44 protein-coding genes, 8 tRNA genes, 2 rRNA genes and 2 pseudogenes are annotated in these 50,093 nt (G+C 43.5%); 9 read left to right on the forward strand and 47 right to left on the reverse strand.

Going from position 1 to position 50,093, the window contains the following annotated elements:
* Positions 1 to 115 precede the first annotated feature (115 nt).
* The 5 genes from E4U82_RS12465 to ltaS form a co-directional block, all read right to left on the reverse strand.
* A complete protein-coding gene (locus E4U82_RS12465; RefSeq protein WP_245183577.1) occupies positions 116 to 1,270 on the reverse strand; it encodes a BlaR1 family beta-lactam sensor/signal transducer in 1,155 nt (384 codons plus the stop codon).
* A gap of 143 nt (positions 1,271 to 1,413) precedes the next feature.
* Positions 1,414 to 2,343, reverse strand: coding sequence for a class A beta-lactamase (gene bla / locus E4U82_RS12470; protein ID WP_135110516.1), 930 nt, complete (start codon positions 2,341 to 2,343; stop codon positions 1,414 to 1,416).
* Positions 2,344 to 2,942: 599 nt separating this feature from the next.
* Positions 2,943 to 3,302: a hypothetical protein gene (locus E4U82_RS12475; RefSeq protein ID WP_209300570.1), complete on the reverse strand. Its 360-nt coding sequence runs from the start codon at positions 3,300 to 3,302 to the stop codon at positions 2,943 to 2,945.
* 333 nt (positions 3,303 to 3,635) lie between these two features.
* Entirely contained in the window at positions 3,636 to 4,646 is a 1,011-nt protein-coding gene (locus E4U82_RS12485; protein ID WP_245183579.1) for a S66 family peptidase, read from the reverse strand.
* Between the two features lie 516 nt (positions 4,647 to 5,162).
* Positions 5,163 to 7,142, reverse strand: coding sequence for a lipoteichoic acid synthase (gene ltaS / locus E4U82_RS12490; RefSeq protein ID WP_135110517.1), 1,980 nt, complete (start codon positions 7,140 to 7,142; stop codon positions 5,163 to 5,165).
* Positions 7,143 to 7,427: 285 nt separating this feature from the next.
* Between ltaS and E4U82_RS12495 the strand changes: the two genes are divergently transcribed.
* Together E4U82_RS12495 and E4U82_RS12500 are read left to right on the forward strand one after the other, a co-directional pair.
* Complete coding sequence (locus tag E4U82_RS12495; protein WP_135110518.1) at positions 7,428 to 7,796, forward strand: thiol-disulfide oxidoreductase DCC family protein; 369 nt, start codon at positions 7,428 to 7,430, stop codon at positions 7,794 to 7,796.
* 208 nt (positions 7,797 to 8,004) lie between these two features.
* Complete coding sequence (locus E4U82_RS12500; protein WP_135110519.1) at positions 8,005 to 9,153, forward strand: ArgE/DapE family deacylase; 1,149 nt, start codon at positions 8,005 to 8,007, stop codon at positions 9,151 to 9,153.
* Between the two features lie 538 nt (positions 9,154 to 9,691).
* Here the strand turns inward: E4U82_RS12500 and E4U82_RS12505 are convergent.
* Positions 9,692 to 10,303 (reverse strand): trimeric intracellular cation channel family protein, encoded by a 612-nt coding sequence (locus E4U82_RS12505; protein WP_135110520.1) that lies wholly within the window; start codon positions 10,301 to 10,303, stop codon positions 9,692 to 9,694.
* 129 nt (positions 10,304 to 10,432) lie between these two features.
* Between E4U82_RS12505 and E4U82_RS12510 the strand changes: the two genes are divergently transcribed.
* Positions 10,433 to 11,584, forward strand: a complete 1,152-nt coding sequence (locus E4U82_RS12510; protein ID WP_135110521.1) for an ArgE/DapE family deacylase — start codon at positions 10,433 to 10,435, stop codon at positions 11,582 to 11,584.
* 191 nt (positions 11,585 to 11,775) lie between these two features.
* Here E4U82_RS12510 and E4U82_RS12515 read toward each other — a convergent pair whose 3' ends face one another.
* Complete coding sequence (locus E4U82_RS12515; protein WP_135110522.1) at positions 11,776 to 13,179, reverse strand: MDR family MFS transporter; 1,404 nt, start codon at positions 13,177 to 13,179, stop codon at positions 11,776 to 11,778.
* A gap of 309 nt (positions 13,180 to 13,488) precedes the next feature.
* Here E4U82_RS12515 and E4U82_RS20325 point away from each other — a divergent pair.
* Both E4U82_RS20325 and E4U82_RS12525 read left to right on the forward strand, forming a co-directional pair.
* Positions 13,489 to 13,740: pseudogene (locus tag E4U82_RS20325) on the forward strand (ATP-binding protein); the annotation flags it as partial.
* 135 nt (positions 13,741 to 13,875) lie between these two features.
* Positions 13,876 to 14,181: pseudogene (locus E4U82_RS12525) on the forward strand (bacitracin ABC transporter ATP-binding protein); the annotation flags it as partial.
* An 885-nt stretch (positions 14,182 to 15,066) separates the two neighbouring features.
* Here E4U82_RS12525 and E4U82_RS12530 read toward each other — a convergent pair.
* The 6 genes from E4U82_RS12530 to glmS form a co-directional block, all read right to left on the reverse strand.
* Entirely contained in the window at positions 15,067 to 15,615 is a 549-nt protein-coding gene (locus E4U82_RS12530) for a VanZ family protein (RefSeq protein ID WP_135110523.1), read from the reverse strand.
* Between the two features lie 60 nt (positions 15,616 to 15,675).
* Positions 15,676 to 16,599, reverse strand: coding sequence for a D-alanyl-D-alanine carboxypeptidase family protein (locus tag E4U82_RS12535; protein WP_135110524.1), 924 nt, complete (start codon positions 16,597 to 16,599; stop codon positions 15,676 to 15,678).
* A 126-nt stretch (positions 16,600 to 16,725) separates the two neighbouring features.
* Entirely contained in the window at positions 16,726 to 17,826 is a 1,101-nt protein-coding gene (locus tag E4U82_RS12540) for a sensor histidine kinase (protein WP_135110525.1), read from the reverse strand.
* Entirely contained in the window at positions 17,816 to 18,505 is a 690-nt protein-coding gene (locus E4U82_RS12545) for a response regulator transcription factor (RefSeq protein ID WP_135110526.1), read from the reverse strand. The genes E4U82_RS12540 and E4U82_RS12545 overlap by 11 nt, the downstream gene beginning before the upstream one ends.
* 431 nt (positions 18,506 to 18,936) lie before the next feature.
* Positions 18,937 to 19,149, reverse strand: coding sequence for a hypothetical protein (locus tag E4U82_RS12550; protein ID WP_135110527.1), 213 nt, complete (start codon positions 19,147 to 19,149; stop codon positions 18,937 to 18,939).
* 144 nt (positions 19,150 to 19,293) lie between these two features.
* On the reverse strand, positions 19,294 to 21,096 hold the full coding sequence (glmS, locus tag E4U82_RS12555; RefSeq protein ID WP_135110528.1) for a glutamine--fructose-6-phosphate transaminase (isomerizing): 1,803 nt from the start codon (positions 21,094 to 21,096) through the stop codon (positions 19,294 to 19,296).
* Between the two features lie 703 nt (positions 21,097 to 21,799).
* Here glmS and E4U82_RS12560 point away from each other — a divergent pair.
* Positions 21,800 to 22,360 (forward strand): tetratricopeptide repeat protein, encoded by a 561-nt coding sequence (locus tag E4U82_RS12560; protein WP_135110529.1) that lies wholly within the window; start codon positions 21,800 to 21,802, stop codon positions 22,358 to 22,360.
* A gap of 358 nt (positions 22,361 to 22,718) precedes the next feature.
* On the opposite strand, the gene E4U82_RS12565 is transcribed toward E4U82_RS12560, so the two are convergent.
* From E4U82_RS12565 to E4U82_RS12685, 25 genes are all read right to left on the reverse strand, one after another.
* Positions 22,719 to 24,509 carry a S9 family peptidase gene (locus E4U82_RS12565; protein ID WP_135110530.1) on the reverse strand — a complete coding sequence of 597 codons (1,791 nt, stop codon included), beginning with the start codon at positions 24,507 to 24,509 and terminating at the stop codon, positions 22,719 to 22,721.
* A 79-nt stretch (positions 24,510 to 24,588) separates the two neighbouring features.
* Positions 24,589 to 25,269: an ABC transporter ATP-binding protein gene (locus E4U82_RS12570; protein ID WP_135110531.1), complete on the reverse strand. Its 681-nt coding sequence runs from the start codon at positions 25,267 to 25,269 to the stop codon at positions 24,589 to 24,591.
* A 1-nt stretch (position 25,270) separates the two neighbouring features.
* Complete coding sequence (locus E4U82_RS12575; protein WP_135110532.1) at positions 25,271 to 26,323, reverse strand: ABC transporter permease; 1,053 nt, start codon at positions 26,321 to 26,323, stop codon at positions 25,271 to 25,273.
* A gap of 72 nt (positions 26,324 to 26,395) precedes the next feature.
* Entirely contained in the window at positions 26,396 to 27,775 is a 1,380-nt protein-coding gene (locus tag E4U82_RS12580) for a sensor histidine kinase (protein ID WP_135110533.1), read from the reverse strand.
* Positions 27,775 to 28,470, reverse strand: coding sequence for a response regulator transcription factor (locus E4U82_RS12585; RefSeq protein WP_280689062.1), 696 nt, complete (start codon positions 28,468 to 28,470; stop codon positions 27,775 to 27,777). The genes E4U82_RS12580 and E4U82_RS12585 overlap by 1 nt, the downstream gene beginning before the upstream one ends.
* 117 nt (positions 28,471 to 28,587) lie before the next feature.
* Positions 28,588 to 29,934: a phosphoglucosamine mutase gene (gene glmM / locus E4U82_RS12590; RefSeq protein WP_135110534.1), complete on the reverse strand. Its 1,347-nt coding sequence runs from the start codon at positions 29,932 to 29,934 to the stop codon at positions 28,588 to 28,590.
* A gap of 98 nt (positions 29,935 to 30,032) precedes the next feature.
* On the reverse strand, positions 30,033 to 31,253 hold the full coding sequence (locus E4U82_RS12595; protein ID WP_135110535.1) for a CdaR family protein: 1,221 nt from the start codon (positions 31,251 to 31,253) through the stop codon (positions 30,033 to 30,035).
* A complete protein-coding gene (gene cdaA / locus E4U82_RS12600; RefSeq protein WP_135110536.1) occupies positions 31,246 to 32,067 on the reverse strand; it encodes a diadenylate cyclase CdaA in 822 nt (273 codons plus the stop codon). The genes E4U82_RS12595 and cdaA overlap by 8 nt, the downstream gene beginning before the upstream one ends.
* Before the next feature lie 207 nt (positions 32,068 to 32,274).
* The gene (locus tag E4U82_RS12605) at positions 32,275 to 32,646 is read right to left on the reverse strand and encodes a hypothetical protein (RefSeq protein WP_135110537.1); all 372 of its coding nucleotides are present in this window, start codon (positions 32,644 to 32,646) and stop codon (positions 32,275 to 32,277) included.
* Between the two features lie 121 nt (positions 32,647 to 32,767).
* Complete coding sequence (locus E4U82_RS12610; protein ID WP_135110538.1) at positions 32,768 to 33,091, reverse strand: hypothetical protein; 324 nt, start codon at positions 33,089 to 33,091, stop codon at positions 32,768 to 32,770.
* Between the two features lie 202 nt (positions 33,092 to 33,293).
* Positions 33,294 to 33,953 carry a zf-HC2 domain-containing protein gene (locus E4U82_RS12615; protein WP_135110539.1) on the reverse strand — a complete coding sequence of 220 codons (660 nt, stop codon included), beginning with the start codon at positions 33,951 to 33,953 and terminating at the stop codon, positions 33,294 to 33,296.
* A gap of 15 nt (positions 33,954 to 33,968) precedes the next feature.
* Complete coding sequence (gene sigW / locus E4U82_RS12620) at positions 33,969 to 34,532, reverse strand: RNA polymerase sigma factor SigW (RefSeq protein ID WP_135110540.1); 564 nt, start codon at positions 34,530 to 34,532, stop codon at positions 33,969 to 33,971.
* 334 nt (positions 34,533 to 34,866) lie between these two features.
* On the reverse strand, positions 34,867 to 35,769 hold the full coding sequence (gene rocF, locus E4U82_RS12625) for an arginase (protein ID WP_135110541.1): 903 nt from the start codon (positions 35,767 to 35,769) through the stop codon (positions 34,867 to 34,869).
* A gap of 199 nt (positions 35,770 to 35,968) precedes the next feature.
* Positions 35,969 to 36,391, reverse strand: a complete 423-nt coding sequence (locus E4U82_RS12630) for a GNAT family N-acetyltransferase (protein ID WP_135110542.1) — start codon at positions 36,389 to 36,391, stop codon at positions 35,969 to 35,971.
* Between the two features lie 181 nt (positions 36,392 to 36,572).
* A complete protein-coding gene (locus E4U82_RS20135) occupies positions 36,573 to 36,797 on the reverse strand; it encodes a CD3324 family protein (RefSeq protein WP_245183580.1) in 225 nt (74 codons plus the stop codon).
* A gap of 251 nt (positions 36,798 to 37,048) precedes the next feature.
* Positions 37,049 to 38,149, reverse strand: coding sequence for a phosphomevalonate kinase (locus E4U82_RS12640; RefSeq protein ID WP_245183578.1), 1,101 nt, complete (start codon positions 38,147 to 38,149; stop codon positions 37,049 to 37,051).
* A 9-nt stretch (positions 38,150 to 38,158) separates the two neighbouring features.
* On the reverse strand, positions 38,159 to 39,136 hold the full coding sequence (mvaD, locus tag E4U82_RS12645; RefSeq protein ID WP_135110544.1) for a diphosphomevalonate decarboxylase: 978 nt from the start codon (positions 39,134 to 39,136) through the stop codon (positions 38,159 to 38,161).
* A 95-nt stretch (positions 39,137 to 39,231) separates the two neighbouring features.
* Entirely contained in the window at positions 39,232 to 40,203 is a 972-nt protein-coding gene (gene mvk, locus E4U82_RS12650) for a mevalonate kinase (protein ID WP_135110545.1), read from the reverse strand.
* Positions 40,200 to 41,489 carry a hydroxymethylglutaryl-CoA reductase, degradative gene (locus E4U82_RS12655; protein WP_135110546.1) on the reverse strand — a complete coding sequence of 430 codons (1,290 nt, stop codon included), beginning with the start codon at positions 41,487 to 41,489 and terminating at the stop codon, positions 40,200 to 40,202. Before E4U82_RS12655 ends, mvk begins: the two co-directional genes overlap by 4 nt.
* Positions 41,490 to 41,885: 396 nt before the next feature.
* Positions 41,886 to 41,958 (reverse strand) — tRNA-Lys (locus E4U82_RS12660).
* A 69-nt stretch (positions 41,959 to 42,027) separates the two neighbouring features.
* A tRNA-Gln gene (locus E4U82_RS12665) sits at positions 42,028 to 42,099 on the reverse strand.
* A 12-nt stretch (positions 42,100 to 42,111) separates the two neighbouring features.
* Positions 42,112 to 42,196 (reverse strand) — tRNA-Tyr (locus tag E4U82_RS12670).
* 47 nt (positions 42,197 to 42,243) lie between these two features.
* A tRNA-Thr gene (locus tag E4U82_RS12675) sits at positions 42,244 to 42,319 on the reverse strand.
* A gap of 12 nt (positions 42,320 to 42,331) precedes the next feature.
* Positions 42,332 to 42,404 (reverse strand) — tRNA-Val (locus tag E4U82_RS12680).
* 5 nt (positions 42,405 to 42,409) lie between these two features.
* Positions 42,410 to 42,481: transfer RNA gene (locus E4U82_RS12685), tRNA-Glu, on the reverse strand.
* A gap of 199 nt (positions 42,482 to 42,680) precedes the next feature.
* Here E4U82_RS12685 and E4U82_RS12690 point away from each other — a divergent pair.
* A complete protein-coding gene (locus E4U82_RS12690) occupies positions 42,681 to 43,406 on the forward strand; it encodes a YwaF family protein (protein WP_167751407.1) in 726 nt (241 codons plus the stop codon).
* Here E4U82_RS12690 and E4U82_RS19910 read toward each other — a convergent pair.
* Positions 43,393 to 43,560 carry a hypothetical protein gene (locus tag E4U82_RS19910; RefSeq protein WP_167751408.1) on the reverse strand — a complete coding sequence of 56 codons (168 nt, stop codon included), beginning with the start codon at positions 43,558 to 43,560 and terminating at the stop codon, positions 43,393 to 43,395. The genes E4U82_RS12690 and E4U82_RS19910 overlap by 14 nt on opposite strands.
* 90 nt (positions 43,561 to 43,650) lie before the next feature.
* Between E4U82_RS19910 and E4U82_RS19915 the strand changes: the two genes are divergently transcribed.
* On the forward strand, positions 43,651 to 43,845 hold the full coding sequence (locus tag E4U82_RS19915; protein WP_167751406.1) for a hypothetical protein: 195 nt from the start codon (positions 43,651 to 43,653) through the stop codon (positions 43,843 to 43,845).
* On the opposite strand, the gene E4U82_RS20640 is transcribed toward E4U82_RS19915, so the two are convergent.
* The 4 genes from E4U82_RS20640 to E4U82_RS12710 form a co-directional block, all read right to left on the reverse strand.
* On the reverse strand, positions 43,754 to 44,005 hold the full coding sequence (locus tag E4U82_RS20640; protein WP_135110548.1) for an amidase family protein: 252 nt from the start codon (positions 44,003 to 44,005) through the stop codon (positions 43,754 to 43,756). The two genes, E4U82_RS19915 and E4U82_RS20640, sit on opposite strands and share 92 nt — an antisense overlap.
* Positions 43,947 to 44,222 carry an amidase family protein gene (locus E4U82_RS12700; RefSeq protein ID WP_135110549.1) on the reverse strand — a complete coding sequence of 92 codons (276 nt, stop codon included), beginning with the start codon at positions 44,220 to 44,222 and terminating at the stop codon, positions 43,947 to 43,949. Before E4U82_RS12700 ends, E4U82_RS20640 begins: the two co-directional genes overlap by 59 nt.
* Positions 44,210 to 44,404 carry a hypothetical protein gene (locus E4U82_RS12705; RefSeq protein WP_135110550.1) on the reverse strand — a complete coding sequence of 65 codons (195 nt, stop codon included), beginning with the start codon at positions 44,402 to 44,404 and terminating at the stop codon, positions 44,210 to 44,212. The genes E4U82_RS12700 and E4U82_RS12705 overlap by 13 nt, the downstream gene beginning before the upstream one ends.
* A 100-nt stretch (positions 44,405 to 44,504) precedes the next feature.
* Positions 44,505 to 46,574 carry a catalase gene (locus tag E4U82_RS12710; protein WP_135110551.1) on the reverse strand — a complete coding sequence of 690 codons (2,070 nt, stop codon included), beginning with the start codon at positions 46,572 to 46,574 and terminating at the stop codon, positions 44,505 to 44,507.
* Positions 46,575 to 46,792: 218 nt separating this feature from the next.
* On the opposite strand from E4U82_RS12710, the gene E4U82_RS12715 reads away from it, so the two are divergent.
* Positions 46,793 to 48,880 carry a catalase gene (locus E4U82_RS12715; protein ID WP_135110552.1) on the forward strand — a complete coding sequence of 696 codons (2,088 nt, stop codon included), beginning with the start codon at positions 46,793 to 46,795 and terminating at the stop codon, positions 48,878 to 48,880.
* Between the two features lie 492 nt (positions 48,881 to 49,372).
* On the opposite strand, the gene E4U82_RS12720 is transcribed toward E4U82_RS12715, so the two are convergent.
* The 4 genes from E4U82_RS12720 to E4U82_RS12735 form a co-directional block, all read right to left on the reverse strand.
* Positions 49,373 to 49,445 (reverse strand) — tRNA-Thr (locus tag E4U82_RS12720).
* 6 nt (positions 49,446 to 49,451) lie between these two features.
* Positions 49,452 to 49,526, reverse strand: a tRNA-Asn gene (locus tag E4U82_RS12725).
* A 55-nt stretch (positions 49,527 to 49,581) separates the two neighbouring features.
* Positions 49,582 to 49,697 (reverse strand): 5S ribosomal RNA (gene rrf, locus E4U82_RS12730).
* 142 nt (positions 49,698 to 49,839) lie between these two features.
* Positions 49,840 to 50,093, reverse strand: a 23S ribosomal RNA gene (locus E4U82_RS12735); the annotation flags it as partial.

The raw sequence follows: 50,093 nt of genomic DNA on the forward strand, positions 1-50,093 counted from the left end.
AATGATAGAAAAGTGGGTTTGCGACTATTGTTCAATAGGAAAAATTGCAATTGAACCTAAAAAACAGAACTGAAAAGATGTTCTGTTTTTTTCTGGCTCAACTGCAATTCTTTCCTTAATTATTATAGATATTGTATTGTTCCTCCTGCAAATCGTAAAGTACAAAGCTACCTTCATATCCACTGAAAAATGCGCTTAAATCCTCATACATTGTATGATTACTGTCGAAATCAATCCTGTCATCACCATAAGGCATTGCAGAAACAATTGGTATCTGACTCACGACAACCCCGACAAGAAATATAAAAATCAGGATGCTTTTCAGTTTTAGCAGCTTTGTTTCAGATCTAAAGGCTGCAATACGTTCAATCCGTTTTTTTAATTGTTTTTTTGAACTAGCGATTTGGTTAACCATTGAGAAATGCCTTGGAAGATAGGATTTATCCGCAAACATAATAATCGTGTTTCCGTATGCTGCATGCTGGTATTGATCCAATGTATTTAGGACAGCACTGTCACACGCGATTTCTCGGTCCAACCGCATTTCCCTGAACGCCATCCAGATCAATGGATTAAACCAGTATAAAATCTGGAATAAGACGATCAGATAATTTGTGGCAATGTCTTTATATTTATAGTGATGTAATTCATGCAGCAAAATGTATTTTATTTCATCCATGGACAGCCACGTTTCAGCATGACTCGGCAAGACTATATAGGTTTTAAATATCCCGAACGTCAATGGTGATTTGATCAGTGGCGATTCTCCCAACACCAGTGGTCGTGATACATTCAGCAGTTGTTTGCACTGTTCGAATAATGATAGAACCTCGCTATTCGTGAGCAGGATTATGGACTTTTTGATTTGTCGCAGTTTTATCCATGCGTGAATGGAGAGAGCAATCATCACGAGCATGCCTGCAATCCATATGATGGTTAAAACGTGATTCAAAAATGTCAAATCAATTCGGTTAACGGATGTTGAAAAATCGTGCATCCAATTTCCATTTTCCCATGATCTAGGGTTTTCGGTTGTGGTAACGGATGGTAACGGATTACTGTTTTGGTTCCCGTTCCACGTGAACTTATCTCCGAAGTTCAATAATTGGGTTGGAATATAAGGTAATAGTAAAGCGATTAGTAACAGGAACCAGAGATTATATTTCCATTTGGATGACAATTGGTTCTTAAAAATCTTTCGGATCAGCATGATAACGATGATCATGATAGAAGATATGAATATACTAACAGCCAGATGGAGGACAGACATTTCTTTATCTCCTTAATCGCGAAGCTATTTCTCAAAGTACCTTTATTTTACCACTCGCGTCCATTTTGTCGCCATGGAAAGAAATGCAAAAAAAGAAGGGTCACACATGCCGTCCCTGACTGACATGTGTGATCCGGATTTTCTTATTTAAAAGCGTTCAGTGTGATTTCGGCAGCCTTTGCAATCAGTGAATCATCATATTCGGCATCCTCTGTATCGTGCCGGGACATAATTGCAATGACGATTGGTTCTTTTTTCGGGGGCCATACAATGGCAATGTCATTTCTTGTTCCGTAGGTTCCGGCTCCGCTTTTATCAACAACTGTCCACTTTTCAGGTGCGCCTGCACGTATTAATGGATCTCCTGATTCATTGCCTGTCATCCAGTCGATAAGCAATTCACGCTTATCATCTGGCAGAAAGTCACTAAGGGCGATCTTCTTCAGATTGGTGGCCATAGCTCTCGGTGTGCTTGTATCACGATTATTCCCCGGTGTGAATTCATTCAATTCGGTTTCGTATCGTTCAGGATGGGTAACGTCATCGCCAATGTCACGTAAGGCTTGCTCAAATTTATCAGGACCTCCAATCGCCTCAAGTAGAAGATTCCCCGCAGTGTTGTCACTTTTCCGGATGGCTGCTTCACTTATTTCCAACAGCGTCAATCCGGTATCCACATGTTTTTCAGTAACCGGAGAATAAGTAACCAAATCATTATTGGTGTACGTAACGACTTTTTCAAGATCTTCTATGTTGTTTTGCTTAAGCAAGATTGATGCAGCCAAAGGTTTGAAGGTGGATGAATAGGCAAAACGTTCATTCGGTCGGTATTCGATGGTTTGACTCGTCCCTGTATCCATTGCATAGACACCGAGTTGGGCATCAAACTCATTTTCAAGCTGTAGAAACTTTTCATCCTTATTGATCGTTTGCTTTGATTCATTCTCCTTGTCGGATGATGTATCTGTCTTATTATCTGCATTTCCGCATGCGGTAAGTATTGTTAGTAACAGCAGCGTTATGGACAGTGTAAACAGGTGCATACCGATTTTGTATGGGCTTGTTTTTCTCATATTGGTACCTTCTCTCTATTAGATTGAATTGCTCATATTTGTTACTCCATTTACCAACCGTTATTTGAAAGCATTTTAAACCTCCTTATTAACTCCACGACTACAACTGTAGTCCAATACTACAGTTGTAGTCTATAAATGTCAAGCCAAAATTTAAAAGTAGTTTGACACAATCTTGAAGTGTTTTTCTGTGAAAGTGGAGAATGATGTGTGTAAGTATGTCATAATGGAATAGGAAAAGGTATCGATTACAAAGATGAGGGCGGGTGGGGATTATGGAAACATACTTCCAAAAAATAACAGAGGGTTTGTACGGGTTTTTACCTTGGGATGAGTCCCTGCCCATCTGATGGTAGCCAAGTTACTGTTAAAGAAGTCTTGAGAGTTAAGCAAACGGGCGCGATTGTGGAGGAGGAAAAATAAATTATAACATTTATAACGATTTAAAAACGCTCAGATATATTCTGAGCGTTTTTGTTTGCTATTTATATTGTTAATTTACAAGTGAAAAGAATACCAGTTAATGTGGTTTCACTTTGGTATTAGCTTTATTCTCTCTTGGAACTGAACCCGTTACGTCTTCAGTGGAGGCTTTTTCATTAATTATTTTCGTCCTCTTCTTCAGACTTTCCATACTGGTAATCACCCGGGTCAACTGGCTCCCAGTCCTCATTAGGTTCATAGAAACGCAGCAGGTCACCATTCAGCACTTCATCATTCAGACTAAGTTCGTAATGGACCTGTTCCTTCCGTTCCTTCATTTTGTCCGTCGGTTCTTCCATGACTTCCCCTGTATCATTATCATAAAATTTCCCTTTGACATAACTGTAGTCCTCCGTCATGAAGCCACCGTCACGGAAAGCCACATGATTCTGATTTATATCTATTCGTGTCAGCTGTTCATATTCCCTTAAATCCGGCAATTTTGGCCCAATAGTATGCAGGGAATTTATAATCAAAGTTTATTCTACACCTGAAACGCCATTTTGTTAAGATCTAATTTTATGGGAATTTAAACTAAGGTCTTTTATACTGGATTACACATTCCTTTTTACAAAAATTTAACTATAAAGCAGGTAAAAAAATCCTGTAAAAGAAAAAATGCGGGGTGGAAAAAATTAAATAAATAAACATATTGTATTTTTCGATGCTGGAATGACCATTATGCCATACAGTGAAGGCGGTACTGAAAAGACTGGAATGACGCCATTCTTTGGTACCCTGTCCATGAAGTAAGTGATTCAATTAAAGAGCAGGTTAACCCCTATAAAAATATGTATGAAAAATGCCTGTCACACGACACCATTTTCTAAAATTGAAAACGTTTTTCTGCTGCAATTAATCTCTGCCATCACGCCATATGGCAATACTATTTTTGGCTTCGTATGACCGAAATTCAAGTTGTAAAGAACCGGTAAGTCTTCCAAATGGTTTTCTTTCATCACCTGCTGAATGACTTCTTTATACGCTTCATAATACGCCTCGTTCTCCGGTTTGCCAAAAATCATACCATTTGCTTTTTGCAGAATACCCTGGACAGCATAGTTGCGCAGCCAGGATTGAATGAGCTCAGGATCCAGATCATCCCCCGCTATTTCAAAGAATAGAATGCTGTCTTCCCAGTATCCAGGTTCAGGCCAAATATTTGTACCTTTTGCGGTCTCCAGCACATTGAGACACCCACCCATCAATCTGCCCTGCACAACGTCCGAACCTTGAAGTAATTCATAGCCGGCATTCGGCTGCATCCTGTATCGCTCGTTCTTATCCCGCTCATCCCATTCCAGAATATCACCTGCCCATTCGTTGGACGGACGAATCTCACCAATCGTTTCATTCAAAAAGAGCGCACGCTTCACCATATCAATCGTATAAGCATCCATCTCAACGTTTTCGGCAAAATCCGTCAAAATGTTCGGCCCATAATAAGAGGAAATCCCCGTCCTATGACAAATCAAATGAAGGATCGTTATGTCGGAATAACCCATGAATATTTTCGGGTTTTCACGTATAACCTTGAAATCGATGTATCGCAGTAATTGAATAGCATCTTTGCCGCCAACATTTGCAATAATCCCTTTAATACTTGGATCCTTAAATGCTGTCATCAAATCCTCTGCACGTGCTTGTGGATTTTTATAAAGATAATCGGTTCCCTGCAAGCTATTCGGCATCGGAACGGCCTCAAGACCAAAAACCGATCTCAATCGCTCGATACCTTGTTCATAGCGCCACCTCGCAAGCGAATCTCCAGCCTCTCCCGAAGAAGGACTTACGGTTGCAACTTTATCACCTGGCTGTATTTATTTGGTTTTGTTAACAATTGCATCCACCTTTCCGTACATATCTGAAATTCACCTGCAACCTTATATTATCATAACTCCCAGGATGCTGGCTCTTTATGCATCCAGCGTTCCCGGAATGTATAACGAGAAAACACCGTAGAGTATGAGGAGGATTTCCACCCTCCGGCCTCTCCTCAAACCGGACGTGCAGCTTTCCAGCATCCGGCTTTCACTTTGTCCTTGAATTTTCAGACCCTTTCGTTTGGAAGTACCATATATTCCTTCCAAAAGTCAAAGCCCAGGGCGGGTCACCCAACACCGCCGCCAGCTCCGGTTCACATATTGTTCCGTGCTGGACTTTGCCTGCAGACCTTTAAAATTCCCCTTCACAAAGGAACCTCCGTCAATCCTGCCCCTCAGCGCGAGAACCTTGCTTCGGTTGCGACACTTAAAAGGAAAAAATGATCGTGTGGATTTGAACCACCTGGATGTACCACAGTGGAGCACACAGAAAACCTCCACGTGGAGTGGAGGTTATGATTCATGATCCTTATTCTCATTATCTTCATCTTCATTGGTTTTTCCATACTGATAGTCGCTGGGATCAATAGGTTCCCAGTTCTTATTAGGCTCATGGAACCGAAGCAAGTCGCCATGAAGCACTTGATCATTTAGACTCAATTCATAATGAACCTGTTCCTTGCGTTCCTTCATCTTTGCCGTCGGTTCTTCAATGACTTCGCCTGTCTCATTATCATAGAAGTTACCTTCAACATAGCTGTAATCCTTTGTCATAAAGCTGCCGTTCCGGAACGGCACAAAGCCCTTATGCCCCTCGGAAAACATATCAGTACCAAATTGAATATAATCTTTGGCGTTGATTCCCAACAAATGTAGCAGCGTTGGCATGACATCAGCCTGACCGGAAAATTCATGATTGATACCTTGGCCTTCCATACCTGGCACGCGAATCATATACGGAACGCGCTGTAAATTGGCATCTTCCAGTGGTGTGATTTCCTCACCCATGATGTCACCCATGGCTTTATTATGGTTTTCCGAAATGCCATAGTGGTCACCGTAAATCATGATGACCGAATCCTCATACAAGCCCTTTTCCTTCAGGTCATCGAAAAATTGCTTCAGCGCCTCATCCAGATAGCGGGCAGTCTGGAAATAGCGGTCTACAGTGCCATCGCCGGTATTGGCAGGTTCAATTGATTCTTCTCCTTCATCCAATACAAACGGATAATGGTGCGTCAATGTCATCATATGCGCATAGAACGGTCCATCATTTTTGTCCAAATCCTCAAGCAATGGCATCGACTGCTCAAGGAATGGCTTATCCTTCAAACCATAGTTGATGACTTTATCCTCGCTCATGTCGTAATACTCGTCATCATAAAACTTATCTATACCTAATTGCTTATAAATATTATCCCGATTCCAGAATGAGCCCTCATCGCCATGGAACACGGCACTTGTATAGTCCTGTCTCTGACCGATAATGCCCGGTAGTGCCTGATACGTATTCGCTCCTTTCGTGACGAATGCTGCCCCTTGAGGCGTGCCGTACAATGAATTATCCATCAGCAATTCTCCATCGGCGGTTTTTCCTTGCCCTGTCTGATGGAAGAAGTTATCAAAGTACGTAAAATCCTGGCTCTCATCATGAACAAGTGAATTCAAGAATGGCGTTACTTCTTTTCCGTGCAATTTATAATCAATCAAAAATGACTGGAAAGACTCCAAATGAATTTTGATAATGTTTTTGCCTTCTGCCTTGCCAAAATACTCAGGGTTCGGCTCAGCATATTTTTTGTCGGTATAGCTTTCCACTTCCATTATATCTTCACTTGAAGCCATCGAACGCTTGGCGCTCACTTCAACGGCCTGCACGGTATTCAGCGCGGCAAAATTGGGCAAACCAAGATATTTGACAATATAATTGTTGTCAAAAACGCGCTCCAGCAGCTGCGGACGGTCAATCTGGGCCAACCCTAGATTAACACCAAACACGAGTATACCGGCTACCATTACAGATGCAGGTTTTTTAAATTTAAAGCATGCCGGGGACCAGCTGGCCTTCCGTTTGAAGTACAGAACAGTCAGGATAACAAGGTCCAGGGCATACAAGAAATCATGCCCTTCAGCTAATCCAAAAAAGCTTTTTCCGATACTGCCGGCATTGTCAGTTTGCATCAGTGTCTGAACGGTAATGAAGCTATTAAACTCCCGGTAAAAAATAACGTTAGCGTACATAAACAACGTCAATAAAGAATCAATAATCAGTAGCGTAATGCCGAAACGCTTCCCTTTGAAAAATAATGCCAAACCAAGCAAAATCAATCCCGAACTCAAAGGATTGATGAACAGCAAAAAGTGCTGCATCAGATTACTGACTCCTAAATCAAATTCTGATATATATATAATATACGTTTTCATCCAAAAAAGGATTAATGCTAACAGGAAAAATCCCATTTTAGCAGATTTTAAGTTTTTTAGTTTTTCCATTTTTATCACTCCATGTTTCTTCCATTGGTGATGATTTTTTTACTCGCATCCGTTGTTCGTATTTCTTTTAATTCAGAGAGGATAAGTTTAACCCTGTCATGAACAGGGAATTATTAATCGACGTCTATTCTACACCTGTTATGCCATTTTGTTAAGACCCAATTTAATGGTAAATTTAAACTAAGTTCATTTATACGTGTTTTACATACCCTTTATGCAGAATTTTAAACCATAAAGCGGTTTAAAATAGATAAAAAGATCGTTTATAGTAAGGAGAAAGAACACATGAATAAACATATTGTATTTTTCGATGCCGAATGCCCTTTATGCCGCACAGTAAAGCTGGTACTGAAGAAACTGGACTGGAGGAATGCTATTTTATGGTATCCTGTCCAGGAGGTCAATGAATCGATAAAAGAGAGAGTTAATGGCTATAAAAATATGTACGATGAGATCTATATGTATACAAACGAGAAACAGATGCTGACAGGATTTTATACAGTGCGCAGAATCCTTGCTTCACTTCCTGTCACCACCCCGCTTGCACTATTACTTTATCTTCCATTTGCCGAAAACATTGGAGAACCGGCGTATCGATTTATTTCAATACGCCGGTATAAGTGGTTTGGAAGAGTGCCGTATAATAAATCATGAAACGACACCTGGAGGCAATTTTTTGTGACCGGACAAGCTGGACTCCTATCATTTCAAGCTGATGGTCCCACGCAAAAGCCTCTGAAATTACTGTTCATGGCTTCCACACTTCAACGATTACAATAAGATAGTTTGGTGGTTGGTAAATGAATATGACACATGTGTTAATATGGAAAAAAGGCATATACTACTTTTGAGGTGATAACATATGAACCAGGAAGAAGCCACATCATTTTTACAAGACATCATTCAAATCAAAAGTGTCAATCCTCCAGGAAACGAAACAGAAGTTGCTCAAAAGCTAAAAACCCTCTTTGATAAACATGGTATCGAGACTGAATTGGTTGAATACGACGAAAACCGGACCAATTTAATTGCGCATTTAAAAGGTAAAGAAGACGGCCCTGTCCTCGGACTCACCGGACATATGGACGTTGTTCCGACGGGAGAAATTGAATGGCAACATGATCCTTTTGGAGCCGAAGAAGAGGACGGTAAAATCTATGGGCGCGGAGCCTGTGACATGAAAAGCGGCCTCGTTGCCTGTGCGCTGGCGATGGTATCGCTAAAAGAAGAAGGCCTTCCCGAAAAAGGTGAGATCACCCTGTTAGCGACAGTTGGTGAAGAAGCTGGGGCTGTTGGTTCGAAACAGCTGACAGAAAAAGGCTATGCAGATGCGTTGGATGCTCTGATTATCGCAGAACCTACAAGAAATGAAATTAAGATCGCCCATAAAGGAGCACTTTGGCCACAAATCATTGCTTACGGCAAAACGGCTCATGGATCAATGCCCGAGGTGGGTGTAAACGCCATTGTTCATATGAATGAAATTACCCATGCAATTTTAGGCGAAAAATTTGAATTACAATACGAAGAAGATGAGCTATTAGGAGCACCGACCTACAGCATCGATGTTATTAAAGGCGGCTCCAACACAAATGTCGTCCCTGACCAATGTTTTATCAATATGGACATGCGGACCGTCCCTTCTCAGGATCACAGCCAAATTATCCAGCAACTGGAACAGGTGATCGAAACCGTTAAGACGACATACCCGGATCTTCATGCTGAAATCCGCATCCTGAACGATCAGTCACCTGTCAAAACGTCTGCTGAAGATTCCTTTGTTAAACTTGTACAACGTGTCGTGAATGTAGATGGATCGGCAGAACTTGGAGGAATAACGGCCTACTCGGACGGTTCTCAATTTATACATGCTAAGAACGAATTCCCCATAGTTGTATTAGGACCCGGGGAAACATCAACCGCCCATCAGCCTGATGAGTACGTTGAAATCGATAAATACCTGGACAGTATTAACCTTTATAAGGCAATTGCCACGAAATTTTTGGCATGATCTTTTATAGTTACAGTTAGCTGCCTGCTAGTGGTTTATTTAGATAAAGATATTGGGACAAAAGTATAGCATCTAAGAAAAGCGCGGGGCGCCCGTTTAGCAACGTACAAACTGGAGCACTTCGCAATGAGATAAAGGAAACATGCCCCTGCATCAGGGGTATGCCGACGTTGGCCGGCAAGGCCGTTCTTAGTCGGCCTTCCTTTATCAAGAAGAACCGATGTTGACTTATCGTAGTGGAGGAGTGTGAAGTTTGGGGCTGCGCTAAAGCTCGCCCCACCAAAAGATCTGCTATTGCTGGGCGCTGGCCGGCTAAGTTCGGCACGTCCTGTGCCAACGCCGGCACTAGTACGTCCTGTACGTCGAAGCTGGACATGGCTATTGCTGACAAAGAGCTTCATATAGCCGGAAATTTATACTTTCTTATCTTTTAAAATAAAAATCTGAACAGATTCTAAAATTTCTCTAAGGAATTTTACATCATTATCCGGATTGTTGCTTGATAAAAACACTTTTGTCCCGGCCCGATTTCGTTTTGTCATGATGATACGGAATGCCGGGGTAATCGCCATTTGAAACGGACCGAGCACATTCTTAATGTAACAATCATGACAAACAGCACACCTGCTGCCCACGGTCCCTGGACGAAACCGAGACCAATCATTAAACCGCCAAGTGTCGCCCAAAGCGCATAAATCTCTTTTCGGAATATCATTGGCTTACGTCCTGCAAACACATCCCGGATCATCCCCCCGCCACAGCCCGTCAAGGTCGCTGCAACAAGAACAGCACTTAACGGTGCATCAATTCCAACAGCACTCATTGCCCCTTGTATGGCAAATGAAGCTAACCCGATCGCATCAAAAAAGATGCCCCATTTATTCCAATATCGAATCCACCACCGGTCGGGAATTAAAAAGACAACAATAATCGTGATAAAGACAGCAACAACTAAATCCCCCTGTGTCCAGATCGGACCGGATTCAATCGGAATACCAATTAATAAATTGCGGATGGTGCTGCCTCCATAAGCTGTTGTAAACCCCAGAACCAGAACGCCAACGATATCAAAATCCTCTTCCATGGCAATAAGAGCACCACTAATCGCAAAAGCAATAGTCCCGATAATATTAAGAATTTCCCATGTCATCGCGCTTCTCTTCCTTTTTTTGTTTATTATAATTCTACGGCTGTCATTTATACAAATCTTGAAGGTTATACCACCTAATTTTTTGTTAACATGAAAAATAAAGGATAAACTAATGTGAGAGGTGATTACATGAACCAGGAACAAGCCACATCATTTTTACAAGACATCATTAAGATTAAAAGCGTCAATCCTCCAGGAAACGAAACAGAAGTTGCTCAAAAGCTAAAAACCCTCTTCGATGAACATGGTATCGAGACTGAATTGGTTGAATACGATGAAAACCGGGCCAATTTAATTGCGCATTTAAAAGGTAAAGAAGACGGCCCTGTCCTCGGACTCACCGGACATATGGACGTTGTTCCGACGGGAGAAATTGAATGGCAACATGATCCTTTTGGAGCCGAAGAAGAGGACGGTAAAATCTATGGGCGCGGAGCCTGTGACATGAAAAGCGGCCTTGTTGCCTGTGCGCTGGCAATGATTTCGCTGAAAGAAAAAGGCCTTCCGGAAAAAGGCGAGGTTACCTTGTTAGCGACAGTTGGTGAAGAGGCGGGAGCTGTTGGTGCCCATCAGCTGACGAAAAAAGGTTATGCTGAACAGCTGGATGCCCTGATCGTCGCGGAACCAACGCAAAATCACATCAAGATCGCCCACAAAGGAGCGTTATGGCCGCAAATTACGACATATGGTAAAACGGCTCATGGTTCAATGCCGGATATGGGAACGAATGCCGTGACGCATATGAATGAGATTATCCATAGGTTATCAGGAGACACATTTGAATTAAAATACAAGGAAGATGAAATGCTCGGTGGACCAACCTATAGCATTAACGTCATTGAAGGGGGCTCCAACACGAACGTTGTCCCGGACCAATGTTTCGTAAACATGGACATTCGGACGGTCCCTTCCCAGGATCACAAACAAATTATCAAACAAATCGAACAAGTGATACAGTCTGTAAAAGAAAAATACCCTGATCTTAAAACGGACATTCGGATACTGAACGACCAAACTTCTGTGAAGACTTCAAGTGAAGACCCTTTTGTTAAGTTGGTGCAAAACACCGTTGAATTCTTAGGCGGGACAACAACACTTGGCGGAATGACTGGCTATACAGATAGCTCACAATTCGCACACGCGGCCAAAACGTTCCCCATTATTGTATTGGGCCCCGGAGACACATCGGTTGCCCATCAGCCGGACGAATATGTTGAAGTCGCTGAATACTTCAATAGCATTCAGCTCTATGAGGAAATCGCAAAGAACTTTTTAACATAATTTCTTAACAGATAAAAGCTTGCTGATTGATTTCAATGTCCTGATTGTTCCCAAATTTCCCTGGTATAGCATCAGCATATATTGATACGCACCATCCGTTTTTTCAGTTCACGCAGGATAAAGCATACTCCTGTCTCTGTCACCATCTTATTCTAATCGAGTAAAATTTTCTCACCGGTTTTTACACACGCTCATTCGCCTGCTTCTTCTGGAGGATGGGCTTTCTTTATAAAAAAGGCCAAAATGACGCCGACAACGGAAAGCACGGTGATGACGATAAAGGCAACATTCACGCCATGTATCATTGGATTTAAAATGGTTGAATCCTGCTTCGCCCCTTCTCCCGTCATGGTCATGATCGTCACCAGAATTGCAGTCCCAATCGAAGCAGAGACCTGGCGCAACGTGTTATTCATCGCTGTCCCATGCGCGATTAACTTTCGAGGTAATTGATTCAATCCAGCCGTGGTCACGGGCATCATGACCATGGACAATCCAAACATCCGGATCGCGTAATAGATAATGAGATAAGCAAATGAAGTAGAATCTGTCAGGGTTGCAAATGGCACTGTCGTGAGCGCCATGATGCTTAACCCCGTAACCGCCAACCATTTGGCGCCAATCTTATCAAAAATACGTCCAGTAACCGGAGACATCAACCCCATGACCAGCGCCCCGGGTAAAATGGCCAACCCGGACTCCATCGCCGTAAATTCCCGCATATTTTGCATATAAAGCGGGAGCAACGTTTCGATTCCGATCAGCCCCATAAATGCAAGCATTCCAATGCCTGTCGTCAGTGTGAAAATAGAATATTTAAATACCCTGAATTCCAGCATCGGATGGGAAAGTCGGAGTTGTCTTATAATAAACACAATCAAAGCAAACACACCTATGGTTAAGGTAAGAATAGTTATAATATTTCCCCAACCAAAGTTTCCTGCACTGGTAAAGCCATAAAGCAATCCTCCAAAACCAAACGAAGATAGAATAATAGATGGAATATCGACTTTCGGACGGGTCAGCTCTGTAACATTTTGCATGGCGCGTGTTGCAATGCCAATAAGCAAAAGGGCAATAGGTAAAATGACAAAGAACATGACACGCCAGGAATACGCATTGATCAGCCAACCGGAGACTGTAGGACCGATAGCCGGAGCAAATTGAATAACCAGGCCCACCAGCCCCATCGCCGCACCACGCTTATGAACCGGATATATTAATAAAAAGACCGTTTGCATCAACGGCATCATCATCCCGGCACCGCCTGACTGAATAATCCGGCCAAATAAAAGAACGCTAAAGTTCGGTGCAATCCCGGCAATCAATGTTCCTAAAGCAAAAATACTCATAGCCGAAATAAAGAGCTGACGCGTTGTAAAGCGTTCAATTAAAAAGGCTGTGACGGGAATCATCACGCCATTGACAAGCATAAACACAGTTGTTAACCACTGGGCTGTATTGGCACTAACATGCATTTCGTTCATAATCGGCGGGATTGCTGTAATCATCGTCGTCTGATTTAAAATCGAAATAAATGCCCCGGCCAATAACAAGGCAACAATTGTATTTCTATTATAAACTTGGGATGTCATTCATACCCACCTCATTCTATCTTTAAAAAGAGACTTTTATTATGATGAGTACTAATCATAACCTGTTTCCTATCTATTTGAAAAGCATGAAGCACCATTTCCAATTTTTTATAAGTAAAGTGCTTCATGCCCTGATCACTACATACCCTGAACAATGCCTATTAGGCAAGTCCAAGGTTCTTTCTTATTGCTATATAAAATTTAATGCTACGCGTAAATGTTCGGCCGCATAAAAATCCTTCTAGTCTTTGTATATATCTCCAAGTCTATCTCCTTCCCTAATAAATTGCTGAATGTGAACAACAGCACACAACGCTCGCCATCGAGGATCACGGCAGAGGAATTGATGCCAAAGACTTGCCGCGTATTTTTAACCGCGGTTTCACCTCTACAACTGCCCACCAGGACACCGCCTCTTCTGGTATGGGGCTCTATTTGGTTAAAAATGCGATGAATCCATTACACATTGAGATCAGCGTCTAATCCAACGTCGGAGAAGGCACGACATTTACATTAACATTTCCCAACAAAAATCAATTTGTTGCGATTACTGACATGTGACAAGATTGTCACATGTCAGTATCATTTGTTCGGTAAATTGAAGGAAAAATGGATGGAATACGTTTATGATGGTGATAGTTCAAAGGAGTGAGGACATGATGTTACAAGCAATGAAAATTCATAAAAGCTTTGGAAACGTCGGCAGCGCGTGCGTTCATCCACGAATCGAGTATCATTTTTGCGGATGAGCCGACTGGGGCCCTTGACTCGAAATCCGCGTCTGATCTATTAAATAAATTGAACACGTTAAACAAAACACGGGAGGAAACAATTATGATGGTCACCCACGATCCGGTTGCTGCCAGTTATTCCGGGCGCGTGATTTTTATCAAGGACGGTCAAATGTATACACAACTTAACAAGGGTGACGAAACGCGGCAAACCTTTTTAAAAGACATCATGAAAACACAATATGTCCCTTATATGCGATGTTGGAGCTAATCCTTATTAGGGAAAAGTTAGCAATAGGTAAGCCTTTGAGATTATCTCCAGGTTTTCCCCGCACTCTACACTCAATCTAACGATATGTACTAGATGATAAGTTCCTCGTTAACTTCAGACAAGAGGAAAACTATCGCCCAAACAGAAAACGCTTGCCTGAAGCTCGCACTGTGTAAATCACACATTCCTACCCGATCGGCGCCATAAACGCTTGGAAAACCATTGTTCCATTCGCTGGACTTGGGGCTTTTCCTCCACTTCCATTACAGAAGATTCACAGGTCGTACCCCTACCTTCACAAGGATAAATACCTTTCAGCATATGCCTTATAGTACCGTTTCGGATGACAGTCCTTGTTTCAACGTCCCTTGCTTCCCAAATCCCTTACAACATAGCTATCCATACTGGACGTAGGTGCTTCCTTTAAGCCTGTGAGCTGGATACCGCCTTTGTTGTTCGGTATAGCGTGTTTCAGATGGCGCATTTTTACTCTACACCACTCACGCCATCGTTGGATGACCCATAAGGTTTCCTTATGGCCAAACTTTAGACCCGTACATTCGGAAGTTCGTCAGTTCCCTTTCGCGAAAACATTCTCACCTTATCCAGTTTTTCAGCCGTGCGGCATATCCGTTGGCATACCTTCTCTTGTGGAGTGACTTCAGCCTTCGTTCTGCCGAATCCACCTGTTCTTCAGACCCCATAACCTGTCAATCATGACGCATGCAGGAGTATTGACGGGAAGGTTCCGGGAAACATGGTTCCGTCATTCCCATCCTCCGTTGTAACGTTAGAATTTATTAAAATTCCCCGCATGTTCACGCTTCAAAGCGTTTATAGCGGAACTTGTCGCGCGCGCCCGTTTCCGGAAGATCCATTCGTCACTCATTTCTTATAATTTCTTTTCAAGAGACCCATGTAATTTGGCACTTTCTTTATTGTAAAGGTGGCTTTTAACGGAAAATAAATTAACTTGAAAACACCATATCCAAGTAGCCCCCCAAAGGTGTTTAGTACAAGATCATCCACATCAAAACTTCCGATAGAAAAAACGACTTGTAAACATTCCAAACATAAACTTAAACACAAGGATTGGGCTGACACGCCTATGAATGAAATTTCTTTGGCCTTAGATAATAAAGATATGAAAAATCCAAATGGAATAAATATTACAATATTACCAACTAAATTGATTATATGATGGATAGATGGAGTCAGAAAATAATTGGATATGGTTTTAAATAGAATAAAATTCCCTGATTGCAACTGACCCAAGATATAATTGGGATCTCCCAGATTTCTCTGAAGTCTTGACATGAGAAAAGTAATATCAATCGAATCGAATTTGAACAGAATGGTTATGAATAAAGCATACACATACAAGGCAAATAATGCGTGTACCATAATGCTGTTCATTAATTTCGTTCGTTTCATTCCACATCCCCACCATCTGCGACATAATTTTACCCGACCACATCAATGGACTTTCCCTTTCTATTCCGCCAACTGATCGAATCCATAATCAAACAATTCTTTAGTCTCTTCAAATCTTGCTAGTTTAGACTGCGTTCCCATCACAACTGAAATCAAGCGTTCGTTTGACTGTTTCGCAGTACCCGTAAAGACGTAACCTGCTTTTCCTGTGTATCCCGTCTTCAAACCGTCTACCCCTGGATATTCAAGTTCAGGGAAGCCCCTGTTCGGTAACATCAAGTTGGTACTATAATAACGATTTGGTTTCTTCCCATCCTGATTAAAAACCGCTACCGCCTTGTCGGAAACGTCAAGTACTTCCGGGTAGTTTCGGATTAGCTTTTGGGCGAGATGAGCCACATCCTTGGCTGACATCCGATTGCCCTCCGACGGGGATCCTGTTGGATAGAAATCACCCAGATCACTATTATTCAACCCTGTACTGTTCACAAAGCGGGTATGATCCAGTCCCATCGATTTGGCCGTTTCATTCATTTTTTCAACAAATTTCTTTTCTGTTCCGCCTATTTTTTCTGCCAGGGCAATCGTGGCCCCGTTGGCTGAATGAATCGCCATCGCTTGATAAAGCTCCTTTACCGTATACGATGTACCTTTTTGTAAAGGGACATTGGAAAAGTTGGGATTGTTTGAGATGGTATAAACTTCATCACTAATTGGAACTTTACTTTGCCAGGATAATTGGTTTTGATCAATCGACTGAAGAACCAAATATTCCACCATGATTTTCGTCATGCTGGCTACCGGAAGTTGCTGGTCGACATTTTTTTCATATAAAATCTCCCCGTTGTCAAAATCCATCAAAATCGCTGCAGTGGGCTCGGGAGGAAAAAGTTGATTCAGCTTATCTTTCAATAGTGTAGACTGACTTGCCCAAAGCGTTACAAATAAAATGGCAATCATCAACAGAATGGTCTTTACTTTCATATAACGTATTCTCCTTATCTATAATAACTGTCTATGTTTTATGATAAGGTTTGTTTTTCAAGTATCTTGAAAGAATTTCTTAAGAAAACCTAAAGAATGATTAAAACACCTTTTAAGAAACCAGTTTTATTTTAATGGAAGCGCCACACGAAAAATGGTCTTCATGTCCGCACTAGCTGCTTCAATACTCCCATTATGGCGTTCCACAATTCCTTTTGAAATAGCAAGTCCAAGTCCCGAACCTCCCGTGAAGGTGGATCGAGATTTTTCCACCCGATAGAAGCGATCAAAAAGGTGGGGCAAATCAGCCTGTGGGATAGGTATGCCATAGTTGATCACCTCGACAACGGCATTTGTTCCCTCCTTATAGGCTTTCAGATCAATACTTTTTCCTTCTTTTCCATATTTGATTCCGTTTGCGATTAGGTTTTCAAAAACCCGTGCCAGTTTATCCCCGTCCGCCAAAACTTTCAGGCCGCCCTCAGGAAATTGGGAATCGATCTCGACATCCATCTCTCTCAGTAAAGGAATAAATTGGGTTGTGCATTGTGTGAGAAGTTCGATCAAATCAATTTCGGAATAGTCCAGTCGGATCTCGCCAAAATTAACTCGCGTGTATTCGAACAAATCATTGACCATTCGCTCAAGCCTTTTGGATTTATCAAAGGCAACCGCGGTGTAATGGCGAAGCTCCACTTCGTCCTTGTAACGATCCTCATCAATTAATCTGAGATACCCAATAATCGAAGTCAATGGTGTTCGGAGGTCATGTGAGACATTCGTAATCAATTCGTTTTTGGCTTGAATTGCGTTCCGCTCCTCACTCAATGCCCGTTCCAACTGTTCGGATATCTGATTCATATACGCAGCCAGCTTCCCAAGTTCATCTTTTGAATAGACAGGGATCTTATAATCAAAATTTCCCTTTGCCATTTCTTTTGTACCTTGCGAAATTCGATCAAAGTTACGGAACCATCGTTTGCTTAATAGCAGATGATAGAGCATGAAAACCAGAAGAAATAAAATAGTTACAGTAAACAATACGGGAATCAAGTCCGGTCGGAAATTAATACGAAATAAAAGGATTTGCTTGTTTACCCATAGGGGGAGCAGGCCAAGATGATGCAAGACATAAAGGACACCAACAAAAAGGATGAGGGTGATAATCGACAGGATGCAGATGGATACAGTGTGCAACAATAATTTCTTTTGACTGTTATTCTTCAATTTTGTATCCAACCCCCCACACTGTTTTAATGATATTATAACCTAGCGTGCCCTCAAGTTTTTCCCGTAAATTGCTGATGTGTGCCATGACCGTATTGTTTGAAGCAAAATAGTTTTCCTTCCAGACCAACTTGAAAATCTCTTCCGCGGCGAAAACCCGCCCCCGGTGACTGGCAAGCAGATATAAAATATCAAATTCCTTTACCGTAAGAGAAATGGGGAAGCCTTTATGTGTTACATGGTGGGCTGTCTTATTGATTTGCAAGCCATCCAAATTCAAAACATCCTTTTCTGACGACTCCGCCGGGGCTTTGAAACGATAGGAGCGGCGAATCAACGATTTGATCCGGGCTACTAATTCCAACGGGTTAAAAGGTTTAATCATGTAGTCATCAGCCCCCGTCATCAGTCCCTTGATTTTGTCTATATCCTCTGTTTTAGCACTCAACATAATGACTGGGAGGGTATAGTCTTCCCTCAAATTTCGTAGAACTTCCATTCCGTCAATTCCGGGCATCATAATATCCAATACCACAAGATCAATTTCTTTTTGAAAGATTGTATCAATTGCTCCCTTCCCATTTTGGGCAGATGTGACCTGGAAACCTTCATTTTGTAAATAAATTGAGATTAACCGTACGATTTCCAAATCATCGTCCACGACTAATATATTTTGCAATCAATCTCACCTCTTTTGATGGTTAAAACTCGTTCAGTCAAGGATTATCTGATTGACATTTTACAGAAAAGGGCATTCGGAGCAAAGTTTTTTGTCCCAAAGTAAAATCCCGATAATTCCTTAACGTAAGGGATTGTCGGGATCTTATGGAAAAGCTGTCTTAGCATAACTATTACGTCAAAATGTTTGGGAGACCCATTATTCAATTAAGTGGCCCTTTTTTTCGAACAACCACCGTTCATAAATAAAGGTTTGTATATTTTGGATAACAGGCTTACTTATCCACGATCGTGCCAATTAGTTTAAGAACAGCTGCTATTGAATTTTTTAAAATCATTTTGTGTAAATATTTAATTATCTTTTCCAAATAACACTTTCTGAATCATATTTGCGTCTTTGAAGCAATTGGCACTCTCATAATTCCATGCCTTTCAACACAATATGGACAAAAACGAAAATAAGGATTTATCTTCTTCTGAAATTTTGACTTTCTTGACACTATCTTCGTAATAAATATCATCAGCGTAGAACTCCCTAACCACAGTTAACCACGGTTTGTAATGGGCTAACTCACCGCTTCCACGTCCTTCTTTGTAGTAACGTGCAATCTTATCCTCAGTCCATGGATTTTTTCGCTTGGCCATCTTACACCTCCGAAAAATGACATAAAAAAATGTGCCAAAAGTTACCTTTAGTATAACTCATGGCACGAATTTTTAAAACGACTTTATTGTAACTGAAACAACTTTATTGTCATGGAACAAACTGACTCTATACTAAATACATTCTTATTCCACCGTCACACTTTTGGCCAGATTCCGCGGCTTATCAACATCGCAGTCACGATGAAGTGCGGCGTAATAAGCTAAGAGTTGCATTGGCACAACACTGACGAGCGGTGTCAGCAGTTCATGCACATGCGGGACGACGAATGCATCAGTATCTTGCTCAAGGCCTTTCATGCTAAGGATCATGTCATTGGCACCGCGCGCAGCAACCTCCTGGACATTGCTGCGAATGGAGTAATTAACATTTTCCTGTGTCGCGAGTGCAATGACTGGGGTGCCTTCTTCAATCAGCGCAATTGTACCATGCTTCAATTCGCCGCCGGCAAAACCTTCTGCCTGAATGTAGGAGATTTCCTTCAGCTTAAGTGCTCCTTCAAGACAGACGAAATAATCACTGCTTCTACCAATGAAGAAGGCATTCCGTGTTGTTCCGAGATTGTCACGCACAAGCTCTTCTATCGTTTCTTTCTGATCCGTCAAGACTTCCATGGCATTCGCCACAATCGCAAGTTCCTGTAATGGATCAAAGTCCAACTTCATGCCTTTTGCCCGTGCAGTGTCAACTGCCAAAATAGCCAGGACGGCGATTTGTGCGGTATAGGCCTTCGTGGACGCAACAGCAATTTCCGGTCCTGCATGAAGGTGTAGTGTGAAATCTGCTTCACGAGAAAGGGTGGACCCGGGCACATTCGTAATGGTCAGTGCCTGGTGTCCCATTTCTTTGATTTTAACTAATACTGAACGACTGTCGGCTGTTTCGCCGCTTTGTGAAATAAACACAAATAACGGATTTTCCGACAATAGCGGCATGTTGTAGGAAAATTCACTGGCCACATGAACTTCCGCCGGTATACCAGCCATTTTTTCCAGGAACTGCTTGCCGACCAGACCAGCGTGATAGCTGGTACCCGCAGCAATGATATAAATACGGTCACAGGCTTTCATCGCATTGCGCACATCCTGATCCAGCTTGAGCCGATCGCGTTCATCCTGATACTCCTGGATAATCCGGCGCATCACAAATGGTTGTTCATCGATTTCTTTCAGCATAAAATGCGGATAAGTTCCTTTTTCCGTATCACTGACATCAATTTGTGCCGTAAATGGCTGGCGGTTCACGACAGTACCGCTCAATTTTTGTACCTCTACAAAATGACGGCTGACCAGAACGATTTCCTGATCAAAAATTTCCAGGTATTGATCTGTTTCTTTCAGTGTTGCCATAGCATCACTCGTGACGACATTGAAACCGTCACCCAAGCCGACGAGCAATGGGCTTTTATTTTTCGCAACATAGATCGTCTCATGGTCTTCTCTATCGATTAAGCCGATCGCATAGGAACCTCTTAATAGGCTTATCGTCTGACGGAATGCTTCAGCTGTGTCCTGATAACGTTCATAATTTGTTTCAACAAGCTGAACGATGACTTCCGTATCCGTTTCACTGCCAAAAGCGACGCCATCAAGATAATCCTCTTTAAGTTCCTGATAGTTTTCAATGACCCCATTATGAACAAGCGTAAATCGTCCGGATGCACTCTGATGCGGATGTGCATTATCCGCACTTGGAGCGCCGTGCGTCGCCCACCGTGTATGGCCGATCCCCATGGTCGCCAAACCAGTATCTTCCGTACGTTTTCGCAGTGCAGCAATCCGGCCTTTAACCTTAAATAGATTAATCGTTTCCTCATCCAATACCGCCATGCCTGCCGAGTCATAACCGCGGTATTCCAGTTTTGCCAACCCGTTCAGTAAAATATCTTTCGTATCTTTATATCCGATATACCCTACAATTCCGCACATCGCTGTTTCCTCCTTGAAATCAAGGGGCAACAAGCGGCCTAACGGAAAGACGAAGGGGTTCCTTCGACTTTCCGGAGATCAGATGCCAGGGTCTGATCAGCGTAAATTAACGAACCACGATTTACACCTGAATTCAGGCTCTGACCACCAACCTCTATAAAGGGGCGTCCTGCTGCCCCTTTCTCGTGATTGTTATTCGCATCATTACTATTTCCTTTGTACAGCAAGTCGCCTCACTGTTTTTAAGAAAAAGTATCACGACTGAGATGTGCAGCCGGGAGGTACCCGCCGAATAACTCGATAACCCCCACCTCGTCAACTATTTTCATTCACCGTTCGAAAAATAGTTCAGGCGCTTTGCTTACTCTATTTCTCTGCGCTCCTTCCCTTATTTGAATCCACCCCGTTAAATAACTGAGACTTTTTATATTCTACATGAGACAAGACGTATCGGTCAATCACTTTTTTGGAGGGTGGTGTTCATATGTTTATGCGAACACTTCATTTTTGTTCATGTCATCAGTAATCTCCTTAAAGTACAATGGACTCAGCTTTCGAATGGACCCCAAAGAAGCTGAAGATTTTGTTGTCGATACTGTCATTCATAAGTATGATTTTGATGCTATTGTTTATATCATTCGGGAACACACAACAGATTAACGTTTTGTGGTATACTTAGGGCAAAAAGCAGGGAGTTCTTTTCATGAACATTTCAGATATTCCGCATGACATGACCTTTAAATTTGGCCCGAAATTAAGGGAAATTCCTTTAAATAAAATGGACATGCTTTATGGTATGATGTATCTGCAAGAGCAGCTTCATAATAAGACGCTGAATCAGGATGAAAAAGGAAAATTACATGGCCTACTCGGGACCTATTTGCGTATTGTCGGCGAACTGGACGAAAGCAAGCGGCATCTTAACCAGGCCATCACCATTTTCCGTGAACTGGAGAGAAAGCAGAGCGTATTTATCAATCAACTGCGTCTTGCCAATACCTATCAATGGCATAATGATTTTGTCACATCAAATCAGATGTTTGATGAGCTGACAGAGCTTGCTGAAAACCATTCCGATTACATAGAATACCGCGACTTTGCTTATCAGCATCAAGGCAAAAATCTGTTTGATCAGAAAAAATACCGTGAAGCACTTGATTACTTTCAAAAAGCTCTGGAACTCCGAAAAGGCCATCGCAATCGTGAACTGATAGACTCCACTGAAGCAGCGATCGAGACATGCGAGAAAAAGCTGAAAAAATAACACTCCTCTACTACTACAATCGAAAGAAACATCAAAAAAGGGGCGTTTTGAAAAACTTTTTCGGATGCCCCTTTTTTGGGTCTAATTTCGATTATAGGGGTGAAGGAGTGGCAAATCCCTCTTGATAGACAAGCAATTACAGAAGAGGGAAGCGCTCATTTATGGCTGAACAATCAGGACCAAAGCCCATTAGCTAAATGTATCATAAGGGGTTTGCTTAGAACTTTCAGCTAGTTTGTTATAACCAATACTCATAATATTAAAATCGTTCGATCTTCTCATGCTATTAACTTTCTATTACGGATTCTGGCTCTAACGAGTATAATGACAGGTGAAGCCGTAATGATCTTACTTCCCTCTAACCTTGATGTTTTTCCAAAAAGTCCAGCATCCGTTTGTAAACGCTGATTTCATTTTCCTTTTTCGAAAAACCGTGACCTTCATCTTCCAGCACCAGATAGTCAATATCGCGACCTGCTTCCTGAAGTTTGGCAACGATATTATCCGATTCTTCTTTGACGACACGCGGGTCCTTAGCCCCCTGTATGACGAGCATCGGTTTTGTCATACCATCCAGATAAGTGACCGGGGAGTCTTTGGTAAAGCGTTCTTTATCACGTTCAGGATCACCAAGCCATCGATCCATTATTGGCTTCCAGTGCGGCGGAACTGAATTCACGAACGTAAACAAATCCGATGGACCGAAAAGATCGACACAGGCTTTGAAATATTCCGGATGGCGCCCATGCAAGAGCAGTGTCATATAGCCGCCATAGCTGCCCCCGACGAGAAACAGCTTGTCACGGTCTGTTATACCCTGCTCAAACAGCCATTCAATCCCGGCAACACAATCAAGGCGCGGCCCCTCTCCCCAATCCTGTTCGACCATTTTGACAAATGATGAGCCATAGCCTGTGCTGCCCCGGAAGTTGGGTGCAAAAATGGTATAACCACGGTTCAGCAAGCATTGGAACATTGACCGGAAGAATTTCCGCTCGGCAGCCTGTGGTCCGCCATGCGGCCAGAAGATCGTATAGCCGTTATCATGTTCCGGTTTCGCTCTGAACAGCAATGATTCCATCTCCATACCATCGAACGATTGATAGGAAACAACGTCCGGCTCCACCATCTCATCACTGCTTACGCCAAGAACACGGTTATTAGTCAATTGTATCCAGTTCTCGCCAAATTTCGATTGAAAGATATTGTGCGGAATTGTTGCGCTTCGTCCCAAAATATAAAGATTGCCTGCTTTCGTGACTTTGATTTGTTCGATCACATCCACCGGTGCCGACAATTTTACCAGCTTTTCCGTTTCCATCTCATACCGGTAAAGAATATCGGTCACGCCCTTTTCGGTCACGAGAAATAACGCATTTTTTTCTTTGTTGAATTTCAACTGCTCAATACTTTCATGTTCAATCGTCAACACCCGGGAAAAATTCAGGGTGTTCAGATCAAATTTTGCAACGTAATTATATTCACTTTCAAAATCCGTGATGAAATAAATCGTATTCGGACCGACAAAAACAGGATCAAACGTCACATGGACCTTGTTCGGTTCAGGCGTCAGATTGTATGTCTCGTCCCCCTTTTTGACAAAGCCGGTGACAAATGTATTGGCAAATGCCCGCAGGTACACAAATGCCTCTTCATTATCTGAAACAGCTGCCAGTTCGGTCGGCGATACTTCTCCGATATTGAGCAGGGTATCGGTATCATTCTCCAAATGGCGAACACGGGCGTTCATGAATGAGGGATTTTCCTCTGATGTCATGTAATAAATTCGTTCCCCATCATCACTCAAATCGGTAAAAAAATACTTATCCTCTGCATCGCCCGTCACAAGCGGCTTTGCCAGTCCACCATCATACGGAATCGCATAAATGTGATGGTTCTCATCACCATCCTGGTCAAACCCGGCCAATACATAACGGCCTTCCGGATCACATTTGATAAAGCTGCACGACTCATCCTGGTGGGCAAACAGGTATGGGTAGGTGTCCGGCAAATCCATTGCCCATAAGTTCATGTTACCGTCCAAGTTGGAACTAAAAATCAGCCGCCCTTCATCGGCACTGACATCAAAACCTGTCATGACATATGTACGGAAAAATTGCTCGACAGTTGGTTTCGGAAATGTAATCATTGGGCTCCCCCTCAAAAAATGTTTGAATTATTTTAGTTTAAATAATTATAACGCATTTGGAGGGGAAGTGACAGTTTTTTTAAGAACGAATTGTTTCTGTTTCCATCAACTGACCATCTTTTATCATGAATACTCGGTCACACAAATCAAGCACTCGCTCATCATGGGTGACCATGATACCGGCTTTTCCGCGTTCATGTATTTCTGATGCTATCAACTCGACAACTTCTCGGCCGCGTTTTGAATCGAGACTTGCTGTCGGTTCATCTGCCAAAATCAGGTCAGGCTCATTGACTAAGGCACGTGCAATAGCCACCCGTTGGCGCTCACCGCCGGACAGTTCATTCGGAAAGTGCCTTGTTCGATGTTCCAGTCCAAAGTGATTCAGCAAATTCGTTTCATAACCTGTACGTTTCTTGTTTTTCGCCATGACATTGATAATACGCAGCTGATCGGTTACATTCAAATAAGGAATGAGATTGGCTGTCTGGAATACAAATCCGATTTTATCCAGACGCAGCCTTGTTTTTGCTTTGTCACGAAGGCCTGCTATAGGGGTCCCGTCTATTTCAACGGATCCGCTGGTCGGCGACAACAGGGCACCCGCCGTTGACAAAAATGTGCTTTTCCCTGAACCAGATGGGCCAATGACTGCAACAAATTCACCACGGTTTACGTTAAGTGACGCATCATTAAGCGCTTTGAACGCATTTGGGCCATCTTTAAAGGTTTTTGATACATGTTTCATCCTCAAGGTCATCTTACGCGCCCCCCTCAATTGCTTCAACTGGATCGACTTTGACAACCTGGAACAGTGATATCAGCGATCCAATCAATGACACCGCGAGCAATAATACGGATGTCTGCACTGTATTCCCGGCAGTCATGACAAATGGCATGTCGTCAGGAAGCAGCATTTTGATGCCATACGTCATGCCAATGGCGATGGCAATACATACAATTGATATGATCACCACTTGAAACAGAAGATTGTTGATAATATAAGATGTTTGTGAACCCAATGCTCTCAATACGCCAAATTGCGCTTTCTTTTGCATGGTGATGACATAGAAAAAGATGGCCAGAACAAAGGCAGCGATCACAAACAGGAAGATGATCATCATGTTAAGTGATGCCTGCTCCTGTGAATAACTGGGTATCCCCTGCAAGACCTCCTTTTTCGAAAGAATGTCATACGTTGGCTCAAGGCCGCCATTTCGTTCACCTTCTGCTGTCTGGATGGCGACTGCGTTTATTTTTTCTCCCGCCATGCTCATATAAATGACAGGCGTATGGCTGTATCGCTGATTTTCAGCAAACCCTGTCACGGTGTACTCGCCATCATGGCCACGGAAAGCGATCGTATCCCCAATCGCGATACCTTCTTTTTGCAGGGATACATCAGCGATGACCTCATTCGAATCAACAGGTTTTGTCCCTTCTATAACGTCTGGTGTCAACATCCCCTGTAAATCCGTACCAAAGATGGCCACGTCATGTTGTTGCTCAGACCCTGTCACTGAAGCGGATGACATTCGAATGACTAACGGAACAGCTTCGTTAACACTTTCTGCTTGTGCTGTTTCACGGACGGCCGATTCAGGTAAAAATGATTTGGTCAGCTCTTGCTCCACGCCTGATTCAATGACTAGATTGTCAGCATTCAAGTTTTGTATGGATGAGGCATTATCAGCCGACAATCCTTTTGCAAGACCTGATATCATCAATATCAACACGGTGATCAAAACCATGATGAAGCCAATTAAAATATAGCGGAATTTGGCATGAAGCAATTCTCTTATTGCCAGAAACATAAAAATCGCCCACTCCTTTCATATCCAATGCCTAATTTAACGCTTGAATATGAACAGAGAATGAACGATTGGTTACATCTTCGGGATCCTGACATGAAATTTGGAACCTTCGCCAGGTTCACTTTCCACCGTAATGGTGCCATCATGCAATTCGATGATCTTTTTTACAATTGATAACCCGAGCCCCGTACTCTTTTTTGTCCTGGTGCGTGCTTTGTCCGCTTTATAAAACCGCTCGAACAAATGCTGTAGATCATTTTCTTTGATTCCCACTCCGTTATCTTCCACCGTGACCATGACGGCGTCTTTCTCCGTTATGCCATAAATCTTAACCGTCCCGCCGGGGTTTGAATACTTGATCGCGTTCGCCAACAAATTCATCCAGACCTGATGCAGCAGTCTAGGGTATCCATAGACTTTTTCAGGCACTGTTTCCAGTTCCACGGCGATTTCCTTGTCACGCCAAAACCATTCGAGAGTGGCCATGACATCCTTGAGTTGTTCCGGCAGATCGATACGGGTCGTTTCCTCCACTTTTACGTCATCATCAAGAAAAGAAAGCGTCAAAAGCTGTCGGCTTAACTGTGACAGTCGTCTGCTTTCATTTTCAATAATCGACAAATACCGTCTCCGCTCTTCTTCCGTCATGTCTTCCTCACGCAATGCCTGGGAGAACCCCTGTATCGATGACAGCGGTGATTGAATTTCATGTGATACATTTGAAACAAATTCCTGCCTTTTTTCTTCCATTTGCTCCAAATTATCACTCATCTGCTGAAAATCGCGGGCAAGCCTGCCAATTTCATCACGGCGACTGACATTCAATTTGATATGATAATTACCGGCAGATATTTTCCTGGTTGCGGCAGTCAGTTTGTCAATCGGCTTAACAATAAAGCGTGTGCTGATAAGTACCAACAAAAAGCTTAATACAATTAAAAGACCCAGCATGACAGCTAAAAACAGGCGCATCTCACCAAATTGCTGTACCGTATTTTGTCGGAGGAACAAAGCATATTGTTCACCATCTGCATTGACCGGAACACCAATCGTGTTCTCCAGTTTATTGTCAAAGAAGCCTGTAACGAAAGGACGCCATGGATATTCTGCAATCCCATGATAAGTGCCGCCATTCAAAACGTTATGGACTGTTTCAGCTTGTAAGTCTATTGAATCGAATGATTTGCCAAACAACTCCGCACCACCGGAACTGTCAACCAAATAAAACGTATAGCCTAACTCTGTCATGTCGTTCAAATAAGCTTCGATCGCCTGCGAGTCATTGTTTTCGTAAATGGCCACAATATCATTTGCAATGCTTGTCACTTTTTCATCATTTTTTGGTTTCAAGTAATACTGATAATAAACGTTCGTCCCCAAAAAAGCGATGATGGCACTTGAAATCATGATCACCATGGTGATGACAATTATCCGCATATAAAGCGTCCGCATTAGCCAGTTCCTCCATGCCGCTGTGTTGGGATTTCCAGTTTGTACCCTCTACCCCGGACCGTTTTTATCAAAAAATCACTATTATTTTCAGAAAAGCGCTCACGAAGCCGTTTGACATGGACATCTACCGTGCGGTCATAACCAACAAAGTCTTGGCCCCATACCAGCACGATCAGCTCGTTACGGGTGAAAATCCTGTCTGGAAAACTTGCCAGTTGAGCCAGCAGTTCAAACTCCTTTAACGGAAGGATGATTGTTTTACCGTTCGTCCTGACTTCATAACTTTTTCGATTAATCACTGTATCGCCAAGCTGTATGATGTCTTTACTTGCCTTGTTAAACCGACGTAAAAGTGCCTTGATTCGGTACAAAACCTCTTTCGGTTCAAAGGGTTTGACCATGTAGTCATCCGTTCCAGCACTAAAGCCTTTCTCTTTATCCGTGATGTCCCCTTTTGCTGTCACCATAATAACCGGAATGTCATAATCGTTCCGGATTGCTGTACAAAGCTGATAGCCATCCACATGCGGCATCATGATATCGACAATCGCCAGTTGTATGTGGTCTGTTTCAAGCTGTGCGGCAGCCTCTTCGCCATCAGCTGCCTCAAGCGTTCTGTAGCCTTCTTTCTGCAGATAAAACCTCAAAAGCTCACGAATATGCGGGTCATCATCAGCAATCATAATGGTAACCAATCCATAACACCTCTTTGTGATGCCGGGGTTCGCCTCCTGAACGAGTCTGCCAGCCTGTCTACTTTCGCTCGAATTGCTAAAACTGCTCCCCCTTCCCGGCGAGCAGTTTCGGTTAAATTAGTCTTTCATGCCAAGCAAATCATCAATCACCTTTACAACCTGATCGGCATACTTTTCACAATCCTCTTTGGTTGGCGCCTCCACCATGACCCGGACGAGCGGTTCAGTTCCAGACGGGCGTACAAGCACACGGCCCTCGCCGTTCATTTCATTTTCCACACGGTCGATGGCCTCACCAATTTTCGGATTTGTCATCGCATTATGTTTATCTATGACTTTGACATTTTTCAGGACTTGCGGATAAATGTCCATTTCACCGGCCAATTCAGACAGCGGCTTACCGGTTTCTTTCAAAACATTCACCAGCTGCAGTGCCGTCAGCATACCGTCGCCTGTTGTATTATAATCAAGGAAAATAACGTGGCCGGATTGTTCACCGCCTAAATTATAGCCGCCTTTACGCATTTCTTCCATAACATATCGATCGCCTACTGCCGTCTTGTCACTGCGCATCCCGTTTTCTTCCAGTGCCTTGTAAAATCCGAGGTTACTCATGACAGTGGAAACAACCGTATTATGGCGCAGGACACCCTTTTGGTTCATATATTTTCCGCAAATGTACATGATTTGGTCCCCGTCAACAATGCTCCCGTTCTCGTCGACTGCGATCAGGCGATCACCATCACCGTCAAAAGCAAGACCCAGGTCAGCCTCTTTTTCCTTCACAAATTCTTGTAAGGCTTCCGGTTGTGTTGACCCGACGCCATCGTTAATGTTTAACCCATCCGGTGAGGAACCAGTCGACACAATGTCCGCTTCCAAATCGGCAAACAGATGTGTTGCCAGACTAGAGGTTGAACCATGTGCACAATCCAGTGCAATCCGCAAATCCTCAAAGTCATTGTCAATGGTATCTTTTAGGAAGGAAAGATACTTTTGGCCGCCTTCAAAATAATCGTTCATCACGCCTATATCTGCACCAACCGGACGTGGCAGGTCGTCTTCACCATCCATTAGTCTTTCAATTTCTTCTTCCTCGGCATCCGATAATTTAAAACCATCCGAGCCGAAAAACTTGATACCATTATCCTCGACAGGGTTATGCGATGCGGAAATCATGACACCTGCTTCTGCTTTTATAGTCCGTGTCAAATAGGCAACACCCGGCGTTGAAATAACGCCCAGCCGCATGACTTCGGCACCGATTGAAAGCAGTCCGGCTACAAGCGCTCCTTCCAGCATATGACCGGAGACTCGTGTGTCCCGTCCAATCAGTATTTTGGGCTTGTCAGTGCCTTTCGTTAATGCATAACCGCCGAACCGGCCCAACTTGTATGCTAACGTCGCTGTCAATTCCGTGTTTGCAACGCCTCTGACACCATCTGTTCCAAAATATTTTCCCATCCTGATAAACTCTCCTTTATATCCGTGTAACAACTCATAGGGGTTGGTCAAAAAGCCGTTCCCAATCTACACTTTTAACCCCAAATTATCAATTGTCATCACGAAATTTCAACGGTAATTTGTTCAAACTCGCCATTCACTTCGATGCCGTCCGGGCCCTCAATTGTAACTGGAATCTCATGTTCACCTTCTTCCAGTCCCTCTCCATCCGCCACAACCGTGAAATCATCAGCCGTCAACTCACTTATATCGGCCTGGTCCCCTGTCACGGTTATAGCCATCTCCTCATTTTCAGGTTCGGTGAACGATAGGTCCTGACCATCACCAAGGTTTTCAACATCGATCGGCACTGTCTCAAATGTTCTGGTCTGTTCGAGTTCCACAGCAACCTCAACTGTTTCAATCGCAGGGACACTCGCGCCATCCGGCAATGCAAGTCCAACATCAATCGGCCCTGACTCCGTTATATCCGCCAAATCAATCGTCTCCGTTGAAACGCCATCAATGTCCTGTAACACCTCATTCGTTGCAAAAACTTCAACTTCATCCGTATTAGCTGATATGGAAGAAAGTGAATAGCCATCCGGAAGTTCTCCTGATGTTTCGACATCCACCGGTACATCCTTACTCGGGTTATTAATATCAACCGAAGCATTCACATTTTCCGGTTCTACCCGCACATTCAATTCGTTTCCCCTAGCATCGTAAACATTAACCGAAACTTCCCTGCTATCAATGGGTTCTGTCGCTTCTGACACATCGACAAACACTTTCACAATCGCAATTTGTTCAATCACTTCTTTTGAGCTAGTAATCGTAACTTGTCCAGGTTCTGTCTGTGATTCACCAATCTCATAGCCCTCCGGAAGTTGGCCGATAAAGTCAAGGGCCACATCAAATTGTTCTGACGCTCGCTCTTCAATGGTCACCTCAATTGTTTTTGGCTCAATATAGGCATTTAACTCATCAGGAATTCCAGTATGCTGCAGGTCAACCGTATGAGTGCCTGCATCCAGATTTTCCAGGTCAACAAATATATCAAAATTCTGTTTGCGAGCTGTTGCCGTCAGCGCCCCTGTTTTTCCTTCAAGTGTGACCGTCACCGCTTCAGGTACGCCACTGACGACATAATTTTCATCATCGATGCGGATATTGACCGGTACATCCTCAACGGTCTGCGCATCAGAACTATTGTTCGTCTCTAGCCGGGAATCATTCTGATATTGGTCGATCTCAACTTGGACAAACACATATAGTCCAATGGCAAAAGCTAACGAAATAGCACGGACAAACCATGGACTTTTAAACCAGCTATCCATTGTTTTTCCCCCTCTGATTTCGTGACTTGGCTTCAGAGGCTCTCATAGATGAGGATAAGTTTTCACGCAGATAACTTCGCAGACTATCCTGATCGAGATCCCGTTTTAATTCACCATTTTTCGTTGCGGATATACCCCCGGTTTCTTCGGATACGATAATTGTAATCGCGTCCGTCACCTCGCTGATCCCCATTGCCGCACGGTGTCGTGTGCCCAGTTCCTTGGAAATGAACGGACTTTCGGATAACGGGAGATAGCAGGCGGCTGCAAAAATTTCCTCATCCTTGATAATGACGGCACCATCATGGAGCGGAGTGTTCGGTGTAAAAATATTCGTCAGCAATTGATGCGTCAGATTGCCATGAATCGGAATCCCCGTCTCGGCATAATCACCCATCCCTGTTTCACGCTCAATAGAAATCAAGGCACCAATGCGGCGCTTAGCCATGTACTGACAGGATTGCGTAATGGATGCAATTTTCTGTTCCAGTATTTCTTCCTCGGATCGTGACCCTCTTGCGAAAAGATTTCCCCGGCCGATCTGCTCAAGTGCCCTTCTCAATTCAGGCTGGAACAAGATGATAATGACCACAAAACCCCATTTGATGACCTGGTTTGTCAGGTATTGCGTGGTATGTAGTTCCAACACAATGCTAACACCCCAGACGAGTAGTACGACCACAATACCTTTTAAGAGCTGAATGGCTTTTGTACCCCTGATCAGCATAATAATTTTATATAAAACATACCAGACGAGAGCTATATCAACAACGATTCTTAACACTTCCAAAAGGTCCAATCCCCCATCAAGCATGTTCACACTTCCTTTTCACATATGTACTCGTTCTATTTTACATCATAACCGATTTTATTATATCATATTTCCTCCCGCATCTTTAATGATAGTGCTGGAAATTCGGGATGACATGTGGAAAAAATAAAAAAAACCCGGCTTTCGCTTCGTCTATAGCGCGTACCGAAGTTTTTCCTTGGAGGTTATCCATAAGCCACGCAGGCAGCTCTATGTTTGTTGCAGCCGCCCTTCCAACATAAAGTGATACAATTTTAAATGCACCGTTGATGTTGGGTTCGATACCATCGATGTTGGGCCCGGTACTGTTGATGTTGGACCCGATACCATTGATATTTGCTTCAATACCATTGATGTCGGACCTGATACCATCGATGTTGAACCCGATACCGTTGATGTTGGACCCGATATCATTGATGTTTGCTTCAATACCATTGATGTCGGACCTGATACCATCGATGTTTGCTTCAATACCATTGATGTCGGACCTGATACCATCGATGTTTGCTTCAATACCATTGATGTCGGATCTGATACCATCGATGTTGGGCCCGGTACTGTTGATGTTGAACCCGATATCATTGATGTTTGCTGGATACGCACATGTGAACGATTACAATTCTTTCTGTGGCTTTTCAATCACTGTTAAATGAAACGAAGATACCTTCATCCTCGTCAGGTATCTATCATTTTTTACAGGCTTTTATATAAAATAAGTATAATACGTTGCGAATGTTATCAATAAGCTGCCCAGGATAAACAGCAATAAACCAGCATCGACCGACGAAACAGAATACTCAAATGGCTTAATACGACCCGCTTCTTGTCCGGTGTGGCCTTTTATGTGTGCGATGTATTCGTTGTTTTCCTGTTGAAGATACAGGGAAAATAACCATTTTGCTCCAAATATAAGGATGCCCCCCAAAAAGATGATATCGACAAAGTTCCAGTCGAGTATACGTGAGACAGCCCAGAGGATAAGCGCTTCAACCCCTATAGTCATGACCATAATATAAACTTTTCTCATAAACAGTATCACACCCACCCTTAATTAACAATTTCCGAAATACCTCCTATTTGATATAAAAAGACCAAGTATTGGCATTTTGTTCCCGCTATACATGTAATGTGCCTAAGCCTGGGCTATTAAGGAGACAAGGAACTGGTGATTGCTTATAAGAATATTTCTGAAATCAAAAGTCCGGGTACCACCCGGATTCAGCTGTATTTTAAGTTCCTGTCAGTTGGATGTGCCCCAGTGAAAAGATGCTTTTTATCAAATCCTTCATATGGAACCAGAGCCATTCAAATACCTGGTCCACCTGCTGCAGATCACCATTCACTTCGCCGGCTGATGCCATGAGTCCCGATCCTTCTATCGTATCGTCCTTAATTAGGTCACCGTTTACCAATCGAACATCACCATCAACGGTCCCATCGATTCGTAAATCACCATTTTTAACAAGTAAATCACCTTCAACCGTGACGCCTTCAGGTACAATGACCGTATCACCCTGTATTTCCAGATTTTCTTGTTTGGAAACAACCAGCTCACCACTTTGATTCCAGCTCGAAAACATGCCGCTGAACATGAAAATAACGAAAATAACCGCCGATGTCAGGACAGGATGCGCCTTAAACCAGCGTAAATATTTAACATTTTTCTTTTCAGCCGGCAGTTTCTGCATAACGCTCTTTTTGAAATCAGCAGGAGCCGTGATTTGCTCTGTATTTTGAACAAGCTTGATGGTTCGTTCAAGCTCATGGAAATGCTTTTGGCATGCTTCACAATCCTCCAAGTGGACGCGCAGCCTGCCTTCTTCCTCTTTTGTTAAATCATGATCTAAATATTTATGCATCAGTTCCACTGCTTCATGGCTGCAATTCATTCGGGTTACACTCCTTTACACATGACGAAGCTTTTTGCGTAAGGCTTCGCGCCCGCGATGGATTCTGGTTTTCACCGTCCCAAGCGGGATATCCAATATGTCACTGATCTCCTGCAGCGAAAACTCTTCTAAATATCTAAGAATGATAACACTCCGATACTTTGGCGGAAGTCCGGAAATCTGTTGATTAATATAATCCTGCAGTTCCATCCCCTGCACTTCTTCCTCAGGCAGCCTATGATCGGTTGCCAGCTGTGAGTACATATCAAGGCCATCGGTTCCTCTAATTTCAGCATCAAGATAGTAATCAGGTTTCCGTTTTCGGATCCGATCAATCGTTAAATTAGTTGCTATCCGGTATAGCCATGTTGAGAATTTGCGCTTATCATCAAATGAATGAATGTTAACGTACGCTCGAATGAATGTTTCCTGGCCAATATCCTCCGCTTCGTGCCTGTTGCCAAGCATCCGGTAGCAATGCTGGTAAATTTTATTTTGATAAAAGGAAACAATGTCTTCAAAAGCGGATTGATCCCCTCGTTTGACCTGTTTTATTTTCTCTCTGGTTATCAAATCCATCTACTGTACCTCCGCTTACCATGCGGTATTATCCATACGGACGAACACCGTGAAAGGTTTCAAAAAATATATAAAATGGTTTACCGTTCGTGTGATTGGATCTCTCTAAGACAATTATACTAGAACTGGAGACACTTTTGTGGGGATTTTTTTATTTTTGGAAAATATTGAAGAAAAACCTGACAGGGAGTACTTTCACTTCCACCAGGTTTGTCGCTCGAGTTGTGGGCGTTGTCGCTCGAGTTGTGGGCGTTGTCGCTCGAGTTGTGGGCGTTGTCGCTCGAGTTGTGGGCGTTGTCGCGGGGGTCGTGACCTCCGCGACCCAGCCCCTTACTTATTTCAGCTTTTCACCAAATAGTGAACCGAGCAACCCTACTGTGAGTGTGGCTGTTTTATTTTGGTCGTCAAGGATTGGATTCACCTCAACAAATTCTGCTGATGTTAAAAGATCCGCTTCTGACAGCATTTCCATTGCCAAGTGGCTTTCACGATAGGATAAGCCGCCCATGACGGGGGTGCCGACCCCGGGTGCCTCTTCAGGATCCAATCCATCCAGGTCGAGGCTCAGATGAACGCCGTCTGTTCGTTTTTTTAAGTAGTCGATCGCTTCTGCCATAACCTGTGACATTCCTATCCGATCGACTTCATGCATGGAGTAAACCGTGACACCTTTTTCCTTAATCAATTCCTTTTCTCCAGGGTCAAGTGAGCGTGCCCCGATGATGACAATATTTTCCGTATTGACTTTAGGAGCATAATCCAAAATATGCGTCAGCTTTTCATGACCAATACCGAGACTTACCGCCAGTGGCATACCGTGTATATTCCCCGATGGTGAGGTCTCGCCGGAATTCAGGTCCCCATGTGCGTCATACCAGATGACACCCAGGTTTTCGTAATGTTTGGCGGTCCCTGCCAATGTACCGATGGCAATACTATGGTCGCCGCCTAACACTAAAGGAAAGCGATTTTTTCTTATTTCTTCATCAACCATTTCCGCAAGTAACCGGTTACTTTCCGATACTTGCTTTAAGTTGCGCAGATTGCCTTCCTGCACATGGTCCTTGCTGTCCGGACGGGAAACCGGTACATCGCCTAAATCAGTAATATGATACATCAAGTTTTCCAGCCGTTCCGTAACACCGGCGTAACGAATGGCACTTGGACCCATGTCGACACCACGCCGACTTTGCCCCAGATCCATCGGCACCCCAATAATAGACAAGTTTTTTTGCATAGCTTAGCCCCCTCTTACTTCCATTTTAGTTGAAAGGCAGCCAATGACTCAACTGGACATTAAGATGTATATATATACATTCTCTTTATTGGTACTTTCAATTAAAAGCTCGTGAACAATCGTAATGAAACGTCTTCATCGATTATATATGTCAACATAACTTTTCTCCTTCCACAGGACGGGGCACCATAGAGCCTCTTCAATATTCAAGATACGTTTTCCTGAATCCGTAAAAGGCCCGGTACCCATGTTCTTGATAAAACGAACGGGATGAGCTGCTTGCAAGCATTTCAATTCTAGTCGTTAGATATAAGTCGTGAACATATCGCAGGAGAACCGTTCCTAAACCTAATCCGCGAAACGCCTTATCAATCAACAATTCACATATAAATAAACTGATACCTGTGTCGGTCATACCCCTAATATACCCGATAACTTGCTGTTCTTCTGTTTCCGCAACGAAAGCTACATTTGAGTTTTCCCATGCCCGCTTTGTACTTTCATTTTTTTCTGCTAAATTATGCCATCCTTCTTCAGCATTTAAAGCCTGAATACTATTAAAATCCGTCGTTACATATGGGCGTACGAATACATTTCTGTTATCGTTCAATTCCAGTTTCATCATCATCACTCCTTACCTGAAAAGATCTATACGTGAATTCCTCAACTAAAAGAATTACTGCTCACTTCCTTATTGTATAATGCATCATTAAGTCGATATATAGAAAAAATGATTAGGAAACGAACATGGTATAAAGTAAAAAAATCACTGACCACCATAATATGAATGATCAGTGATTTTTCTACTTTTTGTAAACAATCTTTTTTATTGTATCAATTGACAGGCAGTGCTCCAAGGCCAGATTGTCAATTGTCTTACCGCTGTCAAAAGAAGTTTTAATAGCAGCATTCCGTTCATCAATCATGTCTCTGGCGCCCGAGCACGAGCCCCATTTTCGGTAATGATCTCTTTTCCGGGGAATGTATACTGTTTCACCTTGAATATATTGCTGCAATTCAACAATCAGTTTCTCAGGTTAAACATGTTTTGCCTATATATATTTCATTTCCGGCAGCCCCTTATTTTTAGAATGATCAATAAATACGGTGCAAAGCCAATTATTAGAAATGATTTTAGTGGACGATATTAATTCCGTGCCTCATGCTAAGCACCGTCATCTAATATTGACTTTGCATGAGGCAAGACGAGCATAATCGGTGTCATAACCTTTATCATGATTCACACCCCCACTAAGTACATTTTTGATTTCTGTTAATTTTATATGATTTCTGCACCAGCCCGAGAGACCACAATCTCCAATGGTTGAACCCCCGCTTCTTCCCATGCACTCATTAGCTCTTCAGCTTTTTCACGGGATGGCATAAAAGCAATCCCGCAGTCGCCCCCGCCGGCACCAGATGGCTTCCCGGCACCACCAAAACTTTCTGCAAGATCGCATAGTGTTTTTAACTGTGGCGTTTCTATTTCCACGCCAGCTTGCCTGCCCACCGTGGCTAACGCCTTCCGGTTTCTTTTTGTTCCCTCGATCACCAATCCAGGGGCCCCCTGATACATACCGTTCAAAAAGGTCTCGACTGCCTGGGCGCTATTCGTCAAAAATTGCTTATATAATGACGGATGATCCAAGTTGAGCTTTTTAATCCCCTGGACCAGATTGTGAGTCGATGCAGGAGATCCAGTCCATCCAATGCACATATACAGTTGGTTTGGCAGTTTGATCGGCTGAACAGAAAAGTAGGGCCAATCAGCAGCGACCAATTCTGTTATAGTCGTACTTTGCCAATAAGCATCCTTTAGCCAATCCGCCTGAGGTGATGCGTATTCCAGCCACCCGCCATATGAAGAAGCAGCGACATCAGCCCCGGAGCCGCTTCCTTGTGTTTTTACATGCGAAATGGCAGCCAGCTTGAAAATCAGTTTTTCAGATGGCGCTTGGGGGAGAAACTGATGCAACATCGCCGCAACCACTGACGTCACAACCGCAGCACTTGATCCCAGGCCATATTTTCTTCCCGACACATCATCCAGTTCGCTACGGATGGAAAGATGAAATGGAGCGGGTGCTATATTGTTTTCGCTTAAATATGTATAGACGATGGTCATCGCTTCTTCTACAAATTGCACACGCGTGTCTTCTGTTTTAATGTGGACAGCGTTTGATTCAAAGTCCCATGCCATATCATTCAGGTCAAACGTCTCCAGCGTCAGACGATTGTCACTATGTTCCTTCAGCGTTGCATAAACAAAGCGATCGACTGCCATCACGACTAATTTTTGATATTGTTCAAGGACGGCAAATTCGCCTGCAATCATTAATTTGCCAGGGACTTTAACGGTTAAAGGTGTATCAGGCAACATATTCAACTCCTAAATGTAGGATACCCCCGATCCGGGACCCGTGACTGTAACATCATGGACGCCGGATATATGACGAAGCGTATTCCGGACTGTCTCTTCATATTCAGGCGTATAAAGAACCTTCACATTTGGACCAGCATCAATCGTAAAAAATGCGGGTACCCCGCCTGCTCGCAAGTCCTGAACAGCTTGCATGATGGAGATCGTCGTACTCTGCCAGTAGCTGAAAGGGGGACGTGCAGCCAGTGTTGTCGCATGCATTCTGAGACAATTGGCTTCAGCTATTGCACCCACTTTTTCAAAATCCTTCGCCATGATCCCGTCTTTTATGGCCGCCAGATCGTCAGGGATACTCGCGACCCAAGCTGGATAATAAACAGATGTATCGACCGTCCGTTTCATACCTTCTCTGCTCAATACTTTCTTTTCATCAGAAGACAAGATGACGGCAGCCACCTTGATATTCCAGTGGTCTGCAGGTGCGACTGGAACAGCATACGAGTCGGACCCATCAGCTTCTGTTCCCTTTTCCCATTCGACAAATCCGCCATAAATCGACCTGCACGCTGATCCAGAACCTTGTCTTGTCAGCATGGAAAGTTCCTGTTCGTTGGGGGCTAACCCTATTGCTTTAGTCGCCGCTGCAGCTAAGGCGGCAAACCCGGATGCCGACGACGCGAATCCGGCGGCGGTCGGCACATGATTAGTGGAATGAATCTCGGCAAAACGATCCGGCTGACCTGCCACGTCCCGGATACGGTCAAGGAATGCCGTGACCCGGCTATATGCTGTACCTTCTGTCAACCGGCCATTCAAATAAAAACGGTCAGCTGATAGGCTGTTTTGAAATTCGACAGCTGTTGTCGTATAAAAGCCATCCAATGTCAGCGATAAACTGTTGTTCATTGGAAGAATTAAGGCGTCATCCCGCTTTCCCCAATATTTAATAAGGGCAATGTTCGTATGGGCTTTCGCTGCAGCTTTCATGTGACGTCCCTCCCATGCCTCGCGAACATAATTCGAAAATCAGGCAAAATGACCTTCCCAACCGGAGCGGACATTTTGCCATTCATTTGAAATACTTATTCCTGATTTGGCTTCTTTTTAAGTGAAAATGACCAGACAGCATGTGCGCCAATTTTTTTCAGCTTTTCGCACAGCTGTTTGGAATGCATCTCATTTTGAGCAAGCGCGATGACACAACCACCGTTACCGCCACCTGTCAGTTTAGCACCCAGCGCACCTTCCTGGCGGGCAAAGTAAATCAGACGGTTCAATCCGGCATCACTGACACCGAGTGCTTCCAGTTCTTTCTGCGCTTCATTGAGCAATTGCCCCAGAAGATGTTTGCTTGCTGTTTCCAGTGCATTTCTGGCTCGGTGTGTCAGTTCGCCAATACGTTCAAGCTTGGACTGAATCCGCTTAGGCGCCGATTTGATCAATTTGCTTACAGACTCTACAGCCATGCGGGTGTCTCCCATTCTGCCGGAATCTGCCACAATAAAATGAAAGTCACCATGAGGCTCAATCAGATCAAACGGTTCTTCCTTTTTATACCAAATCGGGCATTCTGACGAAATGGTCAGCGTATCAATACCGCTTGGCTCTCCATGTGCGTGCCTTTCCGAAATAGCTGCAAGTTCCAGTATTTGTTCCATTGTATAATCCTCTTCAGCGTAGGTAAACAAGGACCGGATAACTGCGATTGCCACAGATGCACTGGATCCCAATCCTTTTCCTGGCGGTATGGATGATTTAATCCGGATCAGCAAATCTTCACATGGCATATCCAGCTTCTCCAGTGTTGCTTTAATACAAGAGGTAAGCCCGTTTAATGCATCAGGAGCAGAGTCAATCGGCCCGTGATAAAATGTACTGTCAATCTTCACCGAACCGGGAACGTAATCAATGATGGCTTCTACCCCAACCAGCGGAAATGGAAGCGATATAGCGGGCTGCCCATGAACAACCGCATGTTCCCCGATTAAAATCAATTTACTATGAGCTACACCGATAGCTGTTTGTACTGAAGTTGTCGCTTTTTCTACACTCATTTTTTATATTCTTCCACCAATTCTTTAGCTTTTCCAACACGAATTTCCTTCTCCTCGATTAACCGCTCTGAAATCATGTCAATCATCTCCCCAGTAGCTCCTGCTGCGATTGCAACAGATCGAGAATGTAACGCCATGTGGCCTTTCTGAATTCCGTCAGTTGCCAGCGCCTTCAATGCACCAAGATTTTGCGCAAGCCCGACAGCCACAATCACTTGGGCAAGTTCCTGTGCTGATTCAACATTTAACATGTTGTGGGCCATTTTGGCAATCGGATGAACCCTGATGGAGCCCCCTACCGTTCCGACTGACATCGGCAGTTCCAGTTCACCAACCAGGTTTCCATGCTCATCCTTGGACCAGACTGTCATGGATGTATACATCCCATCACGTGCAGCATGTGCATGTGCTCCGGCCTCAACCGCGCGCCAATCATTTCCGGTTGCAATCACGACCGGATCAATCCCATTCATAATGCCCTTATTATGCGTCACGGCACGATACGGATCAGAAGCAGCAAATTCATAGGCGTGAATAACCCCGTCACGTACTTCCTCACCCGAAAAATCACCCACCCGCAACAAACTTGGTGGTATAACACAGCGTGCACGCGCGAGACACCGTTCGGGGTAATTAGACAGAATTCGCAAATACACCTTCCCGCCCGTCAAGTGCTCAATGACGGGAGCCAATGATTCAGCCATGGTATTCATAATGTTGGCCCCCATGGCGTCACTCGTATTGGTGTAAAGATGGACAATGAGCATTTGCCCATATTTTGACCCTGATTCTTCATTTAATATTCTAACTTCCAGATCTTCAGCACCGCCACCCCTGTTCATTAAACTTGGATAGGCGTTATTGGCAGCTTCAATCAATCCATCTTTTTCATTTAAGATAGCCTCTTTTGCCTTATGAAAATCCTCACAGCCAACCACCTGGATTTGTCCAGTCATGACACGGTCGGTTGCATCGGTTGTAAACCCGCCAGCATCCCTGACTATTTTAGCAATATGACTGGCAGAAGCCACGACAGATGGCTCTTCAATCGCCATCGGAATACAATAGTCTTTCCCGTTTATGAAGAAATTCAATCCCAGCCCTAACGGCAATGGGAAGGTACTAACGACGTTTTCTATCATATTATCAGCTGTCTCAATAGGCAACGCTTCTTTTGAAAACAAATAGTCAGTCTCTTCATCCGTCAATATGTCCATTGACCTTAGCAAATGCCTGCGTTCTTCAACTGTCATGTTATAAAAGCCAGGAATTCTGGAAGTCTGCATACCGTCTCATCCTTTTATAATCTTTCATATGTGAATAGCATTGTCATTAATTATGAATTTACTGTTTCTATTATGTAAAAAAACAGGATAAAATGCAAATAAACAAGGCTGTTTAAACCTTAACAACCTTGTTTTTCCATGTGACTCCCCATTTGCAGGCTGCGGTTGCATTCTAAAACCAGCGGGGAGGGTTAGACGCTGCAGGAGAATTATGTTCAGCCATTTGATAGGCACATATTATGGTTCACTCCCAAAAAGGTCATTCGGCCATTTTCGATACCACATACAGTGTTAGTAGCATCAAATGAACCACAATACTTTGTGCTTTTTAAGATGTTATTTTTAAATAAACACCTTTTTGGGGACTAACCATATTATGAGTTTCCATTGTTATAATGAGCCATGGAGGATTCGAACCTCCGACCCTCTGATTAAAAGTCAGATGCTCTGCCAGCTGAGCTAATGGCTCGTGTTTTATGATTCTTATTAATCCGTTACCTTATTACCAGCACAGATTTCAGGTCAAAATAAAAAAAGGCTGGGCTAGCTGGATTCGAACCAGCGAATCACGGGATCAAAACCCGATGCCTTACCGCTTGGCTATAGCCCAACAATAAAAATATGGTGGAGGGGGAGAGATTCGAACTCCCGAACCCTGAGGGAGCGGATTTACAGTCCGCCGCGTTTAGCCACTTCGCTACCCCTCCGTACGTATTGTAACTAACATCCTTTTGTTTTATACATGAAAAATAAATGGTGCCGGCCAGAGGAATTGAACCCCCAACCTACTGATTACAAGTCAGTTGCTCTGCCAATTGAGCTAGACCGGCATAATGGAGTGATGGAGGATGCAGGGCTCGAACCTGCGACCCCCTGCTTGTAAGGCAGGTGCTCTCCCAGCTGAGCTAATCCTCCACTGATGACCCGTACGGGATTCGAACCCATGTTACCGCCGTGAAAGGGCGGTGTCTTAACCACTTGACCAACGGGCCGTAAAGGGGCGTGAACCACACTTCGAATGACATGTCGTAAACCAACGAATTTTATTATATAAAGATTATTGCCTTTTGTAAAGAGGAAAGATTGAACTTTTCATTTTCAAAATAAACTTTTCCGCTTATAATTAGATAAAACCCTTGTCAACGGGGTTTCTCAGCTCAATTCAACACGCTGGTCACGAGGGGGAAAATGATGGCGGAGATCTTTTTGGAAAAGAATGGTGAACCTTTTGCGGCATTTGGAATAAGCCATGGAACGGTATTGTTCTTTTATTTTTTAGGGGCTGTTAGCTTATTGTTGTTTTCCAAAAAAATACTAAACAAGGCCTCCGCTTACAACATCATTCGCTGGAGTCTGTTCAGCCTGCTGGTTTTATCCGAGATAAGTTACCAGACGTATACAGCTTTAAACGGTATTTGGAGCATGGGTGAGCATATGTTTTTTCACCTTTGTGGTGTAGCAGGCGTCACCGGGGCTATTGCCTTGGTTAATCACCATAAACAACTCATTCAGATCACATTTTTCATAGGACTGATCCCATCATTGTTGGCTTTGGTGACGCCCGAACTGCCGTATGATTTTCCGCATTACCGCTATTTGAAATTCTTTATTCACCATATGACGATTTCCTGGACCAGTATTTTTCTGGTGGTCTCTCACCCTGTAACGATTTCATTTCATGCGGTTTTAAAAACTTACATGTATCTATTAATCTATGCCGCTATCATCGGATTTCTTGTTAATCCACTTTTGGGTTCCAACTATTTGTATCTGTCTCAAACCCCGACAGCGAACACCCCTCTCGACTTACTGGGTAGCGGTGTCTGGTATTATGTGAATCTATGCGTTTTAGCATTTGTTGTATTCCTGGTCCAATACTTGGTTTACAGGATGGTGAGACATTTTAAGAATACATAAATGCGACAACCCAAACAATCACAACGACAGGCAGTGATGTATATAGGGACTGCCACATTTTCATATCATGCTTTTTAATCAGGTATACCGCCACAAAAACTTCCATAATCGTAACAGCAACTGCAAGAACGATCAGAACCGGGAAAGCTTCCAACATGACGCCTCCTTCTCTGGTGACCTATTCTATATTGAGGATAACATGTTTGTCCATATAGCGGTATGAAACAGGGAGAACTATATAAAATTGACAGATGAAAAGCTGATCCGCTCCCTCAGCAAACAAAGAAAGCACTCTGAAATCCCCCATCCTGCCAATAAGATGGGGGTTATAAGAGGCTTACATGGAATCAATTCTGAACCTGAAACTGAAATGGGTTCTCCCGTTCCCACGCATGGCCAACCTGAAGTAATTGTTTTTCTGAGAGATGCTTGCCAATAAATTGCATACCGGCAGGAAGTCCTCTTGAGTCTAACCCCATGGGCACCGACAAACCTGGTGTCCCTGTTACATTGACAGGGACGGTGAAGGGCAGACACCGTCTAATAACATCTAAATTTTGATCGATCCACTTCTCGGCGAATGCTGGGGTTGATGCCATGAAGCGGTCCTTGATAGTGGCCGTGCATGATACTGTGTTCGGCTTCTCGTGCTTGTTGAAGAGCCAGTTCGGGGAGAGGGGTAATATACGAATGGATGGTTGGTTCGATTGTATGTACGCGATTTAGCATATGTGTTGTCAATTCGACTGGAGATAGTTGCTTTGTCGCGATTAAAGGGGCAAGTTCGGCAGCCGTCAGGAAGGCTAATTCTGCCATAGCATCAACCGCTTATCAGTCACTGTAATCGGTACTTCCTGGTTTAGATCAGGAAACGCATTAAGGGACTTCTGAGCCTGTTCAATTGTAAAAAGTATATTTTGAATATAAGAAATATCAGCCTCATACACAGATAATCCCTGTAAGTATAAGCCTTGTTTTATAAATTTAGCATCATTCATCTAACTGACATACCTCCCCGTGTAACAAAAAGACGGGGAAACAAGTACTTTTATCGTGTCCTTATTTCCCTGGATCCTTTTTGTTATCTTCTTATACATCCTATGTTCGATCCCAAAAACGCTGCTGTGCGATTGCCTCAACGAATTTTCCCCTGAAGTCAGGGTTATTCGCAGCAAACACGACTCCAGCTAGATTATTCGTCTTGGACGTTGGAATACAGGACTCGCCGCTTGATGCCACACCGATTGGTTTGTAGTGTTTATAGGCCGTATTGACGTACTCCATAAGGTCTTGCGTAAATTTAGCTTCATTGCGAGCTTTGCCGCCTACAACATAAAGGGAATCAACCAGGTAAGGACTTGTTGTCATAAATGTCGCATCAACTTTGAGCTTTGTACCGTTAGCACCTGTGACCGTACCGAGTGTTTCAGCGACAATCTTTATAAACACTCCGCATTGCTTGAGATAGTTAAGCACACCGGTTACCTCTTGATCATTAAATCCATTACCGATTAAAACCCCAACTTTTTGTGTATAGGCGTATTTTGGTGTAGTGGCCTGACTTAGAGAAGGGTAACTTTTAGTAACAGGTACTTGAGTTCCGCTCGGGCGCTCAACACCAATATTATCGGCAATGATGCAAGCCAGTTCCTGATCGACATTGGCCAGCTGATTGACATTTTGCTGGCGGACAGATTCACTTTCGACTTTTCCAAGCTGGTAGCTGAACCCTTCAATCGTATGCTCTTTTTCAACAGGTGTCAGACTATTCCAGAATATTCTCGGCTGTGAAAAGTAATCCTTGAATGATTCACTACGGGCCCTGATTTTGTAGCCTTCCACTTTCTCCGGATAATGTTCATAGCCGCCTTCTTCCGGGGGTACTGTGTATGGTGTGTTGTTCGCGAGTGAATTTTTATGATAGTTTACCTGATCAACATCGATTCGGTCCCTCATATAGCCCCGTCGCATATTGTGGTGAGCCGGGCAGAGAGGCTGATTGATTGGCAAGTTAGTGTAATTGGAGCTGCCAAGTCGATGCTGTTGTGTATCCCGATAGGCCATTAGCCTTCCCTGCAGGACAGGATCATTGGAAAAATCAATACCCGGAACGACATTGGCAGGGTTAAATGCGACTTGTTCAGACTCCGTATGGTAATTAGCAATATTCCGATTTAAGGTCATTTTACCGATAGGCTGAACAGGGATGAGCTCTTCCGGCCAGAATTTTGCAGGATCAAGAACATCAAAGTCGTATTTGAATTCATCCTCCATCGGAATCAATTGGACGCCTAATTCATATTCAGGATAAGCCCCATGATCGATTGCCTGTCTGAGATCCCGTCGGTGGAAGTCCGGATCAAGTCCGCCGATTTTCAGCGCCTCATCCTGGAGCAGGGAATGGACACCAAGGACAGGCTTCCAAACATACCTCACAAAGGTTGCCTTTCCTTGTTCGTTAACGAATAAGTACGTATTAATGGACCACGATTCCATCATGCGGTAACTTCTCAGAATACCCCGGTCAGACATGATCCATTCCACCATATGAAGCGCTTCCGGGTTATTGGCGACATAGTCCCAGAAAAGGTCGTGTGCACCGCTTGCGGTTGGTATGTCATCGTCCTGTTTGGATTGGTACGCATGCATTGCATCCGGAAACTTCATTGCATCCTGGTTAATTAATACAGGCATAGCAATCGTTGTCAGGTCCAAATTGCCTTCTTCTGTATACAATTTCACCCCCTGACAACGTAGATCCCTTGCCGTATCATAGGACCCTCTGGACCCCTGAACAGTGGAAAACCGGATCGTTAACGGCGTCTTTTTTCCCGGTTCCTGTAAAAATCCCGCTTTTGTCACATGTTTCATCGACTGATAGCATTCAAACTCGCCATGTGCACTGTAACCTCTTGCATGAACGACTCTTTCCGGTATCTCTTCATGGCCAAAGTGTGACATTTTTTCAAAGAACTCATAGTCTTCCCGTAATGCTGGACCGCGCACACCAGCTTTTAATTGATCCTGGTCCTGTGATCTTTTTTTCCCTTCCTGTGTCGTCATTGGCTTCCCTGCATTTTGTACACGATACTGATCCAATTGCTCCTGTTTGATGTTTTCGCTGTATCCGCCAACACCTCTTTTGTTTTCTGAAGATGAATGATCCATTTCATCACCTATCCTTAACTGATTTTAAATTCCACTTTATGATATGTATGTCAGAGGACCTGTATACATTCACATGTGCAGGAATTATTCCTGCTAACGGCAACGTGATGCAACCATTTCGTATCGCTTCGCAAAAGCCACACATATTATTCCATAAAATGAATAGATATGGAATTGGAGTTCAAGAAAATGATTTAACGAAAAGGATAGGTGGTACCATGGACGAACATGAAAGCGATAATAAGTCAAGAGGTCATGGTTATAAAAAGGGTCACGAGGACAGCAAAGAAGAACTGCTTGAACAATACTATGCCCAAAATACTGGGCCGGGTAAGAAATTAACGGACGATGCCGGCTTTAAAATTTCCAATGATCGGTGGTCCCTAAGAGCAGGAAAACGGGGGCCAACCCTGTTTCAGGACTTTCACTTTTATAGGAAACAGTCACATTTCAGCCGGGAACGCATTCCGGAAAAAGTCGTTCATGCAAGAGGTGATGGGGCTTATGGAGAATTTGAATTATATAAATCGATGAAACATGTCACCAAAGCTCATTTCCTGCAGGAGCCCGGGAGCAAAACACCTGTATTTGTCCGATTTTCCAATTTTATAGGAAGTAAAGGTTCCAAGGACACGGCCATCGATATACGTGGGTTTGCAACCAAGTTTTACACACAAGAGGGAAATTATGATAATTTGGCACTCTCATTCGCTATCTTTGCTATTATGGATGCCATGAAATTTGCCGATTTTACACACGCGGTTAAACCGAACCCAAGAACTGGAGTTCCGCAAGCGACTATTGCCCACGACAATACCTGGGATTATGTCGCTAATAATCAGGAGATTGCGCATTTTATTATGTGGCTGATGTCCGCTCGGGGCCGCCCAAGGAGTTGGCGGATGATGGGAGGATGGCCAGTCAATACGTTCCGGTTTATTAACGAACAGGGGAAATCGACCTTTGTCAGATTTAAATGGGAGCCTGTGCTTGGTGTCCATTCATTGCTGCTGGATGAAGCGAATATTATCGGTGGCGTTGATCCGGACTTCCACCGGCGGGATTTACATGAGGCTATTGAGTGCGGTGCCTATCCAGAATATGAATTAGGTGTGCAACTGATTGATGAAGAGGATCAGTATAATTATGATTTTGACATCCTGGATGATACAAAACTCTGGCCGGAAGAAGTTATCCCCGTTGACTACATCGGTAAAATGACGTTAAATCGGCTAGTGGATAATCATTTTGCGGAAGAAGAACAGTCTTCCTTTGACCCGGCAACGGTTGTACCAGGAATTGACTTCACCGATGACCCCGTCCTTCAAGGCAGATCGTTTGCCTACAGGGATACGGATTACCACCGGCTGGGTACGGCAAATATCAATAATATACCGGTCAACCAGCCGATTGTTGAAAAGAATACGAACCAGCGGCAAGGCGTTGCGCGCCATCGAATCGATGTTGATTCAGTAAATTATCATGAAAACTCGTTAGCTGGCAATACACCGGCAGAGACCCCTCCTGATGAAGGCGGGTATGCGCATTATCCAGAAAAGGTTGACGGACACAAGACAAGAGAACGTCCAGGTGAATCGTTCTATGATTTCTTTTCACAGCCAAGACTTTATTGGAACAGCCTATCACCTGTTGAGAAACAGCACACGGTGGAAACATTCAACTTTCACCTTAGCTATGTCCAAAGTAAATCGGTCAGGCAACAAGTTGTTGATATGTTCGCCAATGTCGATAAAGGGATGGCAACAGCTATAGCAGAACATATTAATGTTAACCCACCAAAAGGATCTAACGTGCCTGTTTCGGCAAGTTCTCCAGCCCTTAGCGAGGCCAATACCCCGCATTATGCGTACACACAAAAAGTAGGCGTATTAATTGCCAATGGATTTCATGGTGAAGAAGTAAGAAGCACGCTGGATTTCCTTCAGCATTGTGGTGTATTTATGGATATCATCAGCGAAAGGTTTGGAATGGTAACCGGTTCGGATGGTACAACGATTGAAGTGACTGACACATTTACCGCAACCTATCCGGTGCTGTATGACTCGCTCTATGTTGTAGGTGGAAAGGCTGACAATGAAGCTAAATTTATGCAAGATGTTATGGAGTTTGTCAATATGGCCTATAAACACTACAAACCAATCGGTGTGGCGACAACTGGCCAGTCCTGTATTCCAATGTCCAAGAAGAATAACTTAGCTGGTGTCGTGTTTGCTGCAAACAACACTGACTTCGGGGAGGATTTTGTCGCCGCCATCGCGCAGCAGCGCTTTTGGAATCGAACATAAGAAAGTCATTTGCAGGGGGAAAAGCAGGCTTATTTAAATTAAACGTTAAATGCTACCTATTGATTGAATAGTGACTGGTGGCTTTTAAAATGGATGGCCTACTTAGCCGCCTGTAGAAGATAACGGTAATTGCTCTCGTTGCCTAAAATATAACACAGCAAGGGTAGCCAGAGAGTCCACTTCAAAATTTTAAAGTGGGCGCTTACGACGCATAGGACGTGCTAGTAGCGACAGCACAACCAAACATCCGAGTTATTGTCACCGCCCGCCGGTTAAGACAAAATAAAAGTTGGCCATTAAAATGCCGCCGCCTTCTCTTTTATATATAAAATTACAAATTTGGGCGTGACCCCTTAAGAGGTTGATGGCTTTACCATCATATACATCCATTAATTAGTTAGTGACGTTGATATCTTTTGTATTTTGAATTTGGTCAACCATTAGGTCAAAACAAAAAAACGCCTGTCCCTTAGGGATTGGGCGTTTATCGAGAGCTTCCGGCCGGACTCGAACCGGCGACCCCCACCTTACCATGGTGGTGCTCTACCAACTGAGCTACGGAAGCATAAAATGGCTCCACAGGCAGGATTCGAACCTGCGACCGATCGGTTAACAGCCGATTGCTCTACCACTGAGCTACTGTGGAATAATGTAAAAGGCTTCCGAAGTATTAAAATAAAAATAAAAAAGTACAGGAAAATGCCTGGCGGCGTCCTACTCTTGCAGGGGTAAAACCCCAACTACCATCGGCGCTGGAGAGCTTAACTGCTGTGTTCGGCATGGGAACAGGTGTGTCCTCTCCGCTATTGCTACCAGACCTGTGTTGTTCTGCGTTATCTACAGAACATATTTTTTTTATGGACAAGCATTATTATAGGCATTTTTGATGAAAAATGCAAGGGATTTTTCATCATTTGTACCCTAAAAACTAAATAAGAGAGCCATTCAACGGCTAAGGGTTAGTTAAGTCCTCGATCGATTAGTATCCGTCAGCTTCACGTGTCACCACGCTTCCACCTCGGACCTATCCACCTCATCGTCTCTGAGGGATCTTACTCACTTTAAGTGATGGGAAGTTTCATCTTAAGGGGGGCTTCATGCTTAGATGCTTTCAGCACTTATCCTGACCACACGTAGCTACCCAGCCGTGCTCCTGGCGGAACAACTGGTACACCAGCGGTGTGTCCATCCCGGTCCTCTCGTACTAAGGACA

This window comes from Lentibacillus salicampi, assembly GCF_004565465.1.
GTDB lineage: Bacteria > Bacillota > Bacilli > Bacillales > Amphibacillaceae > Lentibacillus > Lentibacillus salicampi.

What these genes read in the sequence shown, in the direction of transcription:
- E4U82_RS12655 (WP_135110546.1), bottom strand. Translation starts at nt 41,489, where the DNA reads ATGCAGACTTCCAGAATTCCTGGCTTTTATAACATGACAGTTGAAGAA.
- E4U82_RS12575 (WP_135110532.1), bottom strand. Translation starts at nt 26,323, where the DNA reads ATGTTTCTGGCAATAAGAGAATTGCTTCATGCCAAATTCCGCTATATT.
- E4U82_RS12500 (WP_135110519.1), top strand. Translation starts at nt 8,005, where the DNA reads ATGAACCAGGAAGAAGCCACATCATTTTTACAAGACATCATTCAAATC.
- E4U82_RS12570 (WP_135110531.1), bottom strand. Translation starts at nt 25,269, where the DNA reads ATGACCTTGAGGATGAAACATGTATCAAAAACCTTTAAAGATGGCCCA.
- E4U82_RS12505 (WP_135110520.1), bottom strand. Translation starts at nt 10,303, where the DNA reads ATGACATGGGAAATTCTTAATATTATCGGGACTATTGCTTTTGCGATT.
- E4U82_RS12550 (WP_135110527.1), bottom strand. Translation starts at nt 19,149, where the DNA reads ATGGCCAAGCGAAAAAATCCATGGACTGAGGATAAGATTGCACGTTAC.
- E4U82_RS12640 (WP_245183578.1), bottom strand. Translation starts at nt 38,149, where the DNA reads ATGTTGCCTGATACACCTTTAACCGTTAAAGTCCCTGGCAAATTAATG.
- E4U82_RS12580 (WP_135110533.1), bottom strand. Translation starts at nt 27,775, where the DNA reads ATGCGGACGCTTTATATGCGGATAATTGTCATCACCATGGTGATCATG.
- E4U82_RS12630 (WP_135110542.1), bottom strand. Translation starts at nt 36,391, where the DNA reads ATGAAACTGGAATTGAACGATAACAGAAATGTATTCGTACGCCCATAT.
- glmS (WP_135110528.1), bottom strand. Translation starts at nt 21,096, where the DNA reads ATGTGCGGAATTGTAGGGTATATCGGATATAAAGATACGAAAGATATT.
- ltaS (WP_135110517.1), bottom strand. Translation starts at nt 7,142, where the DNA reads ATGGAAAAACTAAAAAACTTAAAATCTGCTAAAATGGGATTTTTCCTG.
- E4U82_RS12700 (WP_135110549.1), bottom strand. Translation starts at nt 44,222, where the DNA reads ATGGCAGAATTAGCCTTCCTGACGGCTGCCGAACTTGCCCCTTTAATC.
- sigW (WP_135110540.1), bottom strand. Translation starts at nt 34,532, where the DNA reads ATGGATTTGATAACCAGAGAGAAAATAAAACAGGTCAAACGAGGGGAT.
- E4U82_RS12690 (WP_167751407.1), top strand. Translation starts at nt 42,681, where the DNA reads ATGGCGGAGATCTTTTTGGAAAAGAATGGTGAACCTTTTGCGGCATTT.
- rocF (WP_135110541.1), bottom strand. Translation starts at nt 35,769, where the DNA reads ATGCAAAAAAACTTGTCTATTATTGGGGTGCCGATGGATCTGGGGCAA.
- glmM (WP_135110534.1), bottom strand. Translation starts at nt 29,934, where the DNA reads ATGGGAAAATATTTTGGAACAGATGGTGTCAGAGGCGTTGCAAACACG.
- E4U82_RS12595 (WP_135110535.1), bottom strand. Translation starts at nt 31,253, where the DNA reads ATGGATAGCTGGTTTAAAAGTCCATGGTTTGTCCGTGCTATTTCGTTA.
- E4U82_RS12510 (WP_135110521.1), top strand. Translation starts at nt 10,433, where the DNA reads ATGAACCAGGAACAAGCCACATCATTTTTACAAGACATCATTAAGATT.
- mvaD (WP_135110544.1), bottom strand. Translation starts at nt 39,136, where the DNA reads ATGAAAGCTGCAGCGAAAGCCCATACGAACATTGCCCTTATTAAATAT.
- bla (WP_135110516.1), bottom strand. Translation starts at nt 2,343, where the DNA reads ATGAGAAAAACAAGCCCATACAAAATCGGTATGCACCTGTTTACACTG.
- E4U82_RS12705 (WP_135110550.1), bottom strand. Translation starts at nt 44,404, where the DNA reads ATGAATGATGCTAAATTTATAAAACAAGGCTTATACTTACAGGGATTA.
- E4U82_RS12515 (WP_135110522.1), bottom strand. Translation starts at nt 13,179, where the DNA reads ATGACATCCCAAGTTTATAATAGAAATACAATTGTTGCCTTGTTATTG.
- E4U82_RS12495 (WP_135110518.1), top strand. Translation starts at nt 7,428, where the DNA reads ATGAATAAACATATTGTATTTTTCGATGCCGAATGCCCTTTATGCCGC.
- mvk (WP_135110545.1), bottom strand. Translation starts at nt 40,203, where the DNA reads ATGAGTGTAGAAAAAGCGACAACTTCAGTACAAACAGCTATCGGTGTA.
- E4U82_RS12715 (WP_135110552.1), top strand. Translation starts at nt 46,793, where the DNA reads ATGGACGAACATGAAAGCGATAATAAGTCAAGAGGTCATGGTTATAAA.
- E4U82_RS12530 (WP_135110523.1), bottom strand. Translation starts at nt 15,615, where the DNA reads ATGAAACGAACGAAATTAATGAACAGCATTATGGTACACGCATTATTT.
- E4U82_RS20640 (WP_135110548.1), bottom strand. Translation starts at nt 44,005, where the DNA reads ATGGCATCAACCCCAGCATTCGCCGAGAAGTGGATCGATCAAAATTTA.
- E4U82_RS12610 (WP_135110538.1), bottom strand. Translation starts at nt 33,091, where the DNA reads ATGAGAAAAGTTTATATTATGGTCATGACTATAGGGGTTGAAGCGCTT.
- E4U82_RS12615 (WP_135110539.1), bottom strand. Translation starts at nt 33,953, where the DNA reads ATGAATTGCAGCCATGAAGCAGTGGAACTGATGCATAAATATTTAGAT.
- cdaA (WP_135110536.1), bottom strand. Translation starts at nt 32,067, where the DNA reads ATGCTTGATGGGGGATTGGACCTTTTGGAAGTGTTAAGAATCGTTGTT.
- E4U82_RS12605 (WP_135110537.1), bottom strand. Translation starts at nt 32,646, where the DNA reads ATGATATCGGGTTCAACATCAACAGTACCGGGCCCAACATCGATGGTA.
- E4U82_RS12565 (WP_135110530.1), bottom strand. Translation starts at nt 24,509, where the DNA reads ATGATTACATTTCCGAAACCAACTGTCGAGCAATTTTTCCGTACATAT.
- E4U82_RS12465 (WP_245183577.1), bottom strand. Translation starts at nt 1,270, where the DNA reads ATGTCTGTCCTCCATCTGGCTGTTAGTATATTCATATCTTCTATCATG.
- E4U82_RS12710 (WP_135110551.1), bottom strand. Translation starts at nt 46,574, where the DNA reads ATGGATCATTCATCTTCAGAAAACAAAAGAGGTGTTGGCGGATACAGC.
- E4U82_RS12535 (WP_135110524.1), bottom strand. Translation starts at nt 16,599, where the DNA reads ATGAAAGTAAAGACCATTCTGTTGATGATTGCCATTTTATTTGTAACG.
- E4U82_RS12560 (WP_135110529.1), top strand. Translation starts at nt 21,800, where the DNA reads ATGAACATTTCAGATATTCCGCATGACATGACCTTTAAATTTGGCCCG.